We start from the raw sequence: 57,671 nt of genomic DNA, 5'->3' as shown, positions 1-57,671 counted from the left end.
AGTACCGTGTTGTAGATGTTTATAATCCTTTCCACTACCCAATGTAAGAACATCGGAAATTTTAACCGATTGCCATTTAGTAGGCAAACTTAAATTGCTTTTATCTAAATTCATATCCCTAATTCTTTTAGAAATACAGCTAATTTGGTATCAATTTCTTTTTCTCGTTTTTCTAATTCATCCAGCTTAATATGAACCGCTTTTATATCTATTTCAACTTCTGCTTCAGAAGTATCAATAAAACGAGAAATATTTAAATTATAATCGTTTTCAGCCAATTCTGAAACATCAACAATACGCATGTATTTTTCTACATCTGTGGCTCCATCATAGGCTTTTACAATTTTAGCAATATGTTCTGGCAATAACTCGTTTTGGTTTTTACCTTCTTTATAATCACTACTGGCATCAATAATTTTCACTTTACCTTTTTGAGATTCCGTTTTATTTTTATTAATAATCCAAATAGAAGCTGGTATTCCTGTATTGTAAAACAAAGCACTTGGTAATCCTATAATTCCTTCAACCAAATCAGCTTCCAGTAAACCTTGTCTAATACTTCCTTCAGCTCCACTTCTAAACAACGTACCGTGTGGTAAAACAACCCCAGCTTTTCCATCTTGTTTTAAAACCGCAATCATGTGCTGTAAAAAAGCCAAATCGGCATAACCTCTCGGTGGTATTCCGTATTGGAAACGTCCGTATGGATCAATTACTACTTTGGTATAATTTGGAGTAACTTTTTTTTCTTTACCATCTTTATCCAATTTTACTTCGATAGAATTTTCAGCAGGTGTCCACCATCCATCCATCGAAAATGGAGGATTAGCAATTACTCGGTCAAATAAATCTAATTCATTATTTGCATTTTTATGCTGTGGCGTAATTAAAGTATCACCTTTTCTAATATCAGCATCCATAAAATTATGAAGCAACATATTCAATTTACCAATTGCCCAAGTACCTAAGTTTTTTTCTTGTCCAAGAAGAGATACATTTACATTGTTTCCAACTTTTCCATTAGGCTGTTCTGCTATATAACGTGCAGATTCAATCAGCATACCTCCAGAACCACAAGTGGGGTCATATATTTTTTGTTTGGGTTCAGGTTTAATTAATTGTACAATAAGTCTAACCACACCACGAGGAGTGTAGAATTCGCCTCCTTTTTTACCAGCATCATCTGCAAACATTTTAATCAAATACTCATACGCATCACCCAATAAATCATTAGATTCTAAATGAGAATTTCTTAAAGAATGTTGATTAAAATGTCTTAAAAGACGTTGTAATAACTCATCAGATAATTTTTCTTTATCACCGAATTTTGTAGCAGTCATTACACCTTCTAAGGAAGTATTTTCACGTTCAATTCCAGCAAACGCTTTATCTAAAGCAATACCTATATTTTCGGTTTCTTTTTTGATAGTCTCCCAACGAGATTCAATTGGCATTTGAAAATAAGTTTCATCTTCAGCATCTTCACGAGAAACTCCATCACGTTTCATAATGTTTTCAACCTCTTCTTCAAATACATCGTTGGAACGTTTTAAAAATAACAATCCAAAAATGTAATTTTTAAAATCGGATGAATCAATACTTCCTCTTAATATATTTGCTGAATCCCAAAGCCATGTTTCTAAAGTCGTCAGTGATAATTTATTCTCTGCCATTATTCTGTTTTATTCTATAAATTTGAGCGTAAATATAGCAGAAAATATGGCATTTTAAGATAAATCTTAAGCCAAAAAACAGATGTAAATTACAAAAACCAATATCACCCCAAACTCATCCCACCATCCATAATAACATCCGCCCCAGTCATAAACACCGCAGCATCACTACTTAGATAAGAAACCATTTGAGCCACATCTTCTGCCCTTCCCATTTGTTTTAGTGGGACTTTTTCTATTACGACATCCATAATGCCTTTTACCGTGGCTTCATCTAAGCCTACTTTGTTCATCACTTCGGTTTGAGTGGTCCTGGGCTAACCGAATTGACACGAATCTTTCTTGGCGCTAATTCTAAAGCAGCCGATCTCATAAACGAATTCAAAGCCGTTTTGCTCGCCGAATAAACCGAAGATCCCGGACCGGCATACTTGCGGTATTCGAAGAAAGAAATACTACTGAAGCACCATCTTTCAAAATCGGGATAAATTTGCTTAAAGTGAAAAAAGCACCTTTTAGATTCACATTCATAATGCTGTCGTACAATTCTTCTGTGGTTTGTTCGATGGTTCCTAAACCTGCAATTCCCGCATTGATAAACAAAATATCAACCGAACCGAAATCGGCTTTTACCTTTTCAGCCAGTTTTTCGATATCTGAAATACTCGATTGGTCTGCTGTAATGGCTGTAACGCCTAGTTCTAAAGCTGCCGTTTCTATCGCCTCTTTTCTTCTTCCTGTAATAATTACTTCTGCCCCCTGATCTTTTAATAATTGCGCTGTAGCATATCCTATCCCACTATTTCCGCCTGTTATGACTGCCACTTTATTTTTTAAATTGTCCATTTTATATGTGTTTTAAATTAATGAGACAAAGGTAAATTCAAAATGGTATAACTTTGTAACCAGTATCACAGAGTATACCAGAAGTACATTTTAACATTAAAATAGAATTGAAAAATAAGTTTTAGTAAAAAGTCTCATTTTAATGTTAAATATTGAATTGGTATTCTTTACTTTTTTGGTTAAAATTCTTCGATTTATTTAGATTTTTAAATCAATTCTCTTAATTTATTTTTAAAACTTCATTAAACGCCTGTTAAATCTTAATCAGAATTCATTGAAAATTCTTCAGAAAAAGGTATATTTGAGTAATACAGAAATTTATTATCGTGCAAGAAAAAACAAAATCACATAGTTTTATATTTCCAAAAACTCCTACTGGGGTTGACGGATTAGATGAGATTACAGAAGGTGGATTTCCGCAAGGACGACCAACTTTAATCTGCGGTGGAGCGGGATGCGGTAAGACTTTATTGTCTATGCAGTTCCTTATAAAAGGAATTACAGAGTATAACGAACCAGGAGTTTTTATGTCTTTTGAAGAACCTTCAGACGACTTGACTCTAAATGTTAAATCATTAGGCTTTGACCTTGAACAACTTAAAAAAGATAAAAAGCTTGTTGTAGATCATGTTCGCGTTGAAAGATCAGAAATTGAGGAAGCGGGCGAATACGATCTTGACGGTTTATTTATTCGTTTAGGACATGCTATCGATTCTATAAAAGCGACTCGTGTTGTATTGGATACTATCGAATCGCTGTTTGCTGGTCTGGACAATCAAGCCATTTTACGAGCAGAATTACGAAGATTATTTCATTGGCTTAAAACCAAAGGCGTAACTGCCGTTATTACAGGAGAACGCGGCGAGGCTACACTAACCCGTCAAGGTCTGGAAGAATACGTTTCGGACTGTGTAATTGTTCTCGATCATCGTGTAATTGAACAGGTTTCGACTAGAAGGCTTAGAATTGTAAAATACAGAGGTTCAACACATGGAACGAATGAGTATCCGTTCTTAATTGACGAAGACGGAATTTCAGTTCTTCCGATTACTTCTCTGAAGTTGGATAACGAAGTTTCCTCAGATATTATCTCTACAGGTGTTCCCGGACTAAATGAAATGTTTCATGGCGGCGGTTTCTACAGAGGAAGTAATATTTTGGTTTCGGGAACGGCGGGAACGGCTAAAACGACCGTTGCCTGTTATTTTGCTAATGAACAATGCGAAAAGAACGAAAAAACGATTTACTTTGCTTTTGAAGAATCACCGCATCAATTGGTGCGCAACATGAAATCAATCGGAATTGATCTGGAAAAACACATCAAAAAAGGCATTTTGCAAATACATTCTTCCCGTCCGTCATTAAACGGTTTAGAACTACATTTGCTTACGCTTAGAAAGTTAATCAAAGAGTTTGAACCTACTACCATTATTATTGACCCGATCAGTAATCTTATTTCGGTAGGAAGTGAACACGAAGTGCGCTCTATGCTGGTGCGATTAATTGACATGCTGAAAGCCAATAATATTACGGCCATGTTTACGTCGTTAAACAAACAAACCGACACTGTTAGACCTGATCTTGCAGAAGAATCGGTTTCGTCATTGGTGGATACCTGGATTACGGTTCGCGATATGGAAGGTGTTGGCGAAAGAAACCGTGGTATTTTTATCATCAAAGCGCGCGGAATGGGACATTCTAATCAAGTTAGAGAATTTGTCATAACAAGTAACGGAATCGAATTATTAGATGTTGAATTAGGTCCGCAGGGAATTTTGACGGGAGCGGCAAGACAATCTTATCAATTCAAAAAAACCATCTCGGATATTAAGCTTCAAAACGAAATCAGTCGAAAAGACAGAGAGATTGAGCGTAAACGCAAAGTCCTTGAGGCGAATATTGAAGCATTGAGAACAGAATTTGAATCGGCTGAAGAAGAACTAAGCATCCTTAAAGCAACAGAAGAATTGCAGGAAAAACTGTCTTCTAAGAAAAAATAAATAAAATGAAAAAAGAAGTAGCCGAATGGCAATTATTGCTTTATATAGCAGGGCAAACGCCAAAATCGATCAAGGCGCTCGAAAACATAAAGAAGTATGCCGAGGAGCATCTAAAAGGAAAATACAGCATCGAGATTATCGATTTGCTGAAGAATCCGCAATTGGCAGAAGGCGATCAGATTTTGGCCGTACCTACTCTGGTGCGTAAATTTCCCGAGCCTATTCGTAAAATTATAGGTGACCTTTCTAATGAAGAAAGAGTGCTTGTAGGGCTGAACATCAAACCTATAAACTCTTAATCATGGAAGATTCATCTGATGGCACTAGTACAACCAAACATAAGTTTATGCTTTTTGTTTCAGGTATGTCTGTTAAATCAGGACATGCAATCGAAAATATACGCAAAATCTGCGACACCTATCTCACCAACAATTATGAATTAGAAATTGTTGATATCAGCCGCGATAAAGAACTGGCTGTGATTCATCAAATTGTAGCCATTCCTACCTTGATCAAAACACATCCAGAACCTAAAAGAATCATTTTAGGAGATTTATCAGATAAAGAAAAAGTATTATACATACTTAATATAAGCAAATAAATTGAAGGAAGATAAAAAAAATATTGCCGCTCTATTAGCCGAAATTGAGTCATTGAAAGAAGAACTTTATGAGTCAAACAGTATTGTTAATGCTATAAAACAAGGAGATGTTGATGCGCTTGTGGTAACCAGTAATGGAGTTCCCGAACTATATTCTCTAGAAACTGCCGATTATACGTATCGTCTTCTTATAGAAAAATTCGGTCAGGGCGCATTGAGTATTTCAAGAAATGGATTGATACTCTACTGCAATGAGCAATTTTCAAAATTAGTTGGTCTTCCTTCAGAAAAAATAACAGGAACGTACATTTATGAATATTTTACAAACCAAACGCAGTTTGTTTCTCTTATAGAAGCACTGAGATATGGAATTACTAAACATGAAATACTTCTAAAATCGGAGAATGAAAAAACTTTTCCAGCTTATATCGCTTTAACTGATCTGGAACCCTCTGTAGAAGCTATTGGGGTTGTAATTACCGATTTGACCGAAAAGAAAAAGCATGAGGAAGCTCTAATTCGCCATCAGAAAGAATTGGAAGAAAAAATAAACGAACTGAATAAAATCAATCGTAATCTAGAGGAATTTATTCATGTAATCTCGCACGATTTGAAAGAACCGCTGCGGAAAATTGTCATGAATACCAGCAGAATTGACGGAAGCTATTTTAAAGAAGCCGATACAAAAGCTATAAATGTCATGAAATTATCGGCTTTAAGATTAAATTCGCTTGTAGACGATTTAGTGCAGTATTCTTCGCATACCGCGCAGGAAGAACGAACAGAAATAGATTTAAGAACCATAATTTCAGAAGTTATTGAGGATTTTGAAATTATAATTGCTGATAAAAAAGCGGTTATCAAAACAGGAAAACTTCCCATTATTAAAGCTTCTCGCGTACAGATGAGACAGCTTTTCTCTAATCTTATTTCAAACGCCATTAAATATAGCAAAACAGATATTGCTCCTATAATAGAAATTTCGCAGGAAGAAAATTTAGATGATGAAATACCGAATCAAAATGCTAAATTTGTAAAGGTTCAGATAAAAGACAACGGTATTGGAATGGAAGAAAGCCATTTGCTTAAAATATTTGTCATTTTTCAGCGCCTGCATGCCAGAAACGAATACTCAGGAAACGGTATTGGCCTCGCGATCTGTAAAAAGATAATGGAAAACCATTCTGGAAATATTACCGTTGAAAGTACATTGAACAAAGGAACCATATTTAACCTTTACTTCCCGATCTTATAAAATGCCGGAAAAATATAATTTACATATCGTAATTGCTGAAGATGACATAGATGATGCAGATGTTATTACAGAAACTTTTACCAAAAATCCAAATTTTAGCAAAGTCAGTCTTGTTGCCAATGGCGAGGAGCTGCTTAATTATCTAAAAAACGGTTCGAACGAAAATCCCGATGTTATTCTTACCGATATCAATATGCCCATTATTGACGGTATTGAAGCTTTGCAAGAAATCCTTAGCAATGATGAATTAAAAAAAATTCCGTGTTTTGTTTATTCCACAAGCATTAATCCTTCTTACAAAGAAAAATGCGATGATATGGGCGTAAAAGCCTACTTAATTAAACCGTACTCTTTTGAAGCTTTCGCTGAAATTCCGAAAACTATTTTGAGCATTATTGAAGCTTAAATTTCGTTTCATCTTTATTTTTTTTCATTATTTTAGATTTATGGTATAACTTTGTAACCAGTAAATTTTCTAAACTAATGCTGTTTTGTTATGGAAAGAAATCAGAAAGAAGAAGTACAAGCGCTTCAGGACACGTTACATGTTTTGGGCGGAAAATGGCGTTTGCCCATCATTAATTCCATCTGTAACGGAAATAACCGTTTCAGGGAAATCGAACGCAGTATTCCAGGAATTACGACACGCATGCTTTCGCGAGAACTCAAAGAAATGGAGATCAATATGCTGATCAAAAGAACTGAAGACCGTGATGCCGAAATTCAAGTCAAATACGAATCGACGCCGTACTGCAAATCTTTTGCTCCCGTAATCGAAGAAATGATCAAATGGGGAAAATCGCATCGTAAAGAGATTATTCGAAACTCTTAATCTTTTTTAAACACATAGAAACATAGATTTTTTATTTGAGAAAGAATTTAAAAAGAAACTAGTTTCTAACACATAGTCTCAGTACGAAGCCAACTTTGACAAAGTTTAAACTATTAAGGAAAAATCGCATCGAAAGGAAAACATGAGAAATTCTTAAATAAAGTTTTAATTTTATTTAAGTCAAAATATACTTTTTGAGTCAAAACACTCTTAAATAAACTTAAAAAGTGCTTAAAAATGTCTTTTTTTTATCATTTTTAGCTATAAAAGTTCTATCTTACAAAAAAGGTAAAAGCCGATTCTGTTGGCCCTATCGGCAGTATAAACTTTAAAACTACAAAAAATGAAACAACTATTACAGTGGACCATCATTATTCCAATCCTTTCGTGGGTTCTTTTATTTAGCGGACTTATAGCCGACAGCAGCTTCTTTCAGATTATTGCTAGTATATTGCTTATTCTGAGCGTAATGTCAGCAGTTCATCACTCCGAAATTATTGCAGAACGCGTTGGAGAACCGTACGGAACCATAATTTTGGCGATTTCTATTACTGTAATTGAAGTTTCTATTATTGTTTCTTTAATGCTTTCTGAAGGTTCTGAGGCCGCATCTTTGGCCAGAGACACCGTTTATGCCGCCACGATGCTGATCCTGAATGGAATTATTGGATTGTGTCTACTTATTGGAAGCATCAAACATTACGAACAGAATTTCTCTACTTCTTCGGTAACGATTGGTTTGGTTTCGCTTATTTCGATTATCGTATTTACGCTGGTTTTCCCGACTTTTACAGAAAGTGTTCACGGCTCTTATTATTCGACGCCCCAATTGATCTTTGCTTCTATTGCCTGTCTGGTTATTTACGCTTCTTTTTTATTCGCACAAACCAAAGGGTATCGCCAATATTTTCTAACCAATACCACAACTGAGGACGAATCTAAAACACATCCGATCGAAATTAATAATAAAACATTTTATACAAGTCTTGTTTTTCTATTAGTGAGTTTAGGAATTGTGGTCTTACTGGCCAAAACCCTCTCGCCTACTATTGAAACTATTATTATAAGTCACAATCTTCCAAAATCTTTGGTTGGGGTTGTAATCGCCATCATTATTTTATTGCCAGAAGCTATCGCAGCGATAATTGCAGACCAAAAAGAACAGATTGCAAACGAGTTTAAACTTAGCTTTAGGTTCTGCACTTGCCAGTATTGGTTTGACTATTCCAACTGTTGCGCTCGTTTGTATCCTAATGGGAATTCCAATTGTTTTAGGACTTGACATTAAATCTATTGTTCTTTTGGCACTATCTGTTTTTACCGTAATGCTTTCTCTGAGCAAAGGAAAATCGAATATCGTTTACGGCGTTGTGCTTCTAGTTAATTTGTTTGCTTATATGTTTTTGATGATTTATCCTTAAAAGAATGGGATTTAAACACATAGAAACATAGAATTTTTTAGTTGAGAAAGAACTAAGAAAGAAACTAGTTTCTAACACATAGCTTTAAAAAGCCTGTAAAATTAATACTTACAGGCTTTTTTTATCATTTTTTAAAACAGTGTCAATCCAAAACTCCATCCAATCCATCCCAGAATATCTTTGCTATTATTGTTGATTATAGTATAGCGTTTGGTACGATCCTGAACGAATGTAGAAGTATTTAAATTGCCGTTTTTATCTTGTTTCTCAGACCAATAAAAATTTAAAGAAGGTTCGTGCAGAGAGCGCTACACCTTTACATAATTGAAAAGAAAAGGACGAATCAAATTTAGATAAGGAATTATAAACGTCCCAATTTCCTAAATAAAGATATTGCGTGCTAAATTCGGGATTAAAAGTGAAGCGTTTCCCTAACGGAATGTTCTTTCCTAATCCGATTCCGAAAGAAAATAGCTTTTCTTCATCGGTTCTATCGCTTCTTCCTGCCATTAAAATGGTATACATTTTATGGTCTCCTGTTTTTACAGCAAGATTTATGTCTGAAATCTCGTTGCTTGTAATACTAATCTTTTTATAACCGCCTTTTTTAAAGTTTAGCAGACCAAAACTATAACCAGACGGTGAATCTGTAATGTTGACTAATCCAAATTGGACTCCGTTTAATTCTTTGGCATAATTAAAAAGTCCTGTAATTTGAGCACCACGCACAGTATCTTTTCCAATATTGTAAATTCCCGAAAGCTGTAATCCGTTTTGCGAACCCTTTACTGTATTACCAATTCCTGCAATTTGAAGTCCTTTAGAATCTTTATAAACATTGTTATAGATACCGCCCATTTGCAAACCGACTTGCGAACCTTTCACACTATTATGAATGCCACTTACTTGCAATCCTCTTAAATTGCCAAAAACATTATTATAGATTCCGGCTAACTGAATTCCGTTAACAAATCCTCCAACGGTATTAAATATTCCTGCTATTTGAAGCGCGTCAACATTCATACGATTAATGTTGTAAAGCCCTGCCATTTCTAGCCCGCGAACTCCAGCATTATAACCTCCTAATATATTTAGCGAAAAATTATTGACAATTTGCGTATTCAGCATTCCTCGAGTGCTGATACTTGGAATTAAAGAAGCCTGCAAAGGAACCTTAGAAATAAATCCTCCTAGATTGAGCGCTTGTATTTTTTGTTTGGAAGAAATAAAGAAACGGCCAATTCCTGATCTTTCAATTGCAGAGAAATCTCCATCAATATAATCTGTTTTATTTTTTTTATCTCCCATCTGAATTTTAATTTCAGAAAGAAATACCATCGTCACCGTTTTGTAATTCTCCTTAACAGCTGTAAGTTCTATAGCTTGAGGTGCATTTTTTAATCGAAGTTCAAAAAAACCATCTTTATTAGTTAAGGTAGACACAAGTGCATTCTTTTCTAATACACTCACATTTTCAATACGATTATTGGTTTTTGTATCTACAATATAACCAATTACAATTTGCTGTCCATCACTCAAAACAGTGTTTTTTTCTAACACAAGAGCAAGTTCCAAAGGAGCATAACGAACAATAACAAACCCTGGCGATTCTTTCAATTCATATTTGGCACCTAACAGCTGATCTAAAACTCCTTTTATGGTATTATTATCAGTATGAATGCTAACGACACTATCTTTTACAGCTAGTTTACCATAATAAGCAAATCTAAAATTTCCTTTTTCTTCCATTAAGTCCAAAACACTGCCTAATGGTTTCTTATCTGCTTGAATAGATATTTCGTTTTCTAATACCGACTGTGCATTTGCTTTAAAAAAGATACCCGAAGTAAGGGTTAAAAAGATGGCTGTAAAAACAAACTTTATGTTTCTTGGCATAAAAAGGATATAATACTTTAATGAATTAAATCTTGGATCCAATAATTGGGTTTTCAAAAATACCTCAATTCCTATATTTTCAATAAACATTTTTATAATTTTTCACATCTTTTTTCTTACGCGCATGAAGCTGCTTCTAATAAAAGTATTGACAAATGGCATTAGCAGTATTACAACGATATAGTTGAAAAACAGTCATAATAAGCGTAATTTTTACACATAAAAAGTATCACAATAAAGACCAAAAGTGAACGATTTTACCCCTTATTTTTCAGCATTTTTCTCTAACTTAGCGCTCTACATTTTGAAATGTAAGATTAAAATAACCATTGTTTTGCTGCAAAACATTGAATGAAAAAGAATTACCATACTTTCTCTTACTTTTTGCTGCAAAAACATTTCTTCTAATAATTTAGTTAATTGAAAACTATGAGCAAATTTGATTTTGGAATTGTAGGACTCGGCGTAATGGGTCGTAACCTACTTTTAAATATCGCCAGCCATAACTTTGCGGCTGCAGGTTTAGACTTAGACACCGAAAAAGTCAATTCTCTTCAACAAGAAGCCGATGCCGACCACACTATTGAAGCGACGACAGATGTAAAACATTTTGTAGAGCTTATTCAGCAGCCAAGAGCGATTATGTTATTGGTTCCTGCTGGAAAACCAGTTGACAGCGCTATCGCCAGCTTATTGCCTCACTTAGATAAAGGAGACATTATTATTGACGGTGGAAACACTTATTTTACAGATACGGACAGGAGATTTATTGAATTATCTGAAAAAGGAATCCACTTCTTCGGAATTGGAATTTCGGGTGGTGAAAAAGGGGCTCGTTTCGGTTCGTGCTATGATGCCAGGAGGAGATCAGAAAGCTTATGAAAGACTTCGTCCTATTTTTGAAGCCATTGCAGCAAAAGTAGACGGCGAACCTTGTGTAGAATATTTAGGAAATGGTTCTGCTGGAAACTACGTAAAAATGGTTCACAACGGAATTGAATATGGAATCATGCAGTTGATTTCTGAGATTTATGACTTAATGAAAAGAGGTTATAACTTGGATGATGAAACGATTCAGAAAACTTTTGCTGAATGGAATCAGACAGATGATTTAAGATCGTATTTGATTGAAATTACTGGAAACATCTTAAAACAAAAAGATGAAGACGGAACACAATTAATCAACAAAATATCGGATTGGGCAAGATCTAAAGGAACAGGAAAATGGACTTCGCAAAATGCAATGGATTTACAAGTTCCAGTTCCAACAATCGACGCAGCGGTTAACATGCGTGATATGTCTAAAACAAAACCAGAAAGAATTGAAGCGGCTAAAAAATTAGTTTGGAACGCTGATGAAACAAATGTTCCGCAAAGCGAAGCCATTGCGGCTTTAAAATCGGCTTTGTATTTTTCTATCGTGGTAACTTACGCTCAAGGTTTAGCTCAGCTTCACACCGCTTCTAAAGAATACAATTACGGATTAAATCTAGAGACAGTTGCTAAAATCTGGCGTGGCGGATGTATCATTCGTGCGACTATTTTAGAGGATTTCAGAAAAGCATACGTAGCAAAATCAGATTTGCCAAATTTACTTTTGGATGGCGGAATAGCTTCAAAATTAGTAGAAAACCAAGCAGGAATGAGAGCTGTGATTCAGTTCGCCGTTCAAAAAGGATTGCCTGTTTCAGGATTAATGAACTCGTTATCTTATTTTGATGCTTATAGATCTGCTAATCTTCCAACTAATTTAATTCAGGCACAGCGTGATTATTTTGGAGCGCATACTTACGAGCGTATCGATAAAGAAGGCGTTTTCCATACACAATGGGCTGAATAAACAATTAAAGCAACACAACTACACACAATGACTAAAAATAAACTAAAGAATCCAACCATCATTGTTATTTTTGGTGGAACTGGAGATCTAGCAAAGAGAAAGCTCTTCCCCGCTTTCCAAAATCTGTACCTTGACGGACGCATGTCTGAACAGTTTCAGATTATTGCTCTTGGTAGAGCTGAAAAAACCAATGACGATTTTCGCGCTTATGTAGCAGAAAATCTAAATCTGTTCTCAAGAAGAAAAGGAGTTGACGATCCAGAAACAGAAAAGTTTCTTTCGCATATCTCTTACCACAGTCTTGATATCGATAAAGAAGAATCATACTTTGGACTAAACGAAAAAATAAACGATTTTGACCTTGCTTTTGGCGAACGCGCTAATCGTCTTTTCTATCTTTCGATTACGCCTTCTTTCATTTCAACGATTTCAAACAATATCAAGAAAATTGGACTTGCTGCAAATCCGAAACAAGATCGTATTATTATCGAAAAACCTTTTGGCTACGATAAAGCTTCTGCAATCGAGTTGAATGAAATGCTTTCGCAGACTTTCAAAGAAGAGCAGATTTATAGAATCGACCACTATTTAGGAAAAGAAACGGTTCAGAACATCTTGGCTTTCCGTTTTGGAAATTCAATGTTTGAGCCATTATGGAGTCGTAATTTTATTGATTTCGTGCAAATTACCGTTGCAGAAGAAGTCGGCGTTGAAGAACGCGGCGGATTCTACGAAGGTGTTGGTGCATTGAAAGACATGATTCAGAACCACTTGTTTCAGATTCTATGTATGACGGCTATGGAGGCTCCTGCTTCTTTGAATGCTGATGACATTCGTAATCGAAAAGCAGATGTTTTAAAGTCAATTCGACGTATTAAACCAGAAGAAGTTGATCATTATATCGTAAGAGGCCAATATGATGCTGGAGAAATAAAAGGAGTTCCTGTTCCGGGTTACCGTCAAGATAAAGGCATTGCGCCAGATTCTAATACAGAAACTTATGTAGCCATGAAAATCTATTTGGACAACTGGAGATGGCAGGGAATTCCGTTCTACTTGCGTTCTGGAAAAAGAATGGAAGAAAAACAGTCTTCGATCATTATTCAGTTTAAACCAGTGCCGCATTCTTCATTCTCATACGGAAAAGAAGGCATGACACCAAACCGATTGATTATCAACATTCAACCTTCAATGGACATTAAACTGCAGTTTATGACCAAAAAACCAGGCTTATCGATGTCTTTAAGACCTGCAGAGATGGTTTTTGATTATTTTTCTTGTTCTACAATGTCACCAGAAGCTTATGAAACACTAATTGCAGATGCATTATTGGGAGATCCTACTCTATTTATGCGTTGGGATCAAGTAGAAGAAGCTTGGGATGCAATTGAAACGATTCAGCAAGTTTGGAAAACAACGCCTCCAAAGAATTTCCCAAATTACAAAGCAGGAAGTTGGGGACCTGAAGAAGCGGATGAATTGTTGGCACGTCAAGGCCACAAATGGATTCCGAATACACAAACAAAAGAAGAAGTTTTAAATGATACAGATACACAATAATACAGAAGAAATTAATACTGCGGCTGCAGATCTTTTTGTAGAATCAGCTCAAAAAGCGATTGCAGCAAAAGGCCAATTTACAGCTGTACTTACAGGAGGTTCTTCTCCTGCTGGGATTTACAAATTATTAGCTTCTGATGCCTACAAAAGCAAAATAGACTGGAGTAAAGTTTATATTTTTTGGGGTGATGAAAGATGGGTTCCGCTTACTGATGATTTGAGCAATGCAAAAATGTCTTATTCTACCCTATTGAGCCACGTTCCTATTCCGCAAGAAAACATTTTTGAAATGTACAAAGACGGTGTTACACCAGAAGAATATGCAGCTGAATATGAAAAGTCTATCAGAACAGTTTTAGGCGAAGAAGGTAAATTTGACTTGATTCTTTTAGGTATGGGCGATGACGGACATACAGCTTCTCTTTTCCCAGGCGAAGCGGTTCTAGAAGAGCAAACTAAATGGGTGGATGCTTATTATTTAGCCCCTCAAAAAATGTATCGCATCACGCTTACAGCTCCGCTAATTAACAAAGCAGAGAAAATCGTAGTGGTGGCTTTTGGAGAAAAGAAAATCAACGCTTTAAAAGAAGTAACAACTGGCGAATACAATCCAACATTATACCCAATGCAATTGATTAAACCAGTTTCGGGCGAATTATTGTTTTTGGTGGATAAAGTTGCTGCGGGAACAAACTAAGAAATTATTTATTTCTATATAATTTAAGGTCTATATTGAAAAATATAGACCTTCTTTTTTTGATAATTTTTTTTCACGCAGATTTTGCAGATTTAAGCAGATCTAAACAGATTAAATTTAGAAAAAAATCTGCGTGAATTTGCTTAAATCTACAAAATCTGCGTGAAACCTAAAGCCCAGCCATACAATCACAAAACACTGAAAAACAAATATTTACACAAACCTATTTCTTTTTTATTTAATTTTGCTTAATACTCTCCTATTCAATCCATTAGATTATAAGCATTAGTTTTCTTCAGTAGAGCTTTTACACTGATTATATAATTTCAAATCCATTTTGCGATGAAATATAATTACTTTCTAATTGCTGTTTTTTTTCTTTTTATTTCCTGTAAAGAAAAAAACACAGAACCCAAATCAGTTAAAATTAGCGCTTCGCAAGGGTGTTATATTCCGAAAACGAACGATAAAGATTGGTACACCCAAAACAAGAAAGCACCAAAATTTAAGGGTCTTGATGGTGTGAATTTTAAAATTACAACCAATAATCCAGAAGCGCAGGAATATTTCAACCAAGGAATGATGCTCGCTTACGGATTCAATCACGCCGAAGCAGCCAGATCATTTTATGAAGCTTCACGATTAGATCCCAATTGTGCCATGGCGTATTGGGGATTTGCCTATGTTTTAGGTCCGAATTACAACGCCGGAATGGAAGAAGATAATTTTCAGCGTGCTTATGATGCGGTTCAAAAAGCTAAGAAACTTTCTGTGAAATGTTCTCCGAAAGAAATGGCTATGATTGACGCCTTATTAGTGCGTTATGCTAAAAATCCTCCTGCTGATAGAAAACCGCTCGACATTGCGTATGCCGAGGCGATGAAAAAAGTATATACTCAGTTTCCCTCAGATCCTGATATTGGTGCACTTTATGCGGAATCTCAAATGAATCTCCATCCGTGGGATTTGTATGAAAAAGGCACTGGAATACCTAAAAAATGGACTCCAGAAATACTTGCCGTTTTAAACGAATTGATTAAAAAAAATCCGAAACATCCGGGTGCGCATCATTTTTTAGTTCATGCTGTAGAAGCTTCTGCACATCCAGAAAACGGACTTAAAAGTGCCAAGTTGCTAGAAACTTTAGTTCCTGGATCCGGACATTTGGTGCACATGCCGTCTCATATTTACATTCGTACGGGAGATTATCATGAAGGCACGCTTTCTAATATTGAGGCTGTTCGAATTGATAGTTTGTATTCTACTGCTTGTAATGCACAAGGCGCTTACCCTTTAGCCTATTATCCGCACAATTATCATTTTTTGGTGGCTACCGCTGCTTTAGAAGGAAATTCAAAATTGGCTTGGAAATCGGCACAGATATTACAACAGCATATATCTCCCAAAATCATGCGTGAAGCTGGCTGGGGGACTTTACAGCATTATTATAGCATTCTGTATTATATCGCTGTAAAATTTTCGATGTGGGATAAAATTATGGAGATTCCACAACCTGAAAAAGATCTCGTATACCCGAATGCTATTTGGCACTATGCGCAAGGAATGGCTTATCTCGGAAAAAATGATATTACCAATGCCGAAAAACAGCTCGCGTCTCTTAATCAATTAGCCAAAGATAAAACCTTAAAAGAGGTTACTATTTGGAATATCAACACCACTTACGATCTTGTTCAAATTGCTGCCAATGTACTTTCAGCAGGAGTTGAAGCCAAAAAGAATAATCTGGATAAAGCAATTGTTCTTTTAAACAAAGCAATAACAATTGAAGATCAGTTAAATTACAACGAACCGCCGGATTGGTTTTTCTCTATTAGACATTATTTAGGCACAGTTTTACTAAAAGCTGGAAAATACATCGAAGCAGAAAAAATCTACAGACAAGATTTACAAACGCTCCCAAAAAACGGCTTCGCCTTAATCGGACTTTACAACTCTTTAGTTGCTCAGAAAAAAGAAAAAGAGGCTTTAAAAATTAAAACCTCTTATGATGATGCTTGGCAATATGCCGATTTTGAGATTAAGGATTCTTCTAGTATTTTGGAGTGATTTTAGTTTTTAAGATGTCATCGTAAAAAGTCAGAGACTTTTATTACGTTTAGAAATTCTAAGACCAAAAAAATTGCGCAAAGTCAGAGACATTTGCGCAATTTTTTAATTCAAGTTTGGAACTCTTTGCAGAGCGGTAGCTGGACGAGGTTTAAAACTCTTTGCAGAGCGAGGGGGAAGCATTAAATAATTATTTAACATGGTTTGCTATTTCTAATTTTATTAATTGTAATTTTAAACTGTCCGCAATTGTTATGTTTTTTTGCATACCAATCCCTTCACGATTTAATATTTCCAAATAGCGCACACTTGACATGCTTTTTTCTCTTGCCCCTATCCACAGAAAGCTAAAAAAATATTTTCGCTGATAGCCATCCAACTTTTCAACATTTTTTAAGTATTGAACAAGACTAGTATTGGTACCATCATATTTTAATTCTGCACCAGTATATAAATCAAGTAAATTCTCAAAAACCTTAGATGAATATTTAAACTTCTTATGTTTTTCGACCATAAGAATTGTATATGGTAAAATTTCTTCTTTTTTGTACTTATTATTTAAATAATAAAGTTCCAAATCAGCATATGAAATTTCATCACCAAAGTCTTTAACACTAGATTTTGCAGTATTAATTTCATTATCATATCTTTTTTCTGATATAAGAGTATTTTTATCATCGTTATTTTGCTTCTTACATGCTGTATTGATGATGATAAACATTATTACGCATAATATAGTTGATTTCATTCTTTTTATTTTAAATTAATTGGACTATTTTTAGTCCAAACTCCATTCTCAAATACATTATACCAACCCTGCTGAACTTTGCCTCCCTTAGTGAATTCTATAGTGCCTTTTTCGGTCCAGTTCTGGGCTGGAGCATAAATTCTAAGACCTTTATGCGCATTCGTCAAAACCTGAGAAATATTATGTTCTCGTAAAGAACCAGTTGTACACGCTTTTAATACCATTGTCAAACTCTTTGTTTTACCATCAATTAGATTTCCCCCCGCTCTCCGAAGTCTTTCTTAATAGTGCTGCGCAAATGTCTCCGACTTTGCGCCATCGCAGCTCTTTATTTCAAACTTAGAATCCTTTATAGAGCGAAGAGGAAAATTTTATTATTTTGGAATTATTAAATTATCTTGAATATTGACAGTCTCAGTCCCATAAGAATTATATATTAAAAAGTCAAAGCTCCCTTTGTTTTTTACAACTGAGTCACCAATTTCCACCTTTTGATAACAATTATCCCAAACATTAATTATTTTACCAGACTTCAAAACCAGTTTGCAAATAGAATGGTCTGCAGAATCTACATATTTATTAACTACAAAACCATTGTATTTATAACTTAACTCGTCTTCATAATTTACTTCCTCTACTGTTTTTTGAAAATAAGAAAAAACAAACAGAAAACTAATGATAATAAAGATGACAACACTTAAAATGTTTTTATAATTTTTGCCTAAAAAAAATTTCTCATTCATATTAACTATTTAGAGTCAAAGACATTTGCGCAACCCTTTAATTCAAATTTTGAACTCTTTTATAGCGAGTAAAAAATGCCCTGTTAGACAATTCTAAAAATTAGAAAAACTGATCTACTTATTACAAAATTAAATTTACTCTGTTCAATTCAATTTCCGTGCCCGCAAAGATTGGTTAGTCCTCTTTGTAAACATAAAAAAGTAAATTAATTATATAGCTTTTGCTTTATTAATTTATTTTGTGTCCAATCATTCCGGGCACGGATTGCAAATCCGCGCTAACGTTGCTGAGATAAATCTTCGCGATCGGGTTTTAAAAACGCAAAGATAAATCATTAGTTAAAAAGTATTTCTAAAATCAAAATAGCTATCAACATAGCAATACCCAAAAAAATGAAAGATATCGAAGCCCAATATAACTTCAAATTACTATAATCTTTCAAATAATCTGAGTAATTATCTCTTTTTATTCCAACTTTTGGTTTTCCATTATCTTTATATTTTTTGATATAAATGAAAGTACCAATAGCTATCATCAGCAATAAAATTATAATTATTTGTGCCATTAAAACTTAGTTTAACAAATTCTAAAAATTACTATTTACTAATTAATTCTCGACTAATTCAATGTCCGTAGATGTTGAGGATCCTTGGCATTTCTTATAATCCCGATTGCGCAGATTTACTCTCAATCGTTGGCACGGATTGCAAATCCGCGCTAACGTTGCTGAGATAAATCCTTACGATCGGGCGTTTGTGCAACTTTTCAATTCAAATCTGAAACTTTGGAGAGATGGGTGTATCTAATTAATTTTATCAATTTCTTCATATTTTTGAATGTTGAGTTTATTCTTGACCCTTAAAAAATATCCTATCTCTTTAGTTTCTGGATAAACTACAAAAATGGAATCTTCTGTATATCTAATAATTTTTTTAGCAGAACCAAAAAAAGTAAATATTGAATCATTAGTTACATTCCATTTTTTTTTAAATTGTTTAGGATGGTCTGTAAAAATTATCCGCTTGTTTTTTATTTTGTTATATGAATATTTTACCACATTTCCTTCATTATCGAAGCTAAATGTAAAACTGTAAAATTCACTTCTATCTCTAGGCCATTCATAATTCCAAAATTGGATAGAATCTTTACATATTAAATATTCTAATTCTTGCTTCTTGTTTGTGCAACTTAAACAAAGAAGAACAAATAATATAAGTCCTTTTTTCATATTAATTTATTTATGAGCAATTTCCAATTTTCCCAGCTCTCTGAAGTCTTCCTTAATAGAGTTAGGTAAATATCTTTGAGACATTTGCGTAACTCTTTAATTCAAATTTTGAACTTCTTTTTATAGAGAGAAAAATGCTATGTTAGACAATTCTAAAACTAGAAAAACTAATCTACTTATTGCAAAATTAAATTTACTTTGTTCGATTCAATTTCCAAATTATAAAGTTTATAATTCAACTGCTTCAACTTATTTAATATCTCAGAACTCAGAAATAAAGACTCTAATTCTTCCTGTTTTTTTCTATAATAATAGGAGACTTTTAATTCTTTTTCATTTTTATAATCTTTAATCTCCCAAAAACAATCATTTGAAAGTTTTATCTGCAAATTGATTGGTACATTTATAACCTTTTTTTGGCCTGCTTTTAATAGAATAAAATCTTCTATTTTAATACTTTTTTTCTTTTGCATCCATTTCTCATCAAAACTTCTCGATATCAGATCTACATCTTCATCAAAACAATTATTTGATTGCCAACTTAAGTTTTCATTATTAAAATTATACACAATCATATGTACTAAAAAAAAACTCGTCTCATTTGTTGGTAACATAAAATTCCATTTTTCACTGTCAACAGAGTTTAAAATTGGAAGACAATAATTATAAGATGAATTATTACTAATCAACAATTTAGCATAACTATTGTTTTTTAAAACTTTGTCAACTATTTCAAATGTTATATCCTTCGCTCTTTTTTCTTGCGAAAAGCATAAATTCAAAAATAAAAAAAAACTAATTGCAGTTACTTTTAATGCTTTAATCATCTTTCAAGTTTTTCTAATATCCAATACAAAAAACAGTCTCACCTTTATTCACTGGCGGAGTTCCGATTTTATATAAAATAATTCCAGTTGCGGGTGATTTAATTTCGATTAAAACCTTTCCAAATTCATTAGAAACAAATCCGATTTTATCGCCTTTTTTTATGTAATCTCCGCTTTTTAAAGTACTATTAAAAATTCCCGCAACTTCTGCTTTTACGTATTCCTGATTACTCAAATAAACAGCTGATGGATTTTTCACAGAAGCTATTCCGTTGCTGTACATTTCCATGTAATTGAGCATATTATAAACTGCTTTTTTAATCAAATGTACCGCTTCTGTCTGTACATTTCCTAATTTTCCAGCTTCGATACTTAAAGCTGTTTTTCCGTTTTGGGAAGCTTGTTTGAAAGCATATTTTGCAGGTTCGGTTTTCGTAATCGTGTACGGATAAGAAACAATATGATTGATTCCTGAAATCTCTGAAAGTTTACTGCTTAAAAGCGTTTTCTTTTCTTCTGATGCATTATTGTAGTAACACACAAAAGGAAGCAAATCTTCATTGGCATCGCCTCCATGAATATCCAAAAAAACATCTGATTGAGGAATAATCTGCTTCGTGATATAATTAGCAATCTGTTCTGTAATAGTTCCTGTTTCTGAGCCTGGAAAAGCATTATTCAAATTTTTATGGTCTGACGGATTTACAAATGGTGTTCTTTTATAAAATGAACCAACATTGGCAATTGGAACCACAATCAAAGTTCCTTTCAACTTTTTCGGATCTATTTCTTTGATTAATTCCTGAACTGCTGTAATCGGCGGATATTCAAAACCATGTATTCCCGCAATAATGGTAAAAACAGGTCCTTTTTCTTTTCCTGAAAGTATCGTTACAGGCATATAATTATAAGGCGAGTCTGTTTTGAAATGAACCAAAGTGTCGGTTCTTTTTGCAATGTTTTCTTTTATTAATTTTTCTAGATTTTGTCCATAACTAATTATACTCATCAATAGCATTAATTTTGTTCCAAAAAGCTTTAAATAATTCACGTGGTATTCTTTTTATTATGGGAAACAAAGTTTGCTTCCTTATATTCTTATAGCGCAAAGATAAAAAAGTTTACTCTTTTACTAAATTCTCAAAATCCAATTGATACTAACTTATTAATAAGGAACAGAGTAAAAAATTAAAACCCCTAAAAATCAACTTCAATTATTATCAAATTTTTAAATCTCACAGTTTTTAGAAAAATTTTAAGAAACCTTACTTTTCAAATTACTATATTTGGCGCACTTTAAACAAATATATTACCTCTTTTTAAGGAACAAAATTATATAATCTACTGTACTGTAAATGAAACCCGCCAAGTTCATATATGTCGTTTTACTATCGTTGCTTTCTTTTTTTAGAGGTACCGAGACGTATTCGCCAATTTATAGTGCTAGCAGCTGCATTACCTTAGATAGTGTTGCAGCAGACGACACGCAGATTTTTTCTTCTGACTTTTCTTCTTCTAAAAATCTAGAAGTTCATTATAAGCTCAAAAAGAAAATGAAATGCAGAGCGACTACTTTGGAACAAAGTACGATCAAAGCTCCGTATTTTAGCAATTTAGTCAACTTCAAAGTCTATAAAGAGACTTTAATATATGGTATAGCTTCAATATACCACATCGAAAGACATCCTCATCTTCATTTGTATCAGCTTTTCTAGGCTTTAAATTTTTGTCGTTTTTATATTTAGAATAATATCTCATTTGCTTATGCAATAGAGTTGCTATTGCTATAAAAACATTCTCAAAACGGTACTTTTCTAACAGAGAAACATCCAAAATCCATTTTTATCTTTTGTTTCGATTGTTTTCGAAAACAGAATCCAAATTCATACTCCCGATATTTATTATCAAGGGAGAAAATCTATTTATTCAAAAATTTAAACCTAATGATGAGCATTTATAAAAATCCATTTCTTTTATGCACCTTGGCTTTATTCGTTTTAGTCTCGTGCGGAGATAAATCAAAAAAAGATTCAAACAACATAAAAACGTTTCCTGTTTATAAGGTAACTCTAAAAGACACTATAGTTTCGAGCAAATTTGTTGCCGATGTACATGCTAAAAACAATGTAGAAATCCACGTTCGTATTCCTGGTTTATTAGACAAAGTATATGTTAGTGAAGGACAAAAAGTAAAAAAAGGGCAAATCCTTTTTAAAATAAGCGATGTTGAACTTCAGATTCAATTGCTAAAAGCTGAAGCGGTTTACAAAAGCGCAAAAGCCGATTTAAGAATTGCCTCTGTAGAACTAGAACAGGCTCAAACCCTTTTCAATAAAAAAGTAATTGCAGACAAGGAATTAGAATTATCTAAAGCAAAATATGAAGCCACTTCCGCGAAATTGGCTCACGCTGCTGCAGAAAGAAAAGCAATCAATCAGCAGATTAGCTTTACCACGATCCGCGCGCCATTTGACGGAACTGTTGACCGTATTCCGTTTAAAGAAGGAAGTTTAGTAGAAAATGGTTCATTATTGACTACTGTTTCTCAGTTAGACGATGTGTACGCTTATTTCTCAATTCCAGAGAACACTTATTTCCAAATGATGGAAGACAAAACCTTAAACACGCAGGGCGATATTAGATTGGTATTGCCAAATGGACAAGTTTACGATCAAAAAGGAGAATTAAGAACTGCTGATGGAGATATCGACAAACAAACAGGTTCGATTCAATACAAAGCAAAATTTCACAATCCGCAAGGATTTATCAAACACGGAACTTCTGGAAAATTGATTATTTCAGAGCCAAAAACCAATGCAATTTTAATTCCGCAGAAAGCTGTTTTTTCTATTCAGGACAAACAATACGTTTTCCGCGTGAACAAAGATGGAGTAGTTAAAATGACGAATGTTACAATTGAAACGACTCTAGATGATGTGTATATCTTGAACGAAGGTCTAAAAAGCGACGACCTAATTGTGCAAGAAGGTACACAATCATTGAGAGACGGCGATAAAATCAACATGAAACAAATGTAGGTTATCGACCTGTAAAACAGTTATTTAATTATTTATCTAAAAAATTTAAAATGATAGAGTTATTTATCAGAAGGAAAATATTGTCATTAATCATCTCGGTTATGATAGTCCTTCTGGGATTGCTGGCGTTGTTTCAGCTTCCCATTACCCAATTCCCAGACATTGTACCACCGTCTGTAACCGTTACAGCAAAATATACAGGAGCAAACGCAGAGGTTTCGGCCAATGCCGTCGCCCTTCCGTTAGAAAGAGCTATCAATGGTGTGCCCGGAATGACGTATATGTCAACCGTAACATCCAACGATGGTTTGACCTTAATTCAGGTTTTCTTTGAAGTAGGAACCGATCCCGATCTGGCTGCCGTAAACGTGCAGAATAGAGTTACCACGATTCTGGACGAACTTCCAGAAGAGGTAATTCGTGCTGGGGTTACAACCGAAAAAGAGGTAAACAGTATGTTGATGTACTTGAACATTACAAGTACCGACAAAACGCAAGATGAACAGTTTATCTTCAACTTTACGGATATTAATATTCTTCAGGAATTAAAACGTATTGATGGTGTCGGACGTGCCGAAATCATGGGTCAGAAAGAATATTCGATGCGTGTTTGGTTAGATCCAGAAAAGATGCTTTCATATAATATTTCGGCAAATGAAGTGATTAATTCACTTCAAAAACAAAACATTTCTGCAGCGCCAGGTAAAGTCGGTGAAGGTTCAGGACAAATGAACAATCAATTACAATATGTAATTAAGTATGGCGGAAAATTCTTCGAGCCAAAACAATATGAAGAAATTCCGTTAAGAGCCAATTCAGACGGAACTATCTTAAGATTAAAAGACATTTCGAAAATTGAATTTGGTGCGATGAGTTACGGAATGGTTTCTAAAACCGACGGAAAACCTTCGGCATCCATCATGTTGAAACAACGTCCAGGTTCTAATGCCTCTGAGGTTATTGCGAGCGTAAAAGAAAAAATGTCCGAATTAAAAGGCTCTTCTTTTCCTCCAGGAATGGAATTCAACATTGCTTATGACGTTTCGCGTTTCCTTGATGCTTCTATTCACGAGGTTTTAAGAACTTTGGTTGAAGCCTTTATTTTGGTAGCATTTGTAGTTTTCCTTTTCCTTCAAGATTGGAGATCTACTTTAATTCCAGTATTGGCAGTTCCTGTCGCGCTTATTGGTTCGTTTACGTTTATGTCGATGATGGGCTTCTCGATCAACTTATTAACGCTTTTCGCTTTAGTACTTTCTATCGGAATCGTGGTTGATAACGCCATTGTTGTTGTCGAAGCCGTTCACGTAAAAATCTCCGAAGAACATATGTCGCCAATGGAGGCTACCATTAGTGCCATGAAAGAAATTACAGGTGCCGTTATTGCAATTACGATTGTAATGGCTGCCGTATTTATTCCGGTTGCTTTCTTGAGTGGTCCGGTTGGGGTTTTCTATAGGCAGTTTTCTTTAACAATGGCTATTAGTATTGTGATTTCGGGTATTAACGCCCTTACCCTTACTCCTGCCCTTTGCGCTATTATGTTAAAAGCACACGATCCAAATAAAGAGAAAAAATCGCTTTTAGACAGATTCTTTAATAGATTCAACCATTGGTTCGATAATATTACTTCAAAATACATCAAAGTATTGGTGAAGTTTGCCGATCGTAACACCGTTACAGTGGGTATATTAGTTCTATTTTGCTTTTTAACTTGGGGAACAACCAAATTTTTGGCATCTGGATTTATCCCAACTGAAGACCAAGGAATGGTTTACGTAAGTGTTACAACACCGCAAGGAGCAACAGTAGAACGTACTGAAAAAGCCCTAGACGAAGTAACTAAAATTGCTCGCGGAATTAAAGGTGTCGACAACGTAACAACTCTTGCTGGATACAGTATTGTAACTGAAATCGCTGGAGCTTCATACGGAATGGGAATGATCAACTTAAAAGACTGGAGCGAACGTGATATTTCGGTAACCGAATTCATGGCAGAACTTACAGAAAAAACCAAAAACATTACCGATGCACAAATCGAGATTTTTGCTCCGCCAACCGTTCCTGGTTTTGGTAACACCAGTGGTTTTGAGCTTCGTTTGCTGGATAAATCTGGAGGAAGTATTACCAATACCGATAAAGTAACCAAAGAATTCATCAAAGAATTAAACGCTTCGCCAGAAATTCAGAACTCTTTCTCGAGTTTTGATGCCACTTTCCCGCAGTATTTAATCCATATTGATTACGATTTAGCGGCCAAAAAAGGAATTTCGGTAGACAATGCCATGTCGACTTTACAAACCATGTTAGGTTCATTTTATGCAACCAACTTTATTCGTTTTTCTCAAATGTATAAAGTAATGGTACAGGCAAGTCCGCAATTCCGTCAAAATCCAGAAAGTATTTTGGATATGTATTTGAAAAATGAAGCTGGCGAAATGGTTCCGTTTTCTACTTTCATCAAATTAGAAAGAGTTTACGGTCATGAGGTTCTAACACGTTACAACATGTACATGTCGGCTATGATTAACGGTGAACCTGCTGAAGGTTACAGCTCTGGAGATGCCATTGCTGCTGTTGAAAAAATTGCTGCAGAAAAACTGCCAAGCCGTTTTGAACTGGAATGGTCTGGTATGACGCGTGAAGAGATTTTATCAGGAAACCAGACGATCTACATTTTTGCGCTTTGTATACTATTTGTATACCTATTGCTTGCGGCACAATACGAAAGTTTATTGCTTCCGTTCCCAGTATTATTAAGTCTTCCGGTTGGAGTTTTCGGTTCTTACATCGCGCTTGTCATGGTTGGATTGGACAATAACATTTACGCTCAAGTAGCACTCGTCATGCTGATTGGTCTGCTCGCCAAGAACGCCATTCTGATTGTAGAGTTTGCTATGGCGCAGAACAAACTCGGACGTGATATTGTCGAAGCAGCAATTGAAGGAGCAAGACTTCGTTTCAGACCGATTTTGATGACTTCTTTTGCTTTTATTTCAGGATTGATTCCGTTGTGTATCGCTTCTGGTGCAGGTGCAATTGGTAACCGTTCGATTGGTACAGCAGCTGCAGGAGGAATGTTAATTGGAACTGTGTTTGGTCTTTTAATCATTCCTGGACTTTACATACTGTTTGCAAAATTGGAAAAACGAATGAGCAAGTCAAACAATTAATTCGTTGATCAAAATAGATTAAATAAATCTATTTTGATCTGCAACAATCTTTTTAAAATCTGCGTGAAATATTTTTTTACGCATAGATTTTTTCACGCAGATTAATACAGATTAATACAGATTAAAGCAGATTTAACAGATTAATCTAAGCTAATGAATACGATTGAAAAATGCTTGGCAGATAGAACAAATAAATTAAACAATGAAAGAGATATTAAATCAATATAAAAATACTGATATGCATTTTCTAAGGACAACCAAAAGTGCCGTTGTAATAACCGGAGTTTTACTTTTAACGGCTTGTTCGGCGCCAAAAGTCAGTAACAAACTAGACGCAGCAAAGCTTCCAGAAAATTTTGATAGGGAGAAAAAAGAAGCTTCAACTGAGGCTCAACCTTTTATTCCGTTAAAAACGGAGACGTTTTTTAAAGATCCCAAATTAGAGGAACTATTAAAAAAAGCCATTACCAAGAATCCTGATTATTTAATCATGCAGGAAAGAATTTTAATTGCCAATTCGCATTTAAAAGTAGCAAAACTAGCACTTCTTCCCTCTTTAGATCTTGTGGCCGATGCTTCGGGAACACATTACGGAAAATATACAATGGATGGAGTTGGTAACTTTGATACCAACTTTTCTCAAAATATTAGCGACAAACAAAGAATCAACGAAGATCTTACTCCTAACCTATTTTTGGGAGCCAAAGTTTCTTGGGAAGCTGATATCTGGGGCAAATTAAGCAATCGTAAAAAAGCAGCTCAACAGCGATTTTTTGCTTCTCAGCAAGGAATGCGTTTGCTGCAAACGCGTCTTTTAGGAGATGTTGCCGACTTGTATTTCAAATTGATCGCTTTAGACAAACAAGCCGCGATTTACGATAATAACTTGAAAACGCAGGAAAAAGCGCTTGATATTGTTTCGGCACAAAGATCGGTTGGAAAAGCGACAGAATTAGCTGTACAGCAGTTTAATGCACAAAACAATAACATTCACGCCGAAGCGTCAGAATTAAAATTAAGCATTGATCAGACCGAAAAAGCGCTATTGACACTTTTAGGCGAATATGGCGGAAAAATTGACAGAAGCAGCGATTTCTTATCTGGACATTTGGAGGTTTTAAACCAAAAAATCAGCGTGGATTCTATCATTCACAAAAGACCAGATGTATCTGAAGCTTACTTCGAATTATTAGCCAGTAATGCAGATGCCAAATCGGCTCGTGCCGCTTTTTTTCCAACTGTGAATTTGGGCGGATATGCAGGATTCAATTCGTTTTCGTTCAACACTTTCTTTGACGCTGGTTCTTTCGCTTGGCAGATATTGGGCGGATTAACAGCTCCCGTTTTCAACAAAGGACAGATCAAACAGGAATTTTATGTTTCCAACAGAAGACAGGAAATTTCATTTCTGCAATATCAAAATACGGTTACAACAGCTTTCAACGAGTTAAGTGCTCTGTTGCATAGAAATCAAGCTTACGAAGATGTTTTAAAATATAAATTAAACGAAATTGATCATCTCGAAATTGCCGTAAATGTCTCAAACGATTTGTATTTGAGCGGTTATGCTAATTACTTGGAAATCATCAATGCACAAAAAAATAAATTGCAGGCCGAATTGGATTTTGTCGATATCCAACTTCGAAATGCAAACTCTCAAGTATTGCTTTATAAAGCTTTAGGCGGAGGAATAAATTAGTTTATATGTTGGTCAAAAATGGCTTCTGTTTATAATAGCTCATCGCAGAGGTTGTTTTATATCCCATTTCTTTTTGAAATGGGATTTTTTTTTTAAAACATGCCCCGTAGGACTAAATTATTTTTAACACATAGATAAAAACCATATATTTTACCGCAAAGTCCGCAAAAGATTTTACGCAAAGTGCGCAAAGTTTTTTTAGAATCACTACAATGAAAAAGTTCGCAAAGCTTTGCGAACTTAAAATATCGATTAGGATTAGTCTCAGAATAAAAATGTCTTTGCGAACTTTGCGTTAATTTTTTTTGCCCTCCAACAGGAAAGCTATTGTTTTTTTTATCGAAATTTTTCGGTTACACTTAACAACTATTATCTTTATTCCAAAAAACAAAAAATGGATATTTCCAAAATCCTTGATCTTATATACGAACTTCCCGAGCAGTCTAAACTTGCTCTGCAAAACAATGTTACAGAAATAGCCTTTTCTAAAGGGCACATTTTGTTAAAAGCTAATAAAGTAGAACCAAATATTTATTTTATAAAGAAAGGATTAGTAAGAGCTTATGTAGAAAGAGATAATGAAGTTACGTTTTGGTTTGGAAAAGAAGGAGAAACCATCATTTCAATGAAAAGTTATGTGGAAGATCAGCCTGGTTATGAAACCATTGAACTTTTGGAAGACTGCGAATTGTACGAACTTAAAACAGAAAACCTAAGAAAACTCTTTAATGAAGATGTTAACATAGCCAATTGGGGACGAAAATTTGCCGAAAAAGAATTGATAAAAACCGAAGAACGTTTGATTTCTAAACAATTCAAAAATGCGTCTGAACGCTATTTGGAATTAATGAAAGATCATCCTGAATTATTGCAAAGAGTTCAACTAGGACACATTGCTTCCTATTTGGGAATTACACAAGTCAGTTTAAGCAGAATACGTGCAGAATTAAAATAACCTTTTAGGAGATTTTTTTAAATCTCCATTTAAATCTGAACAAATCTGCTTTAATCTGTGTAAATCTGCGTGAAAAAATCATATGCAAAAAGTATTTCACGCAGATTATAAAAGATTTTAGCAGATCAAGTTAGATTTTAATTCTTGAGTAAAACAGATTAAAATAACTTTCATTTTTTATCATTTGTTAATTTTTTTCTGATTTCCATAAAAGAACTTTGCATCACAAAATTTTAACTATATGAACTGGATTATTTTAATCATCGCGGGTCTATTTGAAGTAGCCTTCGCATCATGTCTTGGAAAAGCAAAAGCTACTACTGGAACCGAAATGTATTATTGGTATATTGGTTTCTTTATATCATTAACGGTAAGCATGCTTTTATTAATGAAAGCTACAGAAACGCTTCCTCTAGGAACTGCTTATGCTGTCTGGACAGGAATTGGTGCTGTTGGAACGGTTCTAGTAGGTATCTTTGTTTTTAAAGAACCTGCAGCTTTCTGGAGATTGTTTTTCTTAGCAACATTGGTGGGTTCTATTGTTGGTTTAAAGGCGGTTTCTCATTAAAAATATATTACACAAATTGGATACAACTTTGTCAAAATTTAGAACTTTGACAAAGTTTTTTTGTTTTAAACACATAGAAACATAGATTTTTATTTCTCAAAAAAAGAAAATTGAAAGAAACTAGTTTCTAACACATAGAATATTTACGCAATCTTGTCATTCCGAGGAACGAGGAATCACACGCGGGATTCGACAAAGATTGGAGACATTCTGTACGGAGCTACTTGCGGAAATTCCTCGTTCCTCGGAATTGACAAACTGTTGACACAAACTGCTCCTATAACTTTGTCAAAGTTTAAAACATTGTCAAAGTTTTCAGTTTGGAATTTGGAATTTAAAATTTGGAATTTAAACAAACTAATGCGTTTCCAGCATCACATGATAAAAAAATAGCATTTTATATCATTACTCAGGCTTTTATCTTTGTCAAAAATTAAAGCCTAAATAAAAAAATGACATTCAGCCATTCCATTAAATCTTTTGACGAATTAACCAATCACGAATTGTACAATATGCTTCGATTAAGAAGCGACGTTTTTGTGGTCGAACAAAATTGTGCTTATCTCGATTTAGACAATAAAGACCAGAAAGGTTTTCATTTGTTGTACTATGTAGATAACGAATTGGCAGGTGTGACCCGTTTACTTCCAAAAGGAGTATCGTATGATGAAGTTTCGATCGGAAGAGTTGTCATTGCAAGATCGCATCGCGGATTAGGTTTAGGAGTAAAACTAATGGAAGCTTCGATTGCGGGATGTGAAGAAAAATTTGGAAAAGGTCCAATCCGAATCAGTGCGCAATACCATTTATCCAAGTTTTATCAATCTTTGGGATTTGTAGAACAAGGTGAAGTGTATGATGAAGACGGAATTCCGCATATCGGAATGCTAAGAGCTTAAAGGTTTACGGAATAATCAATTTTAAAACATTGGAAAGCACAGGATTATGATCTTCCGTTCTCCAATTGACATATAAATCGGTTTCGAGCGGTAATTTGATAAATCGGATTCCCGGAATTTCATGAAAGACATACGAATCGGGTAAAATGGCGATTCCAAGTCCCTTACGAACCAAAGCGATTATAGAAGAACCAAATTCAGAATGAAGATATACTTCTGGCGCGTTCTCCAAAGAATGGAACAATCTTCGGATAATATCGCTGTAACTGCTGCCTTCATCATTGGTTGGTAAAATAAACTTCTGAGACGCAAGTGTTTCTTTAGTCAGATCCTCAGGGGTTTGATACGGATGATCTGCTGGAACCACAACCGCCAAATGATCGGTATGTATTTTTTGGGATTGAATGTCTTTTGCATTATTAATATCTCTGGTAATCGCCAGATCTATTTTATAATTTCGCAGAAAATCTTGCTGATTCTCGTACAGCACCTGAACCAGTTTGATTTTTAGTTTTGGAAAAGCTTCTGAAATACGCGACAAAATTTCGGGCATAAGAGAAGCCGAAATAGAATCGGGATGAGAAATGGTAATCGTACCACTCTCCCCCAACTGAATCTGGCGGGCAGATTGGTGAATAAACTCCAGTTTACTCAATTCAACCTCCCATTTTTCTTTTAAGAACTGACCGGCAGCAGTAAGTTTGACATTACGTTTGTTACGCTCAAACAACTGAACGCCAAGCTGATTCTCAAGAGACTGAATCTGACGGCTGAGTGCCGATTGTGTAATATTCATTTTTCCGGCGGTGTTCCAGAAATGAAGTTCGCGGGCCAAAGCCAAAAAATATTTAATCTGCTGTAAATCCATTGATGCAATTTACGCATTTATTGCAAACAAAAAATAGCTTTTAACGCATTAAAGAAATAAAAAATGAACACGCTAAAAATAACTAAAGCCACAACTGATGACGTTTTAAAACTTCAAGCAATTGGCCGACAAACCTTTTCTGAAACCTTTGCCGATGTAAACAGCGAAGAAAACATGAAAAAATATCTGGATGAAAGCTTCGCAACAGCAAAATTGGCTGCCGAACTCGACAATCCGTCATCTTATTTCTATTTGGCTGTTTTAGACGAAAAAGTAGTGGGTTACCTAAAATTGAATACAGCCAATGCTCAAACCGAAAAAGAAGATCTAAACGCCTTAGAAATAGAACGTATTTATGTAGCACATGAATTTCATGGCAAGAAAGTCGCGCAGGCGTTGTACGCTCAAGCAGAAGAAATTGCCCAAGAAATAAAAGCTACTTACATGTGGCTGGGCGTTTGGGAAAAGAATTTCAGGGCAGTAAGCTTTTATACTAAAAATGGTTTTGTACAATTTGACACCCATATTTTTAGATTAGGCAACGACGAGCAAACTGATTTAATGATGAAAAAAGTATTGATTTAAAATGGAAAGAAGACAGCTAATATTGTTTCTATTAATTCTTGGCACTGCCTTTTGGGGAGTTTCTTACTCCGTTACCAAAATGGCAATTGGCCACTATTCACTCAACATTTTTTTATTTTATCGTTTCCTGCTGGCCGTAATGGTATTGAGCATTGTTTTTTGGAAATACGTTAAAGACATTAATCGAGAAGCTATTAAAACCGGTTTTATACTTGCCATTCCTATGTTTTTAGGAATTCAATTACAGACAACCGCGTTAAAATATACCGACGCTTCACAATGTTCTTTCATCGCAGGACTGACAGTAATTATTATTCCGATGTTGAAGTTGGCGATTTACAGAACCAATACGCCTTTAAAGATTTGGATCGCCGCTCTCACTGCTTTAACGGGATTATTTATTATTGCTATAACAGATAAATTTACCATAAACATTGGCGATTTATTTACCATCTCTGGCGCATTTGCTTTTGCCGTTTATCTAATTTCTGTCGAAAAACATTCTGCTGCCAAAAATCTTTTGTACTCGATTGTTCCTATGTTTGCGTTTTGTGCTTTATTTACTTTTTGTATTGCACTTACAGATTCGCAAGCTGTTTGGTTCCCTAAAAACGATACGTTTTGGCTTGGTGCTGTTTACTGCGCTTTGTTTTCTACAGCTTTTATGTACACGGTTTCAAACATTTCACAGCGTTATTTATCGGCAGAACGTGTAGCGGTTATTTATTTGTTTGAACCTGTTTTCGGGGCAATCGGAGCGTTTTTTATTTTAGGAGAAAACCTTTCGTGGCGACTGCTTTTGGGCGGAACTTTAATTTTCTCGGCAACCATTATTTCTGAAGTCAATTTTAAAAGTAAAAAATTAAAAATGCTGATTAGAAAAAACTAATATTTTAAAAGATTTCACGCAGATTTAAAAAGATTTAAGCAGATTTTATTTTATAATCTATTTAAATCCGCTGAATCTGCGTGAAAAAAAACTTATTTACAAAGGTAAAAGCGTGTCTTCGGGATCGCAAGGGAAATAAATAATAATATCAGTACCTTGATTTGGTTTCCCTTCTGCTTGAATATCTCCTCCAACTGTCTGCATAATCTTTTTGCATAAAGCAAGTCCAATGCCCGAACCTGTATAGTGTTCCTGCGTGTGAAGTCTTGTAAAAACTTTAAAAATAGATTCTGCATATTGCTGTTCAAAACCAATACCATTATCAGAGAAACGAACCCAGTGACAATATACTTTGTATCTATCGTGTATCATAACAGGTTCCTGAGAAGCTGTGATTACAATTTTAGGCTGTCTTTCTGAGGAAGCATATTTGATTGAATTCTGAAGAATATTATTAAACAACTGGCGCATTAAAAAACTGATAGCGTGAACTTCCGGAAGATTTTCATGCTCAATTATAGCATTACTTTCTGCGATAGTTTCATGCATCTCTTTAATCGTAGACTTCAGTATTTTGTTTAAATCTACTTCTTCCAGCTTCTCTCTTGTATTTTTTATACGGGTATATTTCAGAATATCTTCCAGCAAGCCGCTCATTCTGTTGGCAGATTTAGAAACGCGCTGCAAAGAATTTGAAATTGATTCTGTAGAAATAACATCTAGTTCCGAAAGCATTTTCGAAGTAATTAGCTGAATTTTACGCAACGGTTCCTGCAAATCATGCGTACTGATCCAGTTGATGTTTTCAAGCTCAGAGTTGGTTTCTTTCAAAATTTCACTTTGACTACGATACTTCTCTTCCTCTTCACTTAACATAATCAAAATCAAATGATTGTACAAAGTATGAGTGTATTGAGAAGCAGCATTAATTTCATAAAGTTTCCAGTTACTGCTTTGATTTTTTACTATTTGTTTATAAATATTGTATGAGTTTCCTGGATGGAGTCCTTTACTGTCTTTTACAATTCTTTTTTCTGGATTGCCTCCCCATTTAATTTCTGAAATCGTTTCTGGTCTAAACCATATTACATGCCCATTGTTACCTAGTGAATGGTAAATAATTCCAGCGAAATTAGAATTTTCATCAAATTCTGGAAAATGGTCACTAATCTTATTCGTTGAGAAAAAATCAGTATTCTTTTTACTTTTGAGATGTCTGAGTAAATCAATAATTTGTTCATCAGATGGCGTTAAACCATTTTTATAGATTTTATCTCTAGTGATAATAGATACACCAGAAGCATTTGCGATTTCTAACAATTGTGGTGTACTAACAATTTTTTCTAAAGACTCTTTTAAAACAGGAAGCTCCAAGCTAGTCAACTGTTCTAATGCTAAATTCGTTTTCTGGGCACTAAGATACTCATCATTAGATTGTCTAATATCGATTTGAGAAGTAATAAACTGTCCCTGAAGTTTTGCTGCAAGCCTAATTTCAGGAGATATATTTTTCTTTGAATAATGATGACAGGCAATTAGTCCCCATAATTTTCCATGATGAATAAGAGAAATCGTCAATGTTGCGCCCACTCCAATATTTTTAAGGTATTCTACGTGAATCGGCGATGTACTTCTTAAAATAGAAAGACTTAAATCGAGATTTTTTCCCTCTTTATCATCAACCGTATAAATTGGTACAGGCTCATAATCAATATCGACAATCAGCCTCAACAGATTCTTAATATATAATTCTCTTGCTTGGGCTGGAATATCGGTATGAGGGTAATGCAATCCTAAAAAAGGTTCTAGATCTTCTCTGCAATCTTCGGCAAACACCTCTCCATTATATTGTTCATCAAAACGATAAATCATGACACGATCATAACCTGTAATTTCACGCGTTCCTTGTGCTACAAGGGCGCAAAGATCTTTAAGCGAAGTAGTTTTATTCATCTGACTTACAAACTGAATCGTTTGTTTGTAAGCATCAGCGAGTTTTTCTTGATCTGCAAACAGTAATTCAGCTTCAAGAATGTAAATTCCTTCACTTTTATGAATGTTTATTTGAAATAAGCTACCCAACAATTCTATCTCCAGAGGAAAAGCGTCTTTAAACTCATCTCCGTTTGTGTAAGCTAAAATTTCATTTTCGGCGGTAACTCCAAAAACTGTTGCAAAATCTTTTCCTAACATTTGATTGTGGGAAATACCAAAATAAGCAGCAACATTTTCTGTACAGAAATCTATTTTCCATTGCAGTGTTATACCAAGCAAAAAACCGTGAGGCTGAATCTGACCTGGTATGTGTATAGGTTCATGCTCGCAGTTGGTTAACGTAACGATATCGCGATTAACTATATCCTTAATTTTCATTCTTTTTATTTGCTCTCAAAGTGATTATAAATACTATCAAAAGCAAATACAGCTCCTTCTATAATACTATCTCCACAATTATTTTGTTGTTCATATTCAGAAAGAAAATTCAAGAAAGATTTCCAGAAACTTCCCGTTTTTTCTCCATAACCATTAAAATAAGAAACGCCTTTATCTCCTGAAAGTTGTGGTACTTTTGAAACATTCTTTAAAATAAACCTTCCGCCCAGTGTGGAACCTTCTACTACATACAAAATACCAAGCGCAAAAGGAACCGAAATATCTTTGGTCTTAAAAACTTTCTCTGAAGGAGTCAATTCGTAATTTAAAAATGAAAGATCTGCTTCTATAAGCTGTTTTTTTCTTCTTTGTTCTAAATCGTCGATTAGATTTGTAAACAAAGGAAAAATAGTTCCCTCTGTATCTTGATGAACGTCATGCATCAAATTTAAGTATTTCGCATATTCATCAATTTTCATGTCTGGAGACATAATTGACATGGAAACCGGAAGTTCTTCTAATTTTTTATGAGAATCAGCAGTTTGTGTTTTTAGATCATTAAGAAAGCCAGAAGCTATTGCTGAAGTTGGATTTGTACTCATTATTTTAATATTATTATTATTTACAAGAGTCAAATTGCAACTCCTCTTTCACAAATTTAAACAAAAAAAATTATCCAAATTTTAAAAAGATATTTTAACCGTTATTCTGTTAATCTTCAACCAAAGAAATCTCAAAAACAGTTGTATTATTTTCGCTTTTATGCGAAATATAACCGCCGTGTGCTTCAATAATATTTTTAGACAAAGTAAGTCCGATTCCTGCTCCTTCAGTTCGGGTGGTGAAAAAGGGAAGAAATATCTTTTCTTCAATTTCTTTTTCGATTCCTTTTCCAGAGTCCGAAACTTTTATAAAAATACGATTGTTTTTGGCTTCCGCCGAAATCGAAATTTGTTTTAGATTACTGTTTTCCAAAGCATTAATTGAATTCGTCAATAAATTGATTATCACTTGTTCTATCTGTTGAGAATCGACATTGATCAAAATGTTTGGAGCAACGGCATTGGTTACTTCGATATTATTTTTCTTAAACAACGGATTCATAGTCTGAATACAATTGTCAACCAAATGTTGTAATTCTGCTTTTTCTTTTTTAGGAGAAGGAAGCATAGCCAGTTTTCGGTACCCTTCGACAAATTTCTGCAAATGATCGCTTCGTCTCAGCATCGTCTGCACACTGTTTTTTATGTCTTCTAAGTCTTCTGTAGAAAGTGAATCCTGCTCTACTAAATCCTCCAAATTTTGGCAAATCGAACGAATTGGCGTTATAGAATTTAGCAATTCATGTGAAATCACTTTCATTAAATTAATCCAAGCATCTTTTTCTTTTTTCTCTACCACATTCTGAATCGAATCCAGCAAAACAATAAAATAATCCTGTCCGAAAATTTCAGTTCGTGAAGCCTGCAAAACAAAAGTCTGTTTGCTTTGTTCGTTTATGCTAAGCTCGATTGAAGTTTTAATTTCGTGAAAATCATCTTCTTCTATTATTTCACACAAAGAAGGCAACTGATTTTTAAGATATCTCCATTTCGAAACTTTCGGTACGTTGAAATGACTCGAAAAATAATCATTCATTAAAAAAATACTCCAATCGCTTTCTTGTTTCTGCAAAATAATAACACCCGATTCTATATTGTTTAAAATCGAACGATAAATAATATCTCTCGTAACTTGCTCATTTTGCTTGTTTTTTAAGGTTTCATACAAAGTAAACAGCTCATTATAAGTACTGTTGAATTTATGCTTAGAGAAATCGGAACTAAAATCATCCTGCAATATCGAAGAGATGGTTTTGTTATAAATCAAGACCATATTTCTAACATAAAAATACATTTCCCTCCCAAGCAGAAAAACCATACAGAGTCCAAAAACTCCCGTAAAAAGCAAACCAATTCTAAAGAAATACAGCGACAATTCGATTCCGATCACGATAAAAATTAATCGCAGAAAAAGGAGTTTATAAGTTTGTAAAGTCCTTAACATAATTAGTCAATATTGATATTAAATTTCTCCAAACGTCTGTAAAGTGCACCTCTTGACAAGCCCAGTTCTTCGGCCGTTTTGCTGATATTGTTGTTGTTTTTAAGAAGTGCTTTTTCGACCGTTGCTTTTTCAACCGAAGAAAGCTGAATATCATCTGAGTTTTCCTCGTAAGGCGTTATCGTTTCTAAATCCAGATCAGAAACCGTTATGGTGTTGTTTTCGCAAAGAATAACCGCACGTTCAATCTTATTTTCCATTTCGCGAATGTTTCCATTCCAGGCGTGTTTTTCAATCTGTTCCAATACTTTTTTATCAAACGTAATTTCGTCACGGCTATATTTTTCAATCATTTTGTCCAAAAGATATTCGGCAAGAGGAATCTTATCTTCGTGCCTTTCCCTTAGCGGAGGCAAAATAATTTCCATCGTATTGATGCGATAGTACAAGTCTTCACGGAAGTTTTTATCGGCAACTTCTAGTTTTAAGTTCAAATTGGTTGCTGTAATAATTCTAACGTTTAAAGGTCTTGCTTTTGTTTCACCCAATCTTGTTACCATTTTGGTTTGAATAACTTGCAAAAGTTTTGATTGCAAATGAAGTGGTACATTTCCTATTTCATCCAAAAAAATAGTTCCGTTTTGTGCCATTTCAAAACGTCCCGCTGTATCCGTTTTAGCATCGGTAAAAGCGCCTTTGGCATAACCAAACAATTCGCTTTCGAAAATATTAGAATTTAAAGCCCCCAAATCAACTGCAACAAAAGGCTGATTTTTTCTTTCGGATTGTGTATGAATATGATGTGCCAAAACGAATTTCCCTGTTCCGTTTTCGCCTAGAATCAAAACATTCGCATCGGTTTTAGCCACTTTATCTGCCAGCGAATAGGCCTTTTTTATAATTTCAGAACTGCCAACAAAAAAGTCTTCTTTTATCTCAATGTCTTTAGTTTTCTTTTGTTCTTTTCGGGCTTTATCAACTGCTTGTTTTACTGATTCTAAAAGCTTTTTATTTTCCCAAGGTTTCAAGATATAATCAAAAGCGCCCGATTTTAAACCTTCAACAGCCGTTTCTACTTTTCCGAAAGCCGTCATTAGAATTACCACCGTTTTAGGCGAAAGCGTTTTTATTTCTTTCAATAAGTACAAACCTTCCCTTCCATCTTCAAATCCCAATCTATAATTCATGTCTAACAATACAACATCAATGGCATTTTTTGCCAATAATTCGACAATATTTTTCGGATTATTGAGGGTATAAATGTTTTCAAAATACTTTTTCAGATAGACTTTTGATGCAAAAAGAATGTCTTCCTGATCGTCGATAATTAAAATAGATGCGTTGGTCTTTTTCATTATTGTTCAGTTTTGGACGAAAGGTGTCCACTTATGGACAGTTTAAATTTTTATTTAAAAATAATCCCTTAAAAACAAGGTGTTTACAATGTTTAATTTACTGGCACGAAAATCACATTAGAACTTGTAAATCATTAATTATTAACCCCTTTCGGAAGTACAAATAACAAAATAAATAGCGATAAATTAAAAATAATTTATCTTAATTTTCAGACTTGTTTCTGTCATTTCCAAAGGGCATAAAAATTTTAAAAGAAATCAATCAAAAATTAAAACAGTCCAATTATGATTACCATTACAAAACTTTCAAAAGTATTTAGAACTGAGGAATTAGAAACCAAAGCATTAAGCGAAATTTCGTTAACCATCAATCAAGGCGATTTTGTATCGATTATGGGGCCGTCTGGAAGCGGAAAATCGACTTTATTAAACATTATTGGACTTCTGGACAGTGCTTCTAGCGGAAGTTATAAACTTCTTGATCAGGAAATGGTGGGCTTAAAGGAAAAATCTAGAGCGCAAGCCCGAAAAGAAAACATCGGATTCATTTTCCAGAACTTCAATTTAATTGACGAATTATCTGTTTTCGATAATATCGAATTGCCTTTGATTTATAATAATGTTCCATCTGCCGAAAGAAAATCGCGAGTAAACGAGATCGCAAAAATTTTAGGAATTGCGCACAGATTAAAACATTTTCCCCAGCAGCTTTCAGGAGGACAACAACAGCGTGTGGCTGTAGCGAGAGCTTTAATCAATAATCCGAAAATTATTTTGGCCGATGAGCCAACAGGAAACCTAGATAGCAGAAACGGAAATGAGGTTATGGAATTATTGACCGATCTTCATGCCGGCGGTTCGACAATCTTGATGGTAACACACTCCGATTATGACGCTTCTTTCTCGCAAAGAACTATTTTAATGAAAGATGGCGAAATTCTTTCTGAAAAAGTAAATCATAGAAATGTGGACGTTTTGGTAACTGCTAACAACTAGTTTATGCTTAAGAATTGGATCAATATATTTATATATCAATTAAGGCATAACAAGCTTTTCAGCATCTTAAATATTCTTGGTTTAAGTATCGGAATTGCAGGTCTAATCTTTGCAACGCTGTACTGGAACGACGAATATTCGTATGATAAATGGAATCCCGAAAAGGATAAAACATTTATTGTTATGAATAATGTGGGAAAAGGAAATATTTTTGCTACAAACTCTGCTATTACAGCGCCACTTCTAAAATCGTCTACTCCATACGTAGAAAATTATTGCTATTTTACTGATTATTACTCAAAGGAGACGATTCAATATAATGGCAAAACAGAAATTGTAGATAAAATCTTTTCTGCACAAAAAAGCTTCTTTTCTTTTTTTCCTTATCAATTCAAATACGGCAATCCCAATACTGTGCTTCAAGAACCTCAAAGCATTGTATTTTCTGAAGAAACTGCTTTTAAATTTTTTAAGAATGAAAATCCAGTTGGAAAACAGGTAAAATATGATGACAGAACCTATATAGTTCGTGGTGTTTATAAAATACCTGGAAAATCGGTTGTCATGCCAGATGTGGTTACCAACAGCATTGAAGAAAGTCTTGAAAGAAATAAAGATCATTGGGGCTTCAATTATGGTTTAGTGCTAAAATTGAAAAAAAAGAGTGATGCTCCACTGGCAAAAAAAGCGCTAGATGAAATATTCTTAGAAAAAAATTATAAAAGACAAGCACGAAATGAAGGCATGACGCTTGAACTGTTTATAAAAACATACGGAGAACCTTTGAAAACCATAGTAGTTCCATTTGAAAATTCTAGGCTCCACAATGAAAGCTATCCGTTTCCAGAAGAAACAGGAAGCCTTCAGTTTTTACGAATCTTAATGGGATTGTCTATTGTCATTTTATTACTGTCAATTGTCAATTATATCAATTTAGCTACCGCTAATGCTATAAAACGTGCAAAAGAAGTGGGTGTGAGAAAAATTATTGGTGCTACAAAAAGACAGATTGTGCTTCAATTTGTATTTGAAACTGCTTTGACCATGCTTTTTGCTTTATTATTGGCACTCGTAATTGTCGAAGTTTCTCTGCCTTTTTACAATCAGTTTTTAAACAAAGAATTGGTTCTTGCGGGATCTCAATTTTATCTTCAGCTTGTTGTAATCTTTGTTCTTGTGATTATTGTAAGCGGTGTTTTTCCTGCTGTTTATATTTCAAATTTTGAGGTTTTGAATGTGCTAAAAGGAAATTATTCGCACAGCAAAAACGGTTTATGGCTTAGAAATGCCATGCTTGTTTTACAATTTTCAATTGCTGTTTTCTTTATCATCGGTTCTATTGTTGTGTATCAGCAAGTTCAATTTATGGTAGAAAAAGATTTAGGCTTTAATGGGTCCCAGTTAATAAATATCTCTTTTAGAGCACAAAAAGACAAAGGTCAATTTGAGCGATACGAAAGCATAAAACAAGAACTGAAGAAAATTCAAGGTGTTGAAGCGGTTTCTGCAGCAGCTTTTTCTATTGGAAATGATTGGAGCTCCAGAGGCGGTTTGCATTATAAAAATAATCCGGAAGTTATCATTCAGCAATTGGGTTCAGATTTTGGAATGCTGGAAATGTTAGGCGTTAAATTGCTAAAAGGAAGATTCCTGACCAATAAACTGGTTTCTGATACGATTTCTAATGTTTTACTGAACGAAGTGGCAGCTAAAACAATGAACGAAAAAAATCCTGTGGACAAAATAATCGACTGGCAAGGCGAAAAATATAAGGTTGTCGGAGTGGTAAAGAACTTCCATTGTTCTGGTCTTGATAAAGAAATTAGTCCGATGATCTTCTTTCATATCAATGCCCAAAAATGGACACAGAGAAATATCGAATCTATTACGGTAAAGGTTTCTCCTAAAGATATGCAACAGACAATTTCTTCCCTTAAGAATTTCTGAACCAAAAATGTAGATGCCGAATATCCTTTTGAATACAGTTTTGTAGACAAAAATTTTGCGCGCACTTATAAAAAATACGAAGATCAAAGAAACTTATTTGCTTTATTGAATGTTGTTGTAATTCTAATTGCCGTTTTCGGGCTGTTTGCCCTAGCTTCTTTTTCTATGGAAAGAAGATTAAAAGAAATTGCAATCAGAAAAACACTTGGCGCCGAAACCAATATTTTACTGAAAGAATTGTCTAAACAATACGTGATCTTCTGTATAATTGGTTTCTTAATCGGAATTGTTCCTGCTTATTTATTGTTGCAGAAATGGCTTAAAAATTTCCCATTCCGAATAGATATCACTCTCCTACCCTTTTTTCTTGCTTTTGTGTCTTTGTTATTCCTTACGCTGACAATAGTTTTAGCAAAGGCCTATCAAGTAACAAAAGTGGATGTTTTAAAATACTTAAAATACGAGTAAGATGCTTAAAAATTGGATTAACATATTTGTATATCATATCAAGAATAACAAATTCTTTACAGCTTTAAATATAGTGGGCTTGAGTATTGGAATTGCAGGTTTAATTTTTGCGATTCTATACTGGAACGACGAACACGCTTACGATCAGTGGAATCCTGAAAAAGACAAAATCTTCATTGTAATGAACGATTTTGGCGGTGGAAATATCTGGACAACAAATTCTCCAATTCCAGGTAGAATGCTTAATGCAACTACTTCATACTTGGATAAATACTGTTATTTCAGAGTAAACTATACCACGGAAACTATTCAGTATAACGGAAAAATCGAATTGGTTGACAAAATCTTTTCGGCCGAAAGGAGTTTTTTTCTTTCTTCCCTTTTGAATTTATTCAAGGGAATGCTAAGACAGCTTTTAGCGACCGCAACAGCATGGTTCTTTCTAAAGAAACTGCTGCGCGCATTTTTAAGAATGAAAACCCAATGGGAAAACAGGTCAAGTACGCAGATCGAATTTTTGTTGTTCGCGGTATTTACAAAATGCCTGAAAAATCGTCTGTGATGCCTTCCGTAATTACTCCGATTGTAGAAGAGGAATTGGAACAAAACAAAGATAATTGGGGCTTTAGTTACGGATTAATGTTAAAGCTCAAAAAACCCAGCGATACCACTGCAGTCATTCAAAATTTAGACAAAATATTCCTTGAAGACTATTATAAAAAACAGGCAAAAGCTGAAGGCTTATCGATAAAACAGTTTTTTAAACAATATGGAGACCCTATAAAATCAAGGCTTCTTCCGTTTACAAAAGCAAGGCTTCGTCAAGGAAATTATGCATTTCCTGAACAGAATGCCAATTTGCAATTTCTAAAAATTATAATGGGTTTATCTATCTTAATTTTAATACTTTCGATCGTAAACTACATTAATATGGCTACTGCAAATGCAGTAAAACGAGCTAAAGAAGTTGGAGTTCGCAAGATAGTGGGTGCTACTAAATCGCAAATTGTAACACAGTTTGTTTTTGAAACCACACTTATTACTTTGTTTTCGGTTTTACTGGCAATGGTAATCGTAGAACTTTCGCTTCCTTTTTACAATGCTTTTTTAAACAAGAACTTAACATTAATTGGAACTCAATTTTACTTCCAACTTATTTTAATTTTCTTCTTTGTAATCCTTGTTTCGGGGGTTTTTCCTGCTGTTTACATTGCAAATTTTGAAACACTGAAAGTCTTAAAAGGCAATTTTTCGAGAAGTAAAAACGGTGTCTGGATTCGTAACGGAATGCTTGTTTTACAATTTTCTATTGCTACACTTTTCATTATAGGATCCTTTATTGTCTATAAACAGGTAAACTTTATGATGGCGAAGGATTTGGGCTTTAACGGATCTCAGGTTATGGATATTGACTTTAAACCGCAAAAAGGGAAAAATCAATACGAAAGGTATAAAACCATTAAACAAGAACTGCAGAAAATTAAAGGTGTTGAAGATGTTTCTGCTGGAATGTTTTCTATTGGAAGCAATGACAATTCTTGGCAAGGACTTCATTATCAATCAAACAAAGAAGTAATTACGCAGCAATTGCCTATGGATTTTGGACAACTGAACCTTTTAGGCATAAAAATATTAAAAGGAAGAGATCTGAATCCTGAATTGGCAACAGATAGCATTTCGAGTGCTTTATTGAATGAAACCGCTGCAAAAACACTTCAGGTAAAAGATCCTATAAATAAAGAAGTTCTTTTTGGTGGGCAGAAATTTAAAGTTGTGGGTATTGTCAAAAATTTCCATTACATCGGTTTAGAATATAATGTGGCTCCAATGATATTCTTCCATATTAAAGCTTTTGATTGGATGTCTAATGATATGAGAAATATCACCATCAAAATATCGCCCGAGCAAATGCCAGAAACAATTGCAACCATTAATAAATTCTGGAAATCTAAAGTAGATCAGGAATATCCGTTTGAATATGATTTTGTAGATAAAAACTTTGCCCGAACATACAAAAAGTATCAGGATCAGAGAAATTTGTTTGGGCTGCTGAATGTTGTGGTAATTCTAATAGCTGTTTTCGGTCTGTTTGCTCTAGCTTCGTTTTCTATGGAAAGACGATTAAGAGAAATTGCGATTAGAAAAACGCTTGGTGCAGAAACCACTATTTTACTGAAAGAACTATCTAAACAATATGTGATTTTCTGTGTAATTGGTTTCTTAATCGGAATTGTTCCCGCTTATTTATTAATGCAAAAATGGCTTGAAAACTTTGCTTCTCGAATTGAGATTCCGTTTCTGCCTTTTATAGTTGCTTTTGTATCACTGTTATTTTTAACTCTGACCATTGTTTTAGCAAAAGCCTATCAAGTGACCAAAGTAAATGTTTTAAAATATTTAAAATACGAGTAAACTAACTCCAAAACCAAAAAACACCAATAAAATGCTAAAGAACTGGATCAATATATTTATCTATCAAATCAAACACAGTAAATTATTTACTGCTCTCAATATTCTCGGATTATCAATTGGAATTTCAGGTCTAATTTTCGCGCTTTTATATTGGAACGACGAACATAGTTACAATGCCTGGAATCCAGAAAAAGATAAGGTTTATCAGGTTTTGGTTCAGCTTGGCGATATGCCGGCAGTTGCCGAAAACTCGGTTCGATTAAAAGCCTATTTAGAAAATGACCCTAATGTGGAGACAATCGTTTATGCTGACGATTGGTATCAGAAAGACAAAATAATCTATAAAGGAAAAAAAGAATTTACAGATAAAATTATCAACGCGGAAAATGGTTTCTTTTCTCTTTTTCCCTTTAAAATAATTCAAGGAAATAGCTTTTCGGCTCTAAAAGAAGGCTCAAGTGTGGCAATTTCGCAAAATATTGCAAAAAGACTGTTCGGCACCGAAAACCCTATTGGCAAACAGATTAATTGCCTATCAGAAACGTTCACTGTCAAGACTGTTTACAGCATTCCAGGAAATTCTTCAATCGCCCCGACAGTAATTGTCAATAAAATGAAAGATTTAGTCGATTTGAGCAAAAACCAAGGTTTGTTTGTTTTAAAAATACTGTTGAAGGTTAAAGATCCCTCAAAAATTGAGAGTACAAGGACAATGCTCGAAAAAGTATACTATGACGAAATTATTGTAAAAAACTCGAAAGAAGCTGGAATGTCTCCTGCTGAAATGGAAAAGAAAATTGGCCATTTTAAAGTCTTTATGGAACCACTTTCTGAATCTAGATTGCATTCTATATTAGACGGTTATCCAGAAGGAAGAGGCAATTATCAATTTCTCTTAATAATGGCTGGATTGTCTATTTTGATCTTGATTTTATCAATTGTCAATTATATTAACATGGCAACAGCAAACGCCATTAAACGTGCTAAAGAAGTTGGAATACGAAAGATTCTTGGAGCTTCAAAAAGCAAAATTGTTTTACAGTTTATTTTTGAAACGGCTTTAATTACCTGCTTTTCTATTTTACTGGCATTGGTAATTGTTGAGTTAACGCTTCCTTACTACAATAATTTTCTTGGTAAAAATCTAACGATCATAAATGCCCAATTCTACTTGCAACTTGTTATTATCTTTAGTATTACAATTTTAGCAGCTGGCTTATTTCCTGCACTTTATGTTTCTAATTTTGAAACGATAAATGTATTAAAAGGTAATTTTGAAAGAAGTAAAAATGGCATTTGGCTTCGTAACGGAATGCTAGTCTTTCAATTCTCGACTGCTGCATTTTTTATCATTGGCTCTAGCATAGTTTACAAACAAATAGAATATTTAAGCAATAAAGATTTAGGTTTTAAAGGAGATCAAGTTATTGCTGTTTCTTTAAATTTTCCTTCGTCTTATTTTGAAGGAGAGTCAAGTACTAAGAGAATTTATAATCGATACAATACGATAAAAGAAGAGTTATCAAAGCTAAACGGTATTTCTAAAGTTTCGACAGGACTGCTTGCATTTGACGGAAATGATAATTCATTGTGGCCAGTCTGGTACAAAGAAGAACTCTTTAAACAAAAAGCAATTGGACTAGATTATGGAATGCTAGATCTGATGAACATAAGAATCATTCAAGGACGTGACTTTAATACAAAACTAGCTTCAGATACGGTAAATTCTGTTTTGATAAATGAAACAGCATTAAAACTGATGAATATTAAAAATCCGATTAACAGCGAAATTAGAATTGGCAATCAACCCATGAAAATTATTGGAGTTGTAAAAGATTTCAATATTCTAAGTCCAGAATCCAGTATCGTACCAATGACTTTCTATCATATTAAATCTTTGGATATGGCTGCAGAGATGAACGTTGTTTACATAAAGCTAAAGCCACAAAACATAAAAAGTACCATTGCAAGCATTGAAAATTTTTGGAAAGCAAAAGTAGATTCCGAAAATCCTTTTCAATATGATTTTGTTGATAAGCAATACGCGAGAACTTATGAGTCGTATGTGAAACAAAACAACTTGTTTTCGCTATTAAATATTGTTGTCATTCTAATTGCTCTTTTTGGATTATTTGCTTTAGCATCTTATTCCATTCAAAGGAGAATGAAAGAAATAGCGATTCGAAAAACTTTGGGCGCAGAAACCAATATCTTATTAAAAGAATTGTCTAAACAATATGTAGTTTATTGTGCAATAGGTTTTCTTATTGCTGTATTTCCTGCTTATATTTTATTGCAGAAATGGCTGAATAATTTTGCTTTTAGAATCGAAATTCCGATGCTGCCGTTTCTACTTTCCTTTTTGCTTTTATTATTTCTAACCTTATGCATTGTTTTAGCAAAAGCGTATCAGGCAACAAAAGTGGATGTCCTAAAATATTTAAAATACGAATAATTAGTTTTGAGTTTTTGTAAAAAGCTGTGCAAGTCTGAGCCCTTGCACAGCTTTTTTTATGAAATTATATTCCGTTAGGAATATCTCATCGTTAGAAAAAAAATCGTTTTAAAATTTCCTTTGCATTGTCTGAAGCTACAAGCAATCCACCGCTCATCATGATAATGTCTTTGAGAACCAGACGGCCTCCGACAGAAAGATACGGAAAACCAAATTCTGGTGTTGGAAAATCTCCGCCCAAATTCGGCACGTAAACTTCTGGTGTTGTGATTAAAAACGATAAAGTCACAAATGCCATTCCGAACGTTAAAAGTCCGCCCAAAAAGCCGATTTTAGGAAACCAAATTCCCAAAAGAACCAACAAGCCAATGGTCACAATAACAGTTCCTAATCCGTAAGAGAAAATATAAGTTCCGTTGGCTTCGTGCCATTCAATGTTTTTCTCCACAGTTTTGCCTTCAACGTTTTTGTAAAGTGTGTAGGCTTTTACGGTTTTACCATCTTCATTCACAACTTGTTTATTGGCATCTTTATAAAAGAAACTCATAAACGGACTATTCGCAACCAGCGGAACAATTCCGTCAGCTTCATATTTAAAAGCTTTTAATCCGCCAATCCATGCCATTACAACAAATATGGCAATTCTTAAAAAGTGAATAAAATTGTTTTGTCCACTAGCAATAAATCGTATAAATTTTTCCATTTTGATTCTGTTTTAAATACATACCAAAATTACTATACTGCTATTTGGATAAAAATGGACTAAAAGGAGTTTTCATGGACTATTTTGCCACGATAGAAATACCGACTTCTTTTCTGAATTCTTTAGGCGAAATACCCACACTTTTCTTGAAATATCGGCTGAAATAAAATTCGTCTTCAAAATTAAGATCGTCTGCAATTTCTTTTATCGTCTTAGTTGTTAAATGCAGCTGTTTTTTGGCTTCCAAAACAATTCGGTCCTGAATAAGCTGAGAAGGCGATTTTCCGAAATGCTTTTTGATTCTTTTACTGAAAGTATTTACACTTAAATTGTATTTAGAAGCATAAAAAGCGACTTCTTTGGCTTCAAGAAAATGAGTGTCTAACAAATGCTGAAACTTCAAAATATCAGCATTCCCAATAGATTCCTGAATCTGTGGTGACATTTTGAGCTGTTTTTCTTTACTGCTCAAGGCGAGAATAACCTGCAGATAAGACTTTAGAATCGAATTATCATAATCGAGTTCAGAGTCTTCTACCCTTTTCATTCTTTCCATAATGCTCGCGATTTCTTCGTAAATAAAATCGGAAACCGTCACAAAAGGTTCGCTATAAATATCATTGAATAAAATTCCGTTGCAGGCCACTTCTTTTTTATGGTATTCAATACAATAAAAATCGCCATGAAAACTGAGAACATTTATGAAAGATGCAGTTGAACTTTTCCATTGCAATAACTGATATGGCGTTAAAAACAAAAGACATTTCCCTTGGCATTCGTAATCGGTTAAATCAACAGAAAAATCCGCTTTTCCATCAAACATTAAAATGTTGTAATACGGCTCGTTGATTCCCTTTTCAAGAAAAGAAGATTGTTTCAGTTCGATTTTCATTTTACTAAATTACAATGTAATTGGAATATTCAGTCCTAATTTTTCTACTCCCATTGCGACAACGGTTCTAAATCTCTTAACATTTTTATTCGCAAAAAATAACTCTCTTGTAAGCTTTTCATAATCTGCCATTGATTTTGCTATAATTACTAAAACAAAATCAGATTCACCAGTAACGTAATAGCATTGTTGTACAGCCAAACAGGATACAAATAACTTTTTGGTTTCATCAATCAAATCGATTTGTTCACTTTCCAAAAATACTTCAACAATTAAGGTAACAGGATTTCCTAGAGCTTCTCTCTCTAAAATTGAAATATCTTTCTTAATTATGCCTTCTTCACGCATTCTTTTTATTCTTCGCTGTACTGCAGCAGCAGATAAACCAATTGTTTCTCCAATATCTCGTTGCGGAGTTAAATTATTTTTTTGAAGGATTTCTAGTATTTCTTTATCAAAACTATCCATAAATGAAACAAAATTGCAAATTCGTCTTCAAATTTAAACAAAATAACCTCTAAAAATGATGCAATTTTGCATTCTATAAATTAATAATGAACACAAAAATGAGTAAATCAATATTTAAGGGATTTCTTTTGGCTATTATAGCGGCCATATTTTGGGGAATTTCGGGAACGTTTGGACAATTTTTATTTCAAGAAAGACGAATAAATGTAGAATGGTTAATTACGGTTAGAATGTTAGTCTCAGGAATTATACTTTTATTTTATTCGAAAATAAGTGAAAAAACTGCTTTATTTGAAATCTGGAAATCTAAAAAAGATGCTTTTCAATTATTACTATTTAGCATTGCCGGAATGCTTTCTGTACAATACACCTATTTCGCTGCAATAAAACATTCTAATGCTGCAACTGCTACCATATTGCAATTCTGTGGCCCAATTATCATTGCCGTTTACTTAGCCTTAAAATTTAAGAAACTACCCAAAGCAAAAGAAACATTAGCTATTATACTTGCCGTAACTGGAACGGTACTCTTAGTAACGCATGGCAATCTTAATAAACTAGCTATTTCTGGAACTGCTTTATTTTTCGGACTTAGTTCGGCAGTTGCTTTGGCGATTTATACATTACAACCAGCTAAATTGCTTCATAAATACAAACCTTCAGTCGTAATTGGTTGGGGAATGTTTTGCGGTGGTTTTGCCTTTAGCTTTATCAAAGCTCCTTGGCAAATAGAAGGACAATGGGATTCACTTACCTTTTTATATACCGCTTTAATAATTGTATTTGGAACTTTAATTGCATTTACATTCTATCTTAATTCCGTGAAAATTATTGGAGCTCAAAAAGCCAGTTTATTAGCATCTGCTGAGCCACTTGCTGCCACTATTTTAGCTGTTTATTGGCTTAAAACACCTTTCTCTGTGATTGACTGGATGGGAAGTTTATTAATAATCTCGACTGTCTTTTTGTTGAGTAAAAGCACTGAAAAGAAAACTATCTTAAAAACCAATTTAGACTAATCTTTAACTTTTTAAAGAAATAGCACCAAAAAATGTCCCAGAAAGTTAGCTTTTCTGGGAACATTTGAGGTTGAACAATTCTAATTTATTCAAAGCTGGTTTCGTAATATATTCCTCTTTAATTCAGGAAACAAGAATGCACTGGAAGTTGGTACAATTCTTCAAAATCTACTCCTACGAGATTTAGGCTTTTAAAAAATGTTTTTGCTTTATTTTTTGCCTGTTTATTCAATCCTGTATAAAATATTTCATCGCCATTCAGCTTTTGGCTTATTATAGAAAATACTTCTGGATTAACTATATTAAGCACCTTTATAACATGAGCTTCCGGCAAAAGAGAAGCAATAATTTCAGATGATGATTTTGAATTTGGCTTCAAGCATTCTAAACTAAAAATCGGATTGCTCTCGTATATAATTACTTTTTCGCTCATATCTGGCAAGTCAGTAAGGAATAATCCAACATCTTCACGCGGAATAAACACTATTAAAATACTGGCTTTTGCAGCTTCGTCTTTGCTAACCAATTTTACATTCTCTCCCAAAGTCTCCGCCATATCTTTAAACTGACGATTTTCGCGTGTAGAACTTAATAATACCTGATACCCAGCCTTGACCGCACGGTTCACAAAATCCATTGTAAAACTACATAAACCAATTACCCCAACCTTCATACGTTTTGCATTTTGCTTTTAACCTTATAACGCAAATATAGCGGTACAAAGTACTACACGACTTATTTTTGCTGTGCCAATAAATCTACAACGTTGTAGATTTAAAACTACAAACGGCAAATTGTGATTTATGTTTGCTAAGTTTGTTCTATAATTTAGTCAGATGCCAAAAATAGCGGTTCATATTTTGCGTTACTGTTGTTTTCTGCTTTTGCTCATTACAACCCAAATGGTCTGTCAAGAGAACTACACAGCCAGATGGTACACTGCGGATAATAACGAGCTGCAGCAGAATAGCGTAAAGGCAATTGTTCAGGGCAAACACAATTTTATATGGATGACGACTGAAAATGGCATTGTTCGCTATGACGGAAATAATTTTCTTACTTTCAATTCTTCCAACACCTCTTTAGAACATACCCGCTTTACCGATATTTTCGGAAGCATCGAAAAAGACAGCCTAACCAGTTTCAACGAAAGTAAAAAAGAGCTTGTCTTTATCCGAAATGGAAAAGTCCAGATACTCAAAAAAAACGCGCTCAATTCTAGTTTAGTGCGAGACGGCAGACGTTTCTTTTTTCATGATGGTCTTCCTTCCAACTATACGATCAATAAGCATGAACCTTATTATATTAAATTAGCTACTGGAAATATATTTTTTATAGATAACCAAACCGTTGAATTATGCGATTCTAAAATGAAAAGCATTTCTAAAAATGTCTTTAAAAACGATAATGTTTTTAATTTTTTTGCAATCGACAATTCTCTTTTCTATCTCGCAGATAATGGCGATTACCACTGTTTTTCTAAAAAGGGCAAATCTTCTGGAAAGCTAAATGCATTACTTTCAAAAAACAATCGTAAACTATATTGGAATATCACAACAGGACAGGTTTTTCTTTCTATAAAAAATAAAATCTATCAGCTAAAAAATCAAAATGACCAATTAACAGCCCAATTAATTGTCGAATACAGAGATTTTGAAACCAGTAATATTATCGCTGTTTATTTTGACCAGAAAAACCAAAAACTGTATTTAGGAAGCGGCACAAACGGATTGTGTATTATTTCTTTTCCTGCGTTTAAAACAATAACGAAGAAAAAAGGAAAAGCTGAAGTTTACTATGCTGCACAAGCTTTTAGCGACAGTACCGTCATCACTTCTGAAGGGCTGATTATTAGCAACAAAGGAGTTCTTAACAGTATTCCTTTTCCTAAGAGCGTTTATCTGGATGAAAGAATAAACATCGCTCTTGATGACGAAAAAAATATCTGGATCAGCCGGGGAATGAAAATGCTTTGTTATCTGAAAAAATCAGCATATAAAGAATACCTAACCTATCCTTTTGATCAAAACCCGAAAACAATATTTAAAGATAACAGCAATACCATCTGGGTTGCTTTGAGTCTGGATGAGTTTCACAAGCCCAAATTATATTCCATAAAAAATGGAGTTTCGAAGCTTGAAGCAGTTTTGAAAAACAACATTAATTATATTGTCCAGCAAAACAATATTCTGTACTTGGCTGGAGATAACGGTTTGTTTCTTTATAATCTAAAAACCAAAAAGTTAGATTTTGCAAAAAATACCGAAAAAATAAATATTCGAAGTGTCTTTATAGACAGTCAACAAAAAATGTGGCTCACCACATACGAAAAAGGCTTTTTTCTGTATGAAAACCAAATGCTGCATTCTTTTCCAACAGATGAAGAGCATTATCTTAACACGACACACTGCATCATTGAAGATAAAAATAATTTTTTCTGGATATCTACCAACAAAGGGCTTTTTCAGGTTTCTAGAAAAGCGCTTCTTCAATATATTAAAAATAAAAACACGGTTATTTACTACCATCAATACACTAAATCGGAGGGTTTCTTGATTAATGAATTTAACGGCGGATGCCAGCCATGCGGCAATTTTCTAAAGAATAATGATATCGCTTTTCCGTCTATGAATGGTATCGTGTTTTTCAATCCTTATAAAGTTGCTCCTTTACTGCCTGGCAAGGAACTTTTTATTGACAGAATTGTTCTGGACCAAAAAACAATTGATCCAAAAGACACCATTGTCTTAAAAAACAACTTTCAAAGGGTTAGTTTTTTGGTTTCTTATCCTTATTATGGCAATCCTAAAAATCTGTCTATAGAGGCAAAAATGGACAAAATTGGCAGTGATCGCTGGGAACGATTAAAAGCCGACAAATCGATATCTTTTACCACGCTTCCTCCTGGAAATTATAAACTTACCTTTAGAAGTTTATCTGGTTTTAACGCCAATTATGCCTACAAAACTGTAATTCTTGTTGTTCCTGCCAAATTTTACCAGACGATCTGGTTTGCCATTCTCTGCGGTATTCTGGCCGTTGGTTTTGTAATTTCGATCTGGCATATCAGATTGTATTATCAAAGAATGAAAAGAAGACAGCTGGAAGAAGTAATTGCGAAAAAAACGAAAAAATTAGCCTCTACCGTTAAAAAGCTTGAAAAAACAGAAAACAATCTAAAACAAGAAATTAAACAACACGAAATGCTGGTTAAAAGTGTGAGCCACGATATAAAAAGTCCGTTAAAATTCTTGTCTTCTTCTATAAAACATCTTTCAGAAAACAGCAGTATTCAAGACGACCAACGCCTCAAACAGCAATTAACGACCTTACAGACTTCGACATCTCAGCTTTATGAATATGTAGAAAATCTAATAAAATATTCTTCTATTTTTATTGAAGGAAAAAAACTGGAAGACGAAAGTTATTCTTTGCATGAATTGATCGAAGAACGAATCCAGATTTTTGAAAAGATTGCTGAAGCAGAAAACGTATCGATTGTCAATAATGTAGAAAAAGGTTTTTGTGTTAGAACCAACAAGAAAGCGCTTTCTATTATCATTCATAATCTGATTGATAATGCCATAAAAAATACCAAAAACGGAAGAATTGAGCTTTTATGCACGACTCAAGAAAATATTCTGACTTTAAAAATTATAGATAATGGTAAAGGAATGAGCAAAGAGCTTATTGATTATTACCATAATTTTTATAAAAACCCGATTTCAAAAAATTATCATCTGGGACTTCATATGATTATTGAACTTCTTATTCTTATTGAAGGGAACATCAATATTATTAGCGACCTTGATAAAGGCACTACGATTGAGATTATGGTAGAATACAACTAACTCTGAAAAGTATTATATAAATTAATGAGTTCTACCAGATTATTGACTTTTAATTTTTCAAAAACCCTCGCTTTGTAAGTACTCACGGTCGACATGTGAATATTGAGTTTGTTGGAGATTTCTAAATTACCATTTCCTTGAACCAGCAAATCTGTAATTTGAAGTTCTCTTTTAGACAAACCTTCCAACGGATTTAAAGTCTTTTTGCTCGTCTGAATATTCACTAGTTTACTAACTAATTCAGATGAAATATACGTTCCCGATTCGAAAATTGAAGTAATGGCAAACATGATTTTTTCTTCGCTGCACAGTTTGTCTACATAACCGTTGGCACCAGAAGAAAGATATTTTAAAGCATATTGTTCTTCTTCGTGCGCTGAGAAAATCAATATTTTCACCTCAGGCTGAATGACTCTGATATCGGTTATCATATCAGTATTTTTTCCTCCTGGAATATTGATATCTAAAATCACTAAGTCAAAAGGAAGATTTTTTAAAAGTGTAATCGCTTCAAAGAAATTTTCGGCATTCGAAATGGCAACATCATCAAATTGTCGCTCCAAAATCATGGCCACTCCATTTCGCACTACCAAATGATCATCAACTATTAAAATTTTCTTTGTCATCTTCTATTTCTTCGTAAATCCTTTTCTCGTCATTTCTCCCCAACCTTTAGTCCCCATTATTTTTTCTTTATAACCAATTAAGGCTGCATAAACTGTAAGCGGATGAAAGTAAAACGGCTCAATAAAAGCGGCCATTAATAATTTAAAAAAATCGGCTTGTTTTGGGTATTTATGATAGGTTTTCTCTTCGCTATATAAGGCAATCACCGAAAAGAACACTGCAAAGGTATACACAAAAAGCAGCAGTAAAAAGAAAAAATGCCAGTTTAGCAAACCGAACACTATAAATACCGCGGTTATGACCAAACCGATAAACTCAATTGCAGGCGCTAAAAACTCAAACAGAGTCCAATATGGCACGCTTAGCATTCCTAATAATTTGTATTTTGGATTTAAGAACATTCTGCGGTGAATGCTTAATGTTTCTATGGTTCCTCTCATCCAGCGAGAACGCTGTTTTTTGAATATTTTGAAATCCTCAGGCGCTTCGGTTCAGCAAAGCGGATCTGGAATATAACTCACTGAGTAAGGCAGTTTATTATCGAGCATATAACGACGCATTCTGACAATGAGTTCCATGTCTTCTCCAACCGTTTTGGTGCTGTATCCGCCACAAAGAATGGCAATTTCTTTGTCAAAAGCTCCAAAAGCACCACTGATAAGCAATAATCCGTCCAGTTTTCCCCATGCCATTCTTCCTAAAAGAAAAGCTCTTAGATATTCTAAAACCTGAATTCTCGACAGCATTACATCTGGAACATTTACTTCGACCAAGCGTCCGTTTTTTATCACGCATTGATTGGCAATTCGCACTACACCTCCTGTTGCAATAATTCGTTTTCCGTACGATTCTAAAAATGGTTTTGCGAGTTTTAAAAGTGAATCTTTATCTAAGATACAATCAACATCAATACAAACTACGTATGGATTTTGAGCAATATTAAGTCCGACATTTAAGGCATCGGCTTTACCACCATTTTCTTTGTCAACGACAATCAGTTTTTTGAAAGCGGCATTTTTGGAAGTGTAAATTCCTCTAATTTTTTTGGTTTCAATCTGCGGATGAAAATCCAAATCAGTCAAAACCAAATCGTAGGTTTTGGTTAAGATTTCCATCGAATTGTCTTTACTTCCGTCGTTTACCACAATAACCTGATAATTATTGTAATTCAGCGAAAGCAGCGATTTTACATTTTCTTCAATAGTCAAACCTTCGTTATAAGCAGGCGCAATAAGCGAAAGTTTTGGTGCAAACTCGCTGGTTAACAAAACATCATAATCTACAAAACTGTTTCTTTTAAGATATTTTCTAAGTTCTTTTGTAGAAAGATAAGCCAACATTAAATAAGAAGACATGATTAGTATGGCGTAACCTAATATAAGGAGTATATATACATCCAAAAACCACGTTATTTCAGTATTAAAAAAAGTCATTTTCTTATAATATTATGGTGTTAAGGTCTGTAAAAGACTCTGTGCTTTGTATTTAATTATAGTATTTGATGTATTGTCTGCCAAATGAACAACATAAGGAAGCTTTTGTGTTAGTTTAAGTTCTTTTATCAGTTTTAAACCAAGTGCAATTACAGTCGTATTTTGCGATTCTAACAAATGTTCAATTCCTTCTCTATCACCAATATCGTGTTTTTTAAAAGCACCAATGATATTTAACTGCATCCAATCGTCAATAGGATCTGAATGTTCTACAAGATATTTTATGCTTTCAGTCCCTTCAAGTTTAATAGCTGCATTTAGTGCTACAATTTTTAATGTTTTCTTTCTGGCTTTAGAATAAACAATAATCTGATCAAAAGCTTCATTGATATTAAACTCTGCCAATTCGGTGATTCCTTTACATTTTACCTCCCATTTCAGGCTTTTCATTTTTTTGAATGAATCTTTTATCAGTCCAGAATCTTTATAAAAATGTTCTAATTTTTGAGCATAAACACCTTCATAGTTTTTATGCAGATTGATAAGAGATTCTGTCAAAACTTCTCTGAAAAAAGAAGTATCAAAAAGAACTAGGAAATTTTTGTCCTTCTTTACTTCGGCAAACGGAACATCTTCAAAAATAACAGCCGACATTATTTTGTCTATTATTGTACTGTATTCTTTGCTAAGGCGTTCTCGCTTTATTTTACCGTTTCTGCTGGCAACAATAATAAGATATAGAATAAGTGAAGCCGCTATGAACAGATAAATCGAGAAAGTAAGAAAAGGCACTTCCCACTGACCTTGTTTATATAGTTCCCAGATTTCAGTCATTATTAAAAACGTTTTGTTACAATTAACTGCACATTAAACTTGTTTCTATATTCGCCAGGTACATATTCCTCATCTTCATAAAGGAAAATCGGGCGTACAAATAACGAATCACCAAAACGATGCTGATACTGAATTCCAATTCTATACGCTTTTAAAGGTTGCGTAAAATTATTGTACAGATACAAATAAGGAACGTTTCCGTATTGCAACTCCAGCCTGATAAGACGTTCTTTTTCTTCGTTTACGCGTTGCACACTTAAAACATGAGAAAACAATTCGTTCGAAGTATCATAATAAGGTCTGTAAGCAAAACTATAAATCCCTGCATTATAGGCCACTTGTCCTGTAAGCAGCGTAATATCGTCGGTATCAAAATGCATAAATCTTGCGCCAAGCGAAAAATCAAAATGTTTCTGTGGCTTAAAATAATATTCTAAACCTGCTTTGGCTACAGGAAATATAGTTTCTCCTGTTGATACCCCAGCATTTGCATACAAATAGCTTTTGTTTGAAAAGGTTTGATAGAAATCGGTTTCAAATAACATTTGGGTTTCATTGCTCACATTTCCAATATTTGCCCTTCCTACAATTGCCGATTTGCTGAATTTATGCGAATACTCTGCATATCCATAATGAAATGGAGATTGCCCAGGATCTGAGGTCGAAATATTAAGATAAGAAAACGAAACGGCATTTTTTGCTTTGCGCCCAATAAGCGTACGGATTCCTCTAAAAGCCTGCGTACTATTATCAATATAAGATGCCTTTTCTATCAAATCTAAAGCTTCTTGATCGCGGTTTAATTTCTCTAGACAAGTTGCTTTAATCTTCAATACATCAACCGATTTTGGATCAATGGCCAGATATTTATCGCAATACGAAATGC

50 protein-coding genes and 3 pseudogenes (2 of these 53 running past the window's edge) are annotated in these 57,671 nt (G+C 34.2%); 28 read left to right on the top strand and 25 right to left on the bottom strand.

Features of this window, described 5'->3' with window-relative positions; all coding sequences use genetic code 11:
* The 4 genes and pseudogenes from ACPWTF_RS23600 to ACPWTF_RS23585 form a co-directional block, all read right to left on the bottom strand.
* Positions 1-114: the 5' portion of a restriction endonuclease subunit S gene (locus tag ACPWTF_RS23600; protein ID WP_427873508.1), read on the bottom strand. The gene continues 1,056 nt to the left of window position 1, outside the view; the window shows 114 of its 1,170 coding nt (coding positions 1-114); it begins with the start codon at positions 112-114; its stop codon lies off the left edge, out of view.
* Positions 111-1,673: an N-6 DNA methylase gene (locus tag ACPWTF_RS23595; protein WP_427873506.1), complete on the bottom strand. Its 1,563-nt coding sequence runs from the start codon at positions 1,671-1,673 to the stop codon at positions 111-113. Before ACPWTF_RS23595 ends, ACPWTF_RS23600 begins: the two co-directional genes overlap by 4 nt.
* A gap of 104 nt (positions 1,674-1,777) precedes the next feature.
* Complete coding sequence (locus ACPWTF_RS23590; RefSeq protein WP_427873504.1) at positions 1,778-1,966, bottom strand: SDR family oxidoreductase; 189 nt, start codon at positions 1,964-1,966, stop codon at positions 1,778-1,780.
* Positions 1,966-2,519, bottom strand: a pseudogene (locus ACPWTF_RS23585) (SDR family NAD(P)-dependent oxidoreductase). Before ACPWTF_RS23585 ends, ACPWTF_RS23590 begins: the two are co-directional and overlap by 1 nt.
* A 326-nt stretch (positions 2,520-2,845) precedes the next feature.
* On the opposite strand from ACPWTF_RS23585, the gene kaiC reads away from it, so the two are divergent.
* The 8 genes from kaiC to ACPWTF_RS23545 all read left to right on the top strand — a co-directional run bounded on the left by kaiC (position 2,846) and on the right by ACPWTF_RS23545 (position 8,628).
* Positions 2,846-4,519, top strand: coding sequence for a circadian clock protein KaiC (gene kaiC / locus ACPWTF_RS23580; RefSeq protein WP_379799572.1), 1,674 nt, complete (start codon positions 2,846-2,848; stop codon positions 4,517-4,519).
* Positions 4,520-4,524: 5 nt separating this feature from the next.
* Positions 4,525-4,818: a circadian clock KaiB family protein gene (locus tag ACPWTF_RS23575; protein WP_095927489.1), complete on the top strand. Its 294-nt coding sequence runs from the start codon at positions 4,525-4,527 to the stop codon at positions 4,816-4,818.
* A 2-nt stretch (positions 4,819-4,820) separates the two neighbouring features.
* Entirely contained in the window at positions 4,821-5,120 is a 300-nt protein-coding gene (locus ACPWTF_RS23570; RefSeq protein WP_281632351.1) for a circadian clock KaiB family protein, read from the top strand.
* A 1-nt stretch (position 5,121) separates the two neighbouring features.
* Positions 5,122-6,375, top strand: coding sequence for a sensor histidine kinase (locus tag ACPWTF_RS23565; protein ID WP_427873501.1), 1,254 nt, complete (start codon positions 5,122-5,124; stop codon positions 6,373-6,375).
* Between the two features lies 1 nt (position 6,376).
* A complete protein-coding gene (locus ACPWTF_RS23560; RefSeq protein WP_427873499.1) occupies positions 6,377-6,781 on the top strand; it encodes a response regulator in 405 nt (134 codons plus the stop codon).
* 90 nt (positions 6,782-6,871) lie between these two features.
* Positions 6,872-7,207, top strand: a complete 336-nt coding sequence (locus ACPWTF_RS23555; RefSeq protein WP_427873497.1) for a winged helix-turn-helix transcriptional regulator — start codon at positions 6,872-6,874, stop codon at positions 7,205-7,207.
* Between the two features lie 343 nt (positions 7,208-7,550).
* Complete coding sequence (locus tag ACPWTF_RS23550) at positions 7,551-8,489, top strand: calcium:proton antiporter (protein ID WP_427873495.1); 939 nt, start codon at positions 7,551-7,553, stop codon at positions 8,487-8,489.
* Entirely contained in the window at positions 8,461-8,628 is a 168-nt protein-coding gene (locus tag ACPWTF_RS23545; RefSeq protein WP_427873494.1) for a hypothetical protein, read from the top strand. The genes ACPWTF_RS23550 and ACPWTF_RS23545 overlap by 29 nt, the downstream gene beginning before the upstream one ends.
* Positions 8,629-8,895: 267 nt before the next feature.
* Here the strand turns inward: ACPWTF_RS23545 and ACPWTF_RS23540 are convergent, their stop codons facing one another.
* The gene (locus tag ACPWTF_RS23540) at positions 8,896-10,614 is read right to left on the bottom strand and encodes a hypothetical protein (protein ID WP_427873493.1); all 1,719 of its coding nucleotides are present in this window, start codon (positions 10,612-10,614) and stop codon (positions 8,896-8,898) included.
* 339 nt (positions 10,615-10,953) lie between these two features.
* Between ACPWTF_RS23540 and gndA the strand changes: the two are divergent.
* The 4 genes and pseudogenes from gndA (at position 10,954) to ACPWTF_RS23520 (ending at position 16,688) form a co-directional block, all read left to right on the top strand.
* Positions 10,954-12,364: pseudogene (gene gndA / locus ACPWTF_RS23535) on the top strand (NADP-dependent phosphogluconate dehydrogenase).
* Between the two features lie 27 nt (positions 12,365-12,391).
* A complete protein-coding gene (zwf, locus tag ACPWTF_RS23530) occupies positions 12,392-13,924 on the top strand; it encodes a glucose-6-phosphate dehydrogenase (protein WP_427873491.1) in 1,533 nt (510 codons plus the stop codon).
* Positions 13,905-14,621, top strand: coding sequence for a 6-phosphogluconolactonase (gene pgl, locus ACPWTF_RS23525; RefSeq protein WP_427873489.1), 717 nt, complete (start codon positions 13,905-13,907; stop codon positions 14,619-14,621). Before zwf ends, pgl begins: the two co-directional genes overlap by 20 nt.
* 342 nt (positions 14,622-14,963) lie before the next feature.
* Entirely contained in the window at positions 14,964-16,688 is a 1,725-nt protein-coding gene (locus ACPWTF_RS23520) for a hypothetical protein (RefSeq protein WP_427873488.1), read from the top strand.
* A gap of 190 nt (positions 16,689-16,878) precedes the next feature.
* Here ACPWTF_RS23520 and ACPWTF_RS23515 read toward each other — a convergent pair whose 3' ends face one another.
* The 7 genes from ACPWTF_RS23515 to ACPWTF_RS23485 form a co-directional block, all read right to left on the bottom strand.
* Positions 16,879-17,436, bottom strand: a complete 558-nt coding sequence (locus ACPWTF_RS23515) for a hypothetical protein (protein WP_427873487.1) — start codon at positions 17,434-17,436, stop codon at positions 16,879-16,881.
* 5 nt (positions 17,437-17,441) lie between these two features.
* A complete protein-coding gene (locus ACPWTF_RS23510; protein ID WP_427873485.1) occupies positions 17,442-17,666 on the bottom strand; it encodes a hypothetical protein in 225 nt (74 codons plus the stop codon).
* Between the two features lie 144 nt (positions 17,667-17,810).
* Positions 17,811-18,179: a hypothetical protein gene (locus ACPWTF_RS23505; protein WP_427873483.1), complete on the bottom strand. Its 369-nt coding sequence runs from the start codon at positions 18,177-18,179 to the stop codon at positions 17,811-17,813.
* A 335-nt stretch (positions 18,180-18,514) separates the two neighbouring features.
* On the bottom strand, positions 18,515-18,745 hold the full coding sequence (locus tag ACPWTF_RS23500) for a hypothetical protein (protein ID WP_427873481.1): 231 nt from the start codon (positions 18,743-18,745) through the stop codon (positions 18,515-18,517).
* 237 nt (positions 18,746-18,982) lie between these two features.
* Positions 18,983-19,408, bottom strand: coding sequence for a hypothetical protein (locus ACPWTF_RS23495; protein WP_427873479.1), 426 nt, complete (start codon positions 19,406-19,408; stop codon positions 18,983-18,985).
* Between the two features lie 176 nt (positions 19,409-19,584).
* On the bottom strand, positions 19,585-20,235 hold the full coding sequence (locus tag ACPWTF_RS23490) for a hypothetical protein (protein ID WP_427873478.1): 651 nt from the start codon (positions 20,233-20,235) through the stop codon (positions 19,585-19,587).
* A gap of 13 nt (positions 20,236-20,248) precedes the next feature.
* Complete coding sequence (locus ACPWTF_RS23485) at positions 20,249-21,244, bottom strand: succinylglutamate desuccinylase/aspartoacylase family protein (protein WP_427873476.1); 996 nt, start codon at positions 21,242-21,244, stop codon at positions 20,249-20,251.
* Positions 21,245-21,590: 346 nt separating this feature from the next.
* Between ACPWTF_RS23485 and ACPWTF_RS23480 the strand changes: the two genes are divergently transcribed.
* The 7 genes from ACPWTF_RS23480 (at position 21,591) to ACPWTF_RS23450 (ending at position 30,567) form a co-directional block, all read left to right on the top strand.
* Positions 21,591-21,950, top strand: a complete 360-nt coding sequence (locus tag ACPWTF_RS23480) for a hypothetical protein (protein ID WP_427873474.1) — start codon at positions 21,591-21,593, stop codon at positions 21,948-21,950.
* Positions 21,951-22,178: 228 nt separating this feature from the next.
* Complete coding sequence (locus ACPWTF_RS23475) at positions 22,179-23,273, top strand: efflux RND transporter periplasmic adaptor subunit (RefSeq protein ID WP_379800472.1); 1,095 nt, start codon at positions 22,179-22,181, stop codon at positions 23,271-23,273.
* Positions 23,274-23,323: 50 nt separating this feature from the next.
* Positions 23,324-26,446 carry an efflux RND transporter permease subunit gene (locus tag ACPWTF_RS23470; protein WP_427873472.1) on the top strand — a complete coding sequence of 1,041 codons (3,123 nt, stop codon included), beginning with the start codon at positions 23,324-23,326 and terminating at the stop codon, positions 26,444-26,446.
* A 202-nt stretch (positions 26,447-26,648) separates the two neighbouring features.
* Positions 26,649-28,145 (top strand): TolC family protein, encoded by a 1,497-nt coding sequence (locus tag ACPWTF_RS23465; RefSeq protein WP_427873470.1) that lies wholly within the window; start codon positions 26,649-26,651, stop codon positions 28,143-28,145.
* A gap of 394 nt (positions 28,146-28,539) precedes the next feature.
* A complete protein-coding gene (locus ACPWTF_RS23460; RefSeq protein WP_427873468.1) occupies positions 28,540-29,100 on the top strand; it encodes a Crp/Fnr family transcriptional regulator in 561 nt (186 codons plus the stop codon).
* Positions 29,101-29,341: 241 nt separating this feature from the next.
* Complete coding sequence (locus ACPWTF_RS23455; protein WP_026728926.1) at positions 29,342-29,668, top strand: DMT family transporter; 327 nt, start codon at positions 29,342-29,344, stop codon at positions 29,666-29,668.
* Between the two features lie 452 nt (positions 29,669-30,120).
* Entirely contained in the window at positions 30,121-30,567 is a 447-nt protein-coding gene (locus tag ACPWTF_RS23450; RefSeq protein ID WP_427873466.1) for a GNAT family N-acetyltransferase, read from the top strand.
* A gap of 4 nt (positions 30,568-30,571) precedes the next feature.
* On the opposite strand, the gene ACPWTF_RS23445 is transcribed toward ACPWTF_RS23450, so the two are convergent.
* The gene (locus tag ACPWTF_RS23445; RefSeq protein ID WP_095927506.1) at positions 30,572-31,435 is read right to left on the bottom strand and encodes a LysR family transcriptional regulator; all 864 of its coding nucleotides are present in this window, start codon (positions 31,433-31,435) and stop codon (positions 30,572-30,574) included.
* A gap of 63 nt (positions 31,436-31,498) precedes the next feature.
* Between ACPWTF_RS23445 and ACPWTF_RS23440 the strand changes: the two genes are divergently transcribed.
* Positions 31,499-32,020, top strand: a complete 522-nt coding sequence (locus ACPWTF_RS23440) for a GNAT family N-acetyltransferase (RefSeq protein ID WP_427873464.1) — start codon at positions 31,499-31,501, stop codon at positions 32,018-32,020.
* A 1-nt stretch (position 32,021) separates the two neighbouring features.
* Positions 32,022-32,909, top strand: a complete 888-nt coding sequence (locus tag ACPWTF_RS23435; RefSeq protein WP_427873462.1) for a DMT family transporter — start codon at positions 32,022-32,024, stop codon at positions 32,907-32,909.
* Between the two features lie 96 nt (positions 32,910-33,005).
* On the opposite strand, the gene ACPWTF_RS23430 is transcribed toward ACPWTF_RS23435, so the two are convergent.
* From ACPWTF_RS23430 to ACPWTF_RS23415, 4 genes are all read right to left on the bottom strand, one after another.
* Positions 33,006-35,282, bottom strand: coding sequence for an ATP-binding protein (locus tag ACPWTF_RS23430; RefSeq protein ID WP_427873460.1), 2,277 nt, complete (start codon positions 35,280-35,282; stop codon positions 33,006-33,008).
* A gap of 5 nt (positions 35,283-35,287) precedes the next feature.
* On the bottom strand, positions 35,288-35,884 hold the full coding sequence (locus ACPWTF_RS23425; RefSeq protein ID WP_427873459.1) for a biliverdin-producing heme oxygenase: 597 nt from the start codon (positions 35,882-35,884) through the stop codon (positions 35,288-35,290).
* A 109-nt stretch (positions 35,885-35,993) separates the two neighbouring features.
* Positions 35,994-37,328, bottom strand: a complete 1,335-nt coding sequence (locus ACPWTF_RS23420) for a sensor histidine kinase (protein WP_427873457.1) — start codon at positions 37,326-37,328, stop codon at positions 35,994-35,996.
* A 2-nt stretch (positions 37,329-37,330) separates the two neighbouring features.
* Positions 37,331-38,680, bottom strand: a complete 1,350-nt coding sequence (locus ACPWTF_RS23415; protein WP_427873455.1) for a sigma-54-dependent transcriptional regulator — start codon at positions 38,678-38,680, stop codon at positions 37,331-37,333.
* Positions 38,681-38,965: 285 nt separating this feature from the next.
* Between ACPWTF_RS23415 and ACPWTF_RS23410 the strand changes: the two genes are divergently transcribed.
* From ACPWTF_RS23410 to ACPWTF_RS23390, 5 genes are all read left to right on the top strand, one after another.
* Positions 38,966-39,676, top strand: a complete 711-nt coding sequence (locus tag ACPWTF_RS23410) for an ABC transporter ATP-binding protein (protein ID WP_250835859.1) — start codon at positions 38,966-38,968, stop codon at positions 39,674-39,676.
* A gap of 3 nt (positions 39,677-39,679) precedes the next feature.
* Positions 39,680-41,623 carry an ABC transporter permease gene (locus ACPWTF_RS23405; RefSeq protein ID WP_427873453.1) on the top strand — a complete coding sequence of 648 codons (1,944 nt, stop codon included), beginning with the start codon at positions 39,680-39,682 and terminating at the stop codon, positions 41,621-41,623.
* Positions 41,624-41,728: 105 nt separating this feature from the next.
* Positions 41,729-42,091, top strand: coding sequence for an ABC transporter permease (locus tag ACPWTF_RS23400; protein WP_427873451.1), 363 nt, complete (start codon positions 41,729-41,731; stop codon positions 42,089-42,091).
* A gap of 390 nt (positions 42,092-42,481) precedes the next feature.
* Positions 42,482-44,503 (top strand): FtsX-like permease family protein, encoded by a 2,022-nt coding sequence (locus ACPWTF_RS23395; protein WP_427875783.1) that lies wholly within the window; start codon positions 42,482-42,484, stop codon positions 44,501-44,503.
* A gap of 31 nt (positions 44,504-44,534) precedes the next feature.
* Positions 44,535-46,958 (top strand): ABC transporter permease, encoded by a 2,424-nt coding sequence (locus ACPWTF_RS23390; RefSeq protein WP_427873449.1) that lies wholly within the window; start codon positions 44,535-44,537, stop codon positions 46,956-46,958.
* Between the two features lie 91 nt (positions 46,959-47,049).
* On the opposite strand, the gene ACPWTF_RS23385 is transcribed toward ACPWTF_RS23390, so the two are convergent.
* The 3 genes from ACPWTF_RS23385 to ACPWTF_RS23375 form a co-directional block, all read right to left on the bottom strand.
* Positions 47,050-47,661 carry a DUF417 family protein gene (locus ACPWTF_RS23385; protein ID WP_427873447.1) on the bottom strand — a complete coding sequence of 204 codons (612 nt, stop codon included), beginning with the start codon at positions 47,659-47,661 and terminating at the stop codon, positions 47,050-47,052.
* A gap of 79 nt (positions 47,662-47,740) precedes the next feature.
* A complete protein-coding gene (locus ACPWTF_RS23380; RefSeq protein ID WP_427873445.1) occupies positions 47,741-48,553 on the bottom strand; it encodes a helix-turn-helix domain-containing protein in 813 nt (270 codons plus the stop codon).
* A gap of 9 nt (positions 48,554-48,562) precedes the next feature.
* Positions 48,563-49,021, bottom strand: a complete 459-nt coding sequence (locus ACPWTF_RS23375; protein WP_427873443.1) for an Lrp/AsnC family transcriptional regulator — start codon at positions 49,019-49,021, stop codon at positions 48,563-48,565.
* Between the two features lie 98 nt (positions 49,022-49,119).
* On the opposite strand from ACPWTF_RS23375, the gene ACPWTF_RS23370 reads away from it, so the two are divergent.
* Positions 49,120-50,040: a DMT family transporter gene (locus tag ACPWTF_RS23370; protein WP_427873441.1), complete on the top strand. Its 921-nt coding sequence runs from the start codon at positions 49,120-49,122 to the stop codon at positions 50,038-50,040.
* Positions 50,041-50,158: 118 nt separating this feature from the next.
* Here ACPWTF_RS23370 and ACPWTF_RS23365 read toward each other — a convergent pair whose 3' ends face one another.
* Complete coding sequence (locus ACPWTF_RS23365; RefSeq protein WP_427873439.1) at positions 50,159-50,713, bottom strand: NAD(P)-binding domain-containing protein; 555 nt, start codon at positions 50,711-50,713, stop codon at positions 50,159-50,161.
* 229 nt (positions 50,714-50,942) lie between these two features.
* On the opposite strand from ACPWTF_RS23365, the gene ACPWTF_RS23360 reads away from it, so the two are divergent.
* Positions 50,943-53,891 carry an ATP-binding protein gene (locus ACPWTF_RS23360; RefSeq protein ID WP_427873437.1) on the top strand — a complete coding sequence of 983 codons (2,949 nt, stop codon included), beginning with the start codon at positions 50,943-50,945 and terminating at the stop codon, positions 53,889-53,891.
* On the opposite strand, the gene ACPWTF_RS23355 is transcribed toward ACPWTF_RS23360, so the two are convergent.
* The 4 genes and pseudogenes from ACPWTF_RS23355 to ACPWTF_RS23340 all read right to left on the bottom strand — a co-directional run.
* Positions 53,888-54,517: a response regulator gene (locus tag ACPWTF_RS23355; RefSeq protein ID WP_427873435.1), complete on the bottom strand. Its 630-nt coding sequence runs from the start codon at positions 54,515-54,517 to the stop codon at positions 53,888-53,890. The genes ACPWTF_RS23360 and ACPWTF_RS23355 overlap by 4 nt on opposite strands.
* A 3-nt stretch (positions 54,518-54,520) precedes the next feature.
* Positions 54,521-55,951, bottom strand: a pseudogene (locus tag ACPWTF_RS23350) (glycosyltransferase family 2 protein).
* Positions 55,952-55,963: 12 nt separating this feature from the next.
* On the bottom strand, positions 55,964-56,785 hold the full coding sequence (locus ACPWTF_RS23345) for a hypothetical protein (protein WP_427873434.1): 822 nt from the start codon (positions 56,783-56,785) through the stop codon (positions 55,964-55,966).
* A 2-nt stretch (positions 56,786-56,787) separates the two neighbouring features.
* Positions 56,788-57,671 carry the 3' portion of a tetratricopeptide repeat protein gene (locus tag ACPWTF_RS23340; RefSeq protein ID WP_427873433.1) on the bottom strand. 331 nt of this gene lie beyond the right edge of the window, so the window shows 884 of its 1,215 coding nt (coding positions 332-1,215); the start codon falls outside the window, past its right edge; its stop codon occupies positions 56,788-56,790.

It is taken from the genome of Flavobacterium sp. MMS24-S5, from assembly GCF_050320125.1.
Lineage (GTDB): Bacteria > Bacteroidota > Bacteroidia > Flavobacteriales > Flavobacteriaceae > Flavobacterium > Flavobacterium tyrosinilyticum.
This window is presented reverse-complemented; position numbering and strand designations above follow the sequence as displayed.

Excerpts from the sequence above, each read along its gene's own strand:
- ACPWTF_RS23505 (WP_427873483.1), bottom strand. The coding sequence starts at position 18,179 with ATGAATGAGAAATTTTTTTTAGGCAAAAATTATAAAAACATTTTAAGT.
- ACPWTF_RS23595 (WP_427873506.1), bottom strand. The coding sequence starts at position 1,673 with ATGGCAGAGAATAAATTATCACTGACGACTTTAGAAACATGGCTTTGG.
- ACPWTF_RS23445 (WP_095927506.1), bottom strand. The coding sequence starts at position 31,435 with ATGGATTTACAGCAGATTAAATATTTTTTGGCTTTGGCCCGCGAACTT.
- ACPWTF_RS23450 (WP_427873466.1), top strand. The coding sequence starts at position 30,121 with ATGACATTCAGCCATTCCATTAAATCTTTTGACGAATTAACCAATCAC.
- ACPWTF_RS23540 (WP_427873493.1), bottom strand. The coding sequence starts at position 10,614 with ATGTTTATTGAAAATATAGGAATTGAGGTATTTTTGAAAACCCAATTA.
- ACPWTF_RS23425 (WP_427873459.1), bottom strand. The coding sequence starts at position 35,884 with ATGAGTACAAATCCAACTTCAGCAATAGCTTCTGGCTTTCTTAATGAT.
- ACPWTF_RS23455 (WP_026728926.1), top strand. The coding sequence starts at position 29,342 with ATGAACTGGATTATTTTAATCATCGCGGGTCTATTTGAAGTAGCCTTC.
- ACPWTF_RS23515 (WP_427873487.1), bottom strand. The coding sequence starts at position 17,436 with ATGAAATCAACTATATTATGCGTAATAATGTTTATCATCATCAATACA.
- ACPWTF_RS23480 (WP_427873474.1), top strand. The coding sequence starts at position 21,591 with ATGAAACCCGCCAAGTTCATATATGTCGTTTTACTATCGTTGCTTTCT.
- ACPWTF_RS23440 (WP_427873464.1), top strand. The coding sequence starts at position 31,499 with ATGAACACGCTAAAAATAACTAAAGCCACAACTGATGACGTTTTAAAA.
- ACPWTF_RS23380 (WP_427873445.1), bottom strand. The coding sequence starts at position 48,553 with ATGAAAATCGAACTGAAACAATCTTCTTTTCTTGAAAAGGGAATCAAC.
- ACPWTF_RS23345 (WP_427873434.1), bottom strand. The coding sequence starts at position 56,785 with ATGACTGAAATCTGGGAACTATATAAACAAGGTCAGTGGGAAGTGCCT.
- ACPWTF_RS23520 (WP_427873488.1), top strand. The coding sequence starts at position 14,964 with ATGAAATATAATTACTTTCTAATTGCTGTTTTTTTTCTTTTTATTTCC.
- ACPWTF_RS23360 (WP_427873437.1), top strand. The coding sequence starts at position 50,943 with ATGGTCTGTCAAGAGAACTACACAGCCAGATGGTACACTGCGGATAAT.
- ACPWTF_RS23435 (WP_427873462.1), top strand. The coding sequence starts at position 32,022 with ATGGAAAGAAGACAGCTAATATTGTTTCTATTAATTCTTGGCACTGCC.
- ACPWTF_RS23375 (WP_427873443.1), bottom strand. The coding sequence starts at position 49,021 with ATGGATAGTTTTGATAAAGAAATACTAGAAATCCTTCAAAAAAATAAT.
- ACPWTF_RS23550 (WP_427873495.1), top strand. The coding sequence starts at position 7,551 with ATGAAACAACTATTACAGTGGACCATCATTATTCCAATCCTTTCGTGG.
- ACPWTF_RS23560 (WP_427873499.1), top strand. The coding sequence starts at position 6,377 with ATGCCGGAAAAATATAATTTACATATCGTAATTGCTGAAGATGACATA.
- ACPWTF_RS23590 (WP_427873504.1), bottom strand. The coding sequence starts at position 1,966 with ATGAACAAAGTAGGCTTAGATGAAGCCACGGTAAAAGGCATTATGGAT.
- ACPWTF_RS23465 (WP_427873470.1), top strand. The coding sequence starts at position 26,649 with ATGAAAGAGATATTAAATCAATATAAAAATACTGATATGCATTTTCTA.
- ACPWTF_RS23545 (WP_427873494.1), top strand. The coding sequence starts at position 8,461 with ATGGGAATTCCAATTGTTTTAGGACTTGACATTAAATCTATTGTTCTT.
- ACPWTF_RS23490 (WP_427873478.1), bottom strand. The coding sequence starts at position 20,235 with ATGATTAAAGCATTAAAAGTAACTGCAATTAGTTTTTTTTTATTTTTG.
- ACPWTF_RS23420 (WP_427873457.1), bottom strand. The coding sequence starts at position 37,328 with ATGTTAAGGACTTTACAAACTTATAAACTCCTTTTTCTGCGATTAATT.
- ACPWTF_RS23470 (WP_427873472.1), top strand. The coding sequence starts at position 23,324 with ATGATAGAGTTATTTATCAGAAGGAAAATATTGTCATTAATCATCTCG.
- ACPWTF_RS23385 (WP_427873447.1), bottom strand. The coding sequence starts at position 47,661 with ATGGAAAAATTTATACGATTTATTGCTAGTGGACAAAACAATTTTATT.
- ACPWTF_RS23415 (WP_427873455.1), bottom strand. The coding sequence starts at position 38,680 with ATGAAAAAGACCAACGCATCTATTTTAATTATCGACGATCAGGAAGAC.
- ACPWTF_RS23460 (WP_427873468.1), top strand. The coding sequence starts at position 28,540 with ATGGATATTTCCAAAATCCTTGATCTTATATACGAACTTCCCGAGCAG.
- ACPWTF_RS23390 (WP_427873449.1), top strand. The coding sequence starts at position 44,535 with ATGCTAAAGAACTGGATCAATATATTTATCTATCAAATCAAACACAGT.
- ACPWTF_RS23495 (WP_427873479.1), bottom strand. The coding sequence starts at position 19,408 with ATGAAAAAAGGACTTATATTATTTGTTCTTCTTTGTTTAAGTTGCACA.
- ACPWTF_RS23570 (WP_281632351.1), top strand. The coding sequence starts at position 4,821 with ATGGAAGATTCATCTGATGGCACTAGTACAACCAAACATAAGTTTATG.
- ACPWTF_RS23405 (WP_427873453.1), top strand. The coding sequence starts at position 39,680 with ATGCTTAAGAATTGGATCAATATATTTATATATCAATTAAGGCATAAC.
- zwf (WP_427873491.1), top strand. The coding sequence starts at position 12,392 with ATGACTAAAAATAAACTAAAGAATCCAACCATCATTGTTATTTTTGGT.
- ACPWTF_RS23410 (WP_250835859.1), top strand. The coding sequence starts at position 38,966 with ATGATTACCATTACAAAACTTTCAAAAGTATTTAGAACTGAGGAATTA.
- ACPWTF_RS23430 (WP_427873460.1), bottom strand. The coding sequence starts at position 35,282 with ATGAAAATTAAGGATATAGTTAATCGCGATATCGTTACGTTAACCAAC.
- ACPWTF_RS23365 (WP_427873439.1), bottom strand. The coding sequence starts at position 50,713 with ATGAAGGTTGGGGTAATTGGTTTATGTAGTTTTACAATGGATTTTGTG.
- ACPWTF_RS23500 (WP_427873481.1), bottom strand. The coding sequence starts at position 18,745 with ATGGCACAAATAATTATAATTTTATTGCTGATGATAGCTATTGGTACT.
- ACPWTF_RS23355 (WP_427873435.1), bottom strand. The coding sequence starts at position 54,517 with ATGACAAAGAAAATTTTAATAGTTGATGATCATTTGGTAGTGCGAAAT.
- ACPWTF_RS23555 (WP_427873497.1), top strand. The coding sequence starts at position 6,872 with ATGGAAAGAAATCAGAAAGAAGAAGTACAAGCGCTTCAGGACACGTTA.
- ACPWTF_RS23575 (WP_095927489.1), top strand. The coding sequence starts at position 4,525 with ATGAAAAAAGAAGTAGCCGAATGGCAATTATTGCTTTATATAGCAGGG.
- pgl (WP_427873489.1), top strand. The coding sequence starts at position 13,905 with ATGATACAGATACACAATAATACAGAAGAAATTAATACTGCGGCTGCA.
- ACPWTF_RS23370 (WP_427873441.1), top strand. The coding sequence starts at position 49,120 with ATGAGTAAATCAATATTTAAGGGATTTCTTTTGGCTATTATAGCGGCC.
- ACPWTF_RS23475 (WP_379800472.1), top strand. The coding sequence starts at position 22,179 with ATGATGAGCATTTATAAAAATCCATTTCTTTTATGCACCTTGGCTTTA.
- ACPWTF_RS23485 (WP_427873476.1), bottom strand. The coding sequence starts at position 21,244 with ATGAGTATAATTAGTTATGGACAAAATCTAGAAAAATTAATAAAAGAA.